This is a genomic window from Pseudovibrio axinellae, from assembly GCF_900110875.1.
In the GTDB taxonomy this organism is placed as follows: Bacteria; Pseudomonadota; Alphaproteobacteria; order Rhizobiales; family Stappiaceae; genus Pseudovibrio; species Pseudovibrio axinellae.
The window spans coordinates 115,344-172,027 of sequence record NZ_FOFM01000003.1; the positions used below are offsets into that span (position 1 = coordinate 115,344).

Annotated in this window: 60 protein-coding genes (2 of these 60 cut by a window edge); 35 read left to right on the top strand and 25 right to left on the bottom strand. The window is 50.2% G+C overall.

Annotated elements, in window-relative coordinates; genetic code table 11:
- The 3 genes from lepA to BMZ51_RS08990 all read right to left on the bottom strand — a co-directional run.
- Positions 1–60 carry the 5' end (the start) of a translation elongation factor 4 gene (gene lepA / locus BMZ51_RS08980; RefSeq protein ID WP_068000514.1) on the bottom strand. 1,746 nt of this gene lie to the left of the window's left edge, so the window shows 60 of its 1,806 coding nt (coding positions 1–60); it begins with the start codon at positions 58–60; the stop codon falls past the left edge of the window.
- Positions 61–189: 129 nt separating this feature from the next.
- Positions 190–936 (bottom strand): outer membrane protein, encoded by a 747-nt coding sequence (locus BMZ51_RS08985; RefSeq protein WP_068000511.1) that lies wholly within the window; start codon positions 934–936, stop codon positions 190–192.
- A gap of 240 nt (positions 937–1,176) precedes the next feature.
- Positions 1,177–1,872: an outer membrane protein gene (locus BMZ51_RS08990; RefSeq protein ID WP_068000508.1), complete on the bottom strand. Its 696-nt coding sequence runs from the start codon at positions 1,870–1,872 to the stop codon at positions 1,177–1,179.
- Between the two features lie 356 nt (positions 1,873–2,228).
- On the opposite strand from BMZ51_RS08990, the gene BMZ51_RS08995 reads away from it, so the two are divergent.
- On the top strand, positions 2,229–2,756 hold the full coding sequence (locus tag BMZ51_RS08995) for a GNAT family N-acetyltransferase (RefSeq protein ID WP_068000505.1): 528 nt from the start codon (positions 2,229–2,231) through the stop codon (positions 2,754–2,756).
- Between the two features lie 82 nt (positions 2,757–2,838).
- On the opposite strand, the gene BMZ51_RS09000 is transcribed toward BMZ51_RS08995, so the two are convergent.
- The 6 genes from BMZ51_RS09000 to BMZ51_RS09030 all read right to left on the bottom strand — a co-directional run bounded on the left by BMZ51_RS09000 (position 2,839) and on the right by BMZ51_RS09030 (position 8,147).
- Positions 2,839–3,543 carry a hypothetical protein gene (locus BMZ51_RS09000; protein ID WP_068000502.1) on the bottom strand — a complete coding sequence of 235 codons (705 nt, stop codon included), beginning with the start codon at positions 3,541–3,543 and terminating at the stop codon, positions 2,839–2,841.
- 344 nt (positions 3,544–3,887) lie between these two features.
- Positions 3,888–4,748, bottom strand: a complete 861-nt coding sequence (locus BMZ51_RS09005; RefSeq protein ID WP_068000499.1) for an alpha/beta hydrolase family protein — start codon at positions 4,746–4,748, stop codon at positions 3,888–3,890.
- On the bottom strand, positions 4,745–5,737 hold the full coding sequence (gene mepA / locus BMZ51_RS09010; RefSeq protein WP_068000496.1) for a penicillin-insensitive murein endopeptidase: 993 nt from the start codon (positions 5,735–5,737) through the stop codon (positions 4,745–4,747). Before mepA ends, BMZ51_RS09005 begins: the two co-directional genes overlap by 4 nt.
- A gap of 87 nt (positions 5,738–5,824) precedes the next feature.
- A complete protein-coding gene (locus BMZ51_RS09015; RefSeq protein ID WP_068000494.1) occupies positions 5,825–6,868 on the bottom strand; it encodes a patatin-like phospholipase family protein in 1,044 nt (347 codons plus the stop codon).
- A 241-nt stretch (positions 6,869–7,109) separates the two neighbouring features.
- Positions 7,110–7,430, bottom strand: coding sequence for a DMT family transporter (locus BMZ51_RS09025; RefSeq protein ID WP_068000491.1), 321 nt, complete (start codon positions 7,428–7,430; stop codon positions 7,110–7,112).
- A 207-nt stretch (positions 7,431–7,637) separates the two neighbouring features.
- Positions 7,638–8,147 (bottom strand): lactoylglutathione lyase family protein, encoded by a 510-nt coding sequence (locus BMZ51_RS09030; protein WP_068000487.1) that lies wholly within the window; start codon positions 8,145–8,147, stop codon positions 7,638–7,640.
- Between the two features lie 130 nt (positions 8,148–8,277).
- On the opposite strand from BMZ51_RS09030, the gene BMZ51_RS09035 reads away from it, so the two are divergent.
- Positions 8,278–9,174, top strand: coding sequence for a LysR family transcriptional regulator (locus BMZ51_RS09035; RefSeq protein WP_208979390.1), 897 nt, complete (start codon positions 8,278–8,280; stop codon positions 9,172–9,174).
- A gap of 34 nt (positions 9,175–9,208) precedes the next feature.
- Here BMZ51_RS09035 and BMZ51_RS09040 read toward each other — a convergent pair whose 3' ends face one another.
- Entirely contained in the window at positions 9,209–9,997 is a 789-nt protein-coding gene (locus BMZ51_RS09040; protein WP_068000481.1) for an alpha/beta hydrolase, read from the bottom strand.
- A gap of 130 nt (positions 9,998–10,127) precedes the next feature.
- On the opposite strand from BMZ51_RS09040, the gene BMZ51_RS09045 reads away from it, so the two are divergent.
- The 6 genes from BMZ51_RS09045 to BMZ51_RS09070 all read left to right on the top strand — a co-directional run bounded on the left by BMZ51_RS09045 (position 10,128) and on the right by BMZ51_RS09070 (position 14,215).
- Positions 10,128–11,303, top strand: coding sequence for a glycosyltransferase family 4 protein (locus BMZ51_RS09045; protein WP_068000478.1), 1,176 nt, complete (start codon positions 10,128–10,130; stop codon positions 11,301–11,303).
- A gap of 190 nt (positions 11,304–11,493) precedes the next feature.
- Positions 11,494–12,036, top strand: coding sequence for a translation initiation factor IF-3 (gene infC / locus BMZ51_RS09050; RefSeq protein ID WP_074881973.1), 543 nt, complete (start codon positions 11,494–11,496; stop codon positions 12,034–12,036).
- A 247-nt stretch (positions 12,037–12,283) separates the two neighbouring features.
- Positions 12,284–12,793 carry a nucleoside deaminase gene (locus tag BMZ51_RS09055; RefSeq protein WP_068000472.1) on the top strand — a complete coding sequence of 170 codons (510 nt, stop codon included), beginning with the start codon at positions 12,284–12,286 and terminating at the stop codon, positions 12,791–12,793.
- 282 nt (positions 12,794–13,075) lie between these two features.
- The gene (gene rpmI, locus BMZ51_RS09060; protein ID WP_057464257.1) at positions 13,076–13,273 is read left to right on the top strand and encodes a 50S ribosomal protein L35; all 198 of its coding nucleotides are present in this window, start codon (positions 13,076–13,078) and stop codon (positions 13,271–13,273) included.
- A gap of 29 nt (positions 13,274–13,302) precedes the next feature.
- A complete protein-coding gene (gene rplT, locus BMZ51_RS09065; protein WP_008553032.1) occupies positions 13,303–13,659 on the top strand; it encodes a 50S ribosomal protein L20 in 357 nt (118 codons plus the stop codon).
- A 172-nt stretch (positions 13,660–13,831) separates the two neighbouring features.
- Positions 13,832–14,215: a GFA family protein gene (locus tag BMZ51_RS09070; RefSeq protein WP_068000469.1), complete on the top strand. Its 384-nt coding sequence runs from the start codon at positions 13,832–13,834 to the stop codon at positions 14,213–14,215.
- Between the two features lie 91 nt (positions 14,216–14,306).
- On the opposite strand, the gene BMZ51_RS09075 is transcribed toward BMZ51_RS09070, so the two are convergent.
- Together BMZ51_RS09075 and BMZ51_RS09080 are read right to left on the bottom strand one after the other, a co-directional pair.
- Complete coding sequence (locus BMZ51_RS09075; protein ID WP_068000466.1) at positions 14,307–16,208, bottom strand: PhoX family protein; 1,902 nt, start codon at positions 16,206–16,208, stop codon at positions 14,307–14,309.
- A 399-nt stretch (positions 16,209–16,607) separates the two neighbouring features.
- Positions 16,608–17,024 (bottom strand): GNAT family acetyltransferase, encoded by a 417-nt coding sequence (locus tag BMZ51_RS09080; RefSeq protein ID WP_074881976.1) that lies wholly within the window; start codon positions 17,022–17,024, stop codon positions 16,608–16,610.
- A 163-nt stretch (positions 17,025–17,187) separates the two neighbouring features.
- On the opposite strand from BMZ51_RS09080, the gene BMZ51_RS09085 reads away from it, so the two are divergent.
- A complete protein-coding gene (locus tag BMZ51_RS09085) occupies positions 17,188–18,663 on the top strand; it encodes a methyl-accepting chemotaxis protein (protein WP_068000464.1) in 1,476 nt (491 codons plus the stop codon).
- A gap of 98 nt (positions 18,664–18,761) precedes the next feature.
- On the opposite strand, the gene BMZ51_RS09090 is transcribed toward BMZ51_RS09085, so the two are convergent.
- Positions 18,762–19,664: a LysR substrate-binding domain-containing protein gene (locus BMZ51_RS09090; protein WP_068000460.1), complete on the bottom strand. Its 903-nt coding sequence runs from the start codon at positions 19,662–19,664 to the stop codon at positions 18,762–18,764.
- 101 nt (positions 19,665–19,765) lie between these two features.
- Between BMZ51_RS09090 and BMZ51_RS09095 the strand changes: the two genes are divergently transcribed.
- Complete coding sequence (locus BMZ51_RS09095; protein WP_208979391.1) at positions 19,766–20,479, top strand: FMN-dependent NADH-azoreductase; 714 nt, start codon at positions 19,766–19,768, stop codon at positions 20,477–20,479.
- 67 nt (positions 20,480–20,546) lie between these two features.
- On the opposite strand, the gene BMZ51_RS09100 is transcribed toward BMZ51_RS09095, so the two are convergent.
- The 3 genes from BMZ51_RS09100 to BMZ51_RS09110 form a co-directional block, all read right to left on the bottom strand.
- Positions 20,547–21,683 (bottom strand): glycosyltransferase family 2 protein, encoded by a 1,137-nt coding sequence (locus BMZ51_RS09100; RefSeq protein ID WP_068000457.1) that lies wholly within the window; start codon positions 21,681–21,683, stop codon positions 20,547–20,549.
- Between the two features lie 70 nt (positions 21,684–21,753).
- Positions 21,754–22,206 (bottom strand): YtoQ family protein, encoded by a 453-nt coding sequence (locus BMZ51_RS09105; RefSeq protein WP_068000454.1) that lies wholly within the window; start codon positions 22,204–22,206, stop codon positions 21,754–21,756.
- A gap of 41 nt (positions 22,207–22,247) precedes the next feature.
- Entirely contained in the window at positions 22,248–22,805 is a 558-nt protein-coding gene (locus tag BMZ51_RS09110; protein ID WP_208979393.1) for a DUF2799 domain-containing protein, read from the bottom strand.
- A 287-nt stretch (positions 22,806–23,092) separates the two neighbouring features.
- On the opposite strand from BMZ51_RS09110, the gene BMZ51_RS09115 reads away from it, so the two are divergent.
- Entirely contained in the window at positions 23,093–23,509 is a 417-nt protein-coding gene (locus BMZ51_RS09115) for a GFA family protein (RefSeq protein WP_068000447.1), read from the top strand.
- 17 nt (positions 23,510–23,526) lie between these two features.
- Entirely contained in the window at positions 23,527–23,943 is a 417-nt protein-coding gene (locus BMZ51_RS09120) for a GFA family protein (RefSeq protein WP_068000822.1), read from the top strand.
- 35 nt (positions 23,944–23,978) lie between these two features.
- Here the strand turns inward: BMZ51_RS09120 and BMZ51_RS09125 are convergent, their stop codons facing one another.
- Genes BMZ51_RS09125 through BMZ51_RS09135 form a run of 3 tightly spaced genes read right to left on the bottom strand, consistent with a single transcriptional unit; the run spans position 23,979 to position 26,881 of the window.
- Positions 23,979–24,842: an SDR family oxidoreductase gene (locus tag BMZ51_RS09125; RefSeq protein WP_068000444.1), complete on the bottom strand. Its 864-nt coding sequence runs from the start codon at positions 24,840–24,842 to the stop codon at positions 23,979–23,981.
- A 22-nt stretch (positions 24,843–24,864) separates the two neighbouring features.
- On the bottom strand, positions 24,865–25,701 hold the full coding sequence (locus BMZ51_RS09130) for a TrmH family RNA methyltransferase (protein WP_068000440.1): 837 nt from the start codon (positions 25,699–25,701) through the stop codon (positions 24,865–24,867).
- 4 nt (positions 25,702–25,705) lie between these two features.
- Positions 25,706–26,881, bottom strand: coding sequence for a class I SAM-dependent methyltransferase (locus BMZ51_RS09135; protein WP_068000437.1), 1,176 nt, complete (start codon positions 26,879–26,881; stop codon positions 25,706–25,708).
- Positions 26,882–27,236: 355 nt separating this feature from the next.
- On the opposite strand from BMZ51_RS09135, the gene BMZ51_RS09140 reads away from it, so the two are divergent.
- The 5 genes from BMZ51_RS09140 to BMZ51_RS09160 all read left to right on the top strand — a co-directional run bounded on the left by BMZ51_RS09140 (position 27,237) and on the right by BMZ51_RS09160 (position 32,451).
- The gene (locus BMZ51_RS09140; protein ID WP_068000434.1) at positions 27,237–27,938 is read left to right on the top strand and encodes an SRPBCC family protein; all 702 of its coding nucleotides are present in this window, start codon (positions 27,237–27,239) and stop codon (positions 27,936–27,938) included.
- 199 nt (positions 27,939–28,137) lie between these two features.
- Positions 28,138–28,626, top strand: a complete 489-nt coding sequence (locus tag BMZ51_RS09145) for a (2Fe-2S)-binding protein (protein WP_068000430.1) — start codon at positions 28,138–28,140, stop codon at positions 28,624–28,626.
- A gap of 118 nt (positions 28,627–28,744) precedes the next feature.
- Complete coding sequence (locus BMZ51_RS09150) at positions 28,745–31,108, top strand: xanthine dehydrogenase family protein molybdopterin-binding subunit (RefSeq protein ID WP_068000427.1); 2,364 nt, start codon at positions 28,745–28,747, stop codon at positions 31,106–31,108.
- 4 nt (positions 31,109–31,112) lie between these two features.
- Entirely contained in the window at positions 31,113–31,631 is a 519-nt protein-coding gene (locus BMZ51_RS09155) for a hypothetical protein (protein WP_068000424.1), read from the top strand.
- Between the two features lie 19 nt (positions 31,632–31,650).
- The gene (locus BMZ51_RS09160; RefSeq protein ID WP_068000420.1) at positions 31,651–32,451 is read left to right on the top strand and encodes an FAD binding domain-containing protein; all 801 of its coding nucleotides are present in this window, start codon (positions 31,651–31,653) and stop codon (positions 32,449–32,451) included.
- 81 nt (positions 32,452–32,532) lie between these two features.
- Here BMZ51_RS09160 and BMZ51_RS09165 read toward each other — a convergent pair whose 3' ends face one another.
- On the bottom strand, positions 32,533–33,258 hold the full coding sequence (locus BMZ51_RS09165; protein ID WP_208979394.1) for a hypothetical protein: 726 nt from the start codon (positions 33,256–33,258) through the stop codon (positions 32,533–32,535).
- A 164-nt stretch (positions 33,259–33,422) separates the two neighbouring features.
- Complete coding sequence (locus BMZ51_RS09170) at positions 33,423–34,184, bottom strand: SDR family NAD(P)-dependent oxidoreductase (RefSeq protein ID WP_068000417.1); 762 nt, start codon at positions 34,182–34,184, stop codon at positions 33,423–33,425.
- A gap of 117 nt (positions 34,185–34,301) precedes the next feature.
- Here BMZ51_RS09170 and BMZ51_RS09175 point away from each other — a divergent pair, with 117 nt between their 5' ends.
- Entirely contained in the window at positions 34,302–34,511 is a 210-nt protein-coding gene (locus BMZ51_RS09175; RefSeq protein ID WP_068000414.1) for a (2Fe-2S)-binding protein, read from the top strand.
- A gap of 54 nt (positions 34,512–34,565) precedes the next feature.
- Entirely contained in the window at positions 34,566–35,051 is a 486-nt protein-coding gene (gene bfr / locus BMZ51_RS09180; RefSeq protein ID WP_068000409.1) for a bacterioferritin, read from the top strand.
- Positions 35,052–35,106: 55 nt separating this feature from the next.
- On the opposite strand, the gene hrpB is transcribed toward bfr, so the two are convergent.
- The 4 genes from hrpB to BMZ51_RS09200 all read right to left on the bottom strand — a co-directional run bounded on the left by hrpB (position 35,107) and on the right by BMZ51_RS09200 (position 40,111).
- The gene (gene hrpB / locus BMZ51_RS09185) at positions 35,107–37,560 is read right to left on the bottom strand and encodes an ATP-dependent helicase HrpB (protein ID WP_068000406.1); all 2,454 of its coding nucleotides are present in this window, start codon (positions 37,558–37,560) and stop codon (positions 35,107–35,109) included.
- A gap of 72 nt (positions 37,561–37,632) precedes the next feature.
- On the bottom strand, positions 37,633–38,682 hold the full coding sequence (gene glk / locus BMZ51_RS09190) for a glucokinase (RefSeq protein WP_068000403.1): 1,050 nt from the start codon (positions 38,680–38,682) through the stop codon (positions 37,633–37,635).
- 18 nt (positions 38,683–38,700) lie between these two features.
- Positions 38,701–39,126, bottom strand: a complete 426-nt coding sequence (locus BMZ51_RS09195; protein ID WP_068000399.1) for a methylglyoxal synthase — start codon at positions 39,124–39,126, stop codon at positions 38,701–38,703.
- A gap of 169 nt (positions 39,127–39,295) precedes the next feature.
- Positions 39,296–40,111, bottom strand: a complete 816-nt coding sequence (locus tag BMZ51_RS09200; RefSeq protein ID WP_068000397.1) for a DUF1194 domain-containing protein — start codon at positions 40,109–40,111, stop codon at positions 39,296–39,298.
- 684 nt (positions 40,112–40,795) lie between these two features.
- Here BMZ51_RS09200 and BMZ51_RS09205 point away from each other — a divergent pair.
- From BMZ51_RS09205 to BMZ51_RS09280, 16 genes are all read left to right on the top strand, one after another.
- Positions 40,796–41,776 (top strand): sugar-binding transcriptional regulator, encoded by a 981-nt coding sequence (locus BMZ51_RS09205; protein ID WP_175485010.1) that lies wholly within the window; start codon positions 40,796–40,798, stop codon positions 41,774–41,776.
- Between the two features lie 114 nt (positions 41,777–41,890).
- Positions 41,891–42,844, top strand: coding sequence for a BMP family lipoprotein (locus tag BMZ51_RS09210; RefSeq protein WP_068000813.1), 954 nt, complete (start codon positions 41,891–41,893; stop codon positions 42,842–42,844).
- A 304-nt stretch (positions 42,845–43,148) separates the two neighbouring features.
- Entirely contained in the window at positions 43,149–44,693 is a 1,545-nt protein-coding gene (locus BMZ51_RS09215) for an ABC transporter ATP-binding protein (RefSeq protein ID WP_068000812.1), read from the top strand.
- Positions 44,694–44,748: 55 nt separating this feature from the next.
- Positions 44,749–45,852, top strand: coding sequence for an ABC transporter permease (locus tag BMZ51_RS09220; RefSeq protein WP_068000393.1), 1,104 nt, complete (start codon positions 44,749–44,751; stop codon positions 45,850–45,852).
- A gap of 10 nt (positions 45,853–45,862) precedes the next feature.
- On the top strand, positions 45,863–46,831 hold the full coding sequence (locus BMZ51_RS09225) for an ABC transporter permease (RefSeq protein ID WP_068000390.1): 969 nt from the start codon (positions 45,863–45,865) through the stop codon (positions 46,829–46,831).
- Between the two features lie 11 nt (positions 46,832–46,842).
- Positions 46,843–47,247: a cytidine deaminase gene (gene cdd / locus BMZ51_RS09230; protein WP_068000386.1), complete on the top strand. Its 405-nt coding sequence runs from the start codon at positions 46,843–46,845 to the stop codon at positions 47,245–47,247.
- Positions 47,248–47,249: 2 nt separating this feature from the next.
- Positions 47,250–48,056 carry a purine-nucleoside phosphorylase gene (locus BMZ51_RS09235; RefSeq protein WP_068000383.1) on the top strand — a complete coding sequence of 269 codons (807 nt, stop codon included), beginning with the start codon at positions 47,250–47,252 and terminating at the stop codon, positions 48,054–48,056.
- 14 nt (positions 48,057–48,070) lie between these two features.
- Positions 48,071–48,850, top strand: coding sequence for a deoxyribose-phosphate aldolase (deoC, locus tag BMZ51_RS09240; protein ID WP_068000380.1), 780 nt, complete (start codon positions 48,071–48,073; stop codon positions 48,848–48,850).
- Position 48,851: 1 nt separating this feature from the next.
- On the top strand, positions 48,852–50,168 hold the full coding sequence (deoA, locus tag BMZ51_RS09245) for a thymidine phosphorylase (RefSeq protein ID WP_068000377.1): 1,317 nt from the start codon (positions 48,852–48,854) through the stop codon (positions 50,166–50,168).
- Between the two features lie 104 nt (positions 50,169–50,272).
- Complete coding sequence (locus tag BMZ51_RS09250) at positions 50,273–51,493, top strand: phosphopentomutase (RefSeq protein ID WP_068000375.1); 1,221 nt, start codon at positions 50,273–50,275, stop codon at positions 51,491–51,493.
- Positions 51,494–51,640: 147 nt separating this feature from the next.
- Entirely contained in the window at positions 51,641–52,516 is an 876-nt protein-coding gene (locus BMZ51_RS09255; RefSeq protein ID WP_068000807.1) for a phytanoyl-CoA dioxygenase family protein, read from the top strand.
- Between the two features lie 3 nt (positions 52,517–52,519).
- Positions 52,520–53,521: an adenosine deaminase gene (gene add / locus BMZ51_RS09260; RefSeq protein ID WP_068000371.1), complete on the top strand. Its 1,002-nt coding sequence runs from the start codon at positions 52,520–52,522 to the stop codon at positions 53,519–53,521.
- Positions 53,522–53,742: 221 nt separating this feature from the next.
- On the top strand, positions 53,743–54,978 hold the full coding sequence (locus BMZ51_RS09265; RefSeq protein WP_068000368.1) for a DUF1688 family protein: 1,236 nt from the start codon (positions 53,743–53,745) through the stop codon (positions 54,976–54,978).
- A gap of 125 nt (positions 54,979–55,103) precedes the next feature.
- Positions 55,104–55,733 (top strand): uracil phosphoribosyltransferase, encoded by a 630-nt coding sequence (gene upp / locus BMZ51_RS09270; RefSeq protein WP_068000365.1) that lies wholly within the window; start codon positions 55,104–55,106, stop codon positions 55,731–55,733.
- Positions 55,734–55,829: 96 nt separating this feature from the next.
- Complete coding sequence (locus tag BMZ51_RS09275; protein ID WP_068000802.1) at positions 55,830–56,492, top strand: phosphoribosylanthranilate isomerase; 663 nt, start codon at positions 55,830–55,832, stop codon at positions 56,490–56,492.
- Between the two features lie 162 nt (positions 56,493–56,654).
- Positions 56,655–56,684 carry the beginning of a retropepsin-like aspartic protease family protein gene (locus BMZ51_RS09280; RefSeq protein ID WP_208979398.1) on the top strand. The gene runs 477 nt beyond the window's last position, so the window shows 30 of its 507 coding nt (coding positions 1–30); the start codon lies at positions 56,655–56,657; the stop codon falls past the right edge of the window.

A 56,684-nucleotide genomic window follows, 5' to 3' on the forward strand; every position in this document is an offset into this window, starting at 1 on the left:
ATGGTCGATGTGCGCGACAATCGAGAAATTGCGAATATTGGACAAAGTTTTAGTCGTCATGGGCGCTCAATTACCACTGCTTTGCTCTATGGCAAAGCACATAATAAGCACCCATGCTTTTTTTTGGCGTTTTCCAGCCAATAAAGTGAATAGACAGAGCTCAGAACCCAACTTTTCCAAGAACAGCGCCTAAAAGTGATATTCGAGGCCTAAACCAAATAAGTGGGCAGTAATGTCCGTCGATGCGTTGCCAGACCCGGAAATATCACCTTTCGTGCTGAGTGAGATGTCCGCAGTCTGGAAGAAACCATATTCCAGAGTTGCCCCTAGCTTAGGGGTGATCGCGACTATAACGCCCGCACGGGCAAGCAATGCACCAACGGTAGACTGGTTGCCTTTGATTGAGAATGAATTACCGTTCTCGTCCGTCCCTTTAATCGTGCCGATCACCGGAAAAGCAGCCCCAATACTGAAACCAGCAAACGGAATTACCTTTTTTGTAATCGGGGAGAGGGGGGCGGCGAGCACAACACCTGCCATCACATAGGCCGCAGCAACCGACCCGCTTCCGCCACTCACACCTGAAAGGTTAGAGACACTGTTACTGATATAACCAGTATCCAGCTGTAGTTTCACAAAGTCGCCGGCAGTCACGCCGCCAAAAACAGCAGCATTCCATCCAATATTATACTCAATGAACTTCGTTCGCCCGGTGCCAGGGGTATAAAGATCGCCATCTGGAGCATAGGAGGCAAAAACCTTGGCTCCGGCGTAGGGCTTGAGCGGAAACATACCCATCGCCGCAGTTTCAGCCGCTTCTTTCGCAGCCGCTTGCGCTGCCTCGGCTAAATCTGCTCCGTAAGCACGCGTAATGTGTGCTCCTGTCGACAAGAACGCAGCAACAATCATAATTAAAGTAAAGGAAGGCGTTCCCATTGCGCACTATCTCCTGAAGTCATGGAGGGAGATTCGCGCAAATAACTAAGTCTTACTAAATATTAAATGGTGTAATTCACAGAACAAGAGAATTCTAAGTACTAATTACAGGGAAATAATTTGTTAAATGAGCTTGGTGATTGTAATTTTGGTCAATAGAGTGACTTGCACCAAAAAGGCGGCAACGTGCCGCCTCTGTCAATATTGACGCTTATTGCGATCTTGAACCCCATTTCCGATTCAAAAATCGTAACGCAGACCCAAACCAATCATGTGCGAACTCAGGTTTGTTTTGAGCGTATTTTCTACAGCAAGGCCGCCAGCAGTGGTCGTCTGTGTCACATCAAAATCAGCCGTCTGGAAATAAGTATAGTCAGCAAATAAATGCGTGTTCTCATACATCTGGTAGGCAAGGCCGCCAGTGAGCTTCCAGGCAAACACATATTGGTCTTCTATGTCGATATCACGGGTCTGAAACCCATCTGATAAGAGCCTTTTGTCCATCTCAGGTTTTGCGATACCAATCCCGCCGCCAGCAAATGCTGTTACTTGATTGCTCAGGGGAATGTCAGCAAGAATATTCGCCATTGTATAACCGGCAACCACACGCCCGCCGCTGTCGTTGGTGATGGTAATTGTATCACTGCTGAAATTTTGAACGGTGCTTGCCAGATACCCAAGCTCGCCTTCTACCCGCAGGTAGTCATTGATCCGCTGTCCGAAACTTGCACTGATCGCCCATTCACTTTCATAGTCTGCATGATAGCTATCAGTTGGGTAGCCGCTGACAGCGTCAAAACTACTGCGAAGCGAAAATGCCTTCGCCCCCTTTAAACTAACATACGTGGTGTTATCTTGAGCCTGCAGGTCTGAGGTCCCTCCGATTACCAGTGCAACACCTGTTAAGAGCGTAAAAATACGCAAAATCCGTTTCACTTCAAATACTCCCGACATGAAAATGCGAGTGAGGAGATATTCAAGACTGCATGATGGGGCCCGGTTAAATGAGCGCAACTTGCTTTAAAACAGCGTGTTTGTGTTGCACAAATAAACGAATGCTAAGCTTAAACATAACCAATATCATTTAAGATTATTCTTGAATATCTTGGTTAAAAATACGTAAAAATAACAATAACTTATTCTAATTCATCTATAGATGATGGCGAATATCTGTCCCGAGCGACTAAAGAGTAGTCTGTAATAAACTCAAGTATTTGCCTACGGGAGTTTCTTGAGCGCTTTTAAGAAATGTGTCAGAGCTGAACCCTGACATAAGATCTTGAGGGGCTCCTATGAATTTGCGCCGTGCCATCAAATCCGACCTTCCTGCACTCTTGGAAATTCATAATGATGCTGTCAAAAGCCTTGCCGCGATTTGGACAGATGCATTAGAGACACTGGAAGATCGAGAAAACTGGTTCGATAAACGAACGGCAGGTGGTTTCCCAATTATCATTGCAGAAAATAGCCAGGGTGAAATTCTCGGTTATGGAAGTTACGGCCCGTTCCGTGAAAAGTCAGGTTATGACAAAACCCTGGAGCATTCTGTCTACATCAGGCCTGAGGCGCAAGGCAAAGGAGCCGGGTCCGCCTTACTGCAAGTGCTGATTGTGCTGGCAAAGCAAGATCAATATCACGTTCTAATCGGTGCAATTGACAGCGAAAACAAAGGCTCAATTCGCCTTCATGAGCGCTATGGCTTTAAAGTAACCGGAGAATTGCCCCAAGTTGGCTTCAAGTTTGGCCGCTGGCTAGATCTGACGCTGATGACACTCATATTGAATGATGATGAGGCCCCGGTTGCATACATCCATAAATAGACCAGAGAGGGGAGGGCATTAGCTCCCCATTTGACTGGTACCGTTCCTCTTGCCCGAGGAGTATAGCGTCATCTGTTACGGCTTATTGCGATGGCCAGGTAATGTAAAAGTGCAGGTTGATGCCTATTCCGATGAAAGCCGCGTTTAGACCGGTTGCTATATCTATTAGCTGTCCATCTTCATTTAAAGTTGTAAGGTCGCTGAACAGTTCAGAGGGGCTGGTATACTCACCGGTGTAATCGACAGAGGATGTACCAAAGACGTAGTTTCCTTGGTCATCGAGATAGACAACTAATTTTGACTCAGTCTTTAACCCGTAGTCAGCCATATCTTCAATGTTTAAAGTACCACTGTTGAAGGCATCTAACATCTCTTGGGACTGAGCATCGCCGTTTGCTGCACCTTGAGTAATTGCGGTTATGATGCCAATTTGGACGCTTCTGCTGTCAGGATTCGACCACTCTTTCGATGTATCAAAGAACTCTTGAATGGCCGCTGCTTTGATTTCCCGCTTATGCAGGTAGCTGTTTAAAGCATTGTTCGTTTTTTCAAGTTCCAGTCCAACAAGAATTTCAAATATTTTGCTGACAGCTTGGTCTGTACCCTTGTTGTTGTCGCTGGAGGGAACAGACAAGCTTTCGTTTCGAAATTCTTTGTCAGGTTCTGCCTCAAGCATCTCCTCTAAAAGCGCAACTGAAATGTCTTGCTGAGAAATAAGTGGAGGTGGATCAAAGCGACCAGCTATATTGGTGTACGAAAATGAGAGACGTGTCCCTGCCGAATCCATTGCAAATACCTCTAAAAATATAAAATTAATTGCTACAGAGTTGGGTATCTACCCGGTCAACAGACTTCATATCTGGTAAGCTAGCAATATTAAGCTCTAACATGTGCATCAAGAATTCTAAGGATGCTTTTAGCTGTAGTCAAATTCTAAAAATGCTAGGAATTTAATAGATTTTTTTAAAGTTATATACTTAGAAACATCAAGAGTTAATTATAGCAAGAAGCGGCGCAGCCAATAATTTAAGCGTGTTCATGTAAGCGGAGCAGTGGCAGGAGAGTTCAATTCGCTCTGATTGAAACGCCTGTATACCGTTAAAGAACAGACAACCCGAATGCCAAACCGTCCTAAACAGTCTGCGCCAAAAACTTCATCACTTCTTTTGCTAGCTTTGGTTGAAACTCTGCCCTGTTAAAGCCCTCAGGATCTTGTGCTGGTAAAAAGCCAGGTATTTGGTTCAATGGCTTCGGGAAGGGACTCATAAACGAAAAGTGGCCTGCATTTGCAATTGGCATATGCCGAATGGGAACGTCATCAGGATAACCATTCAGCACCACATCCGTATGCCAGCTAGAGGTGAAGGCATCATGCTCTGCGGAGAAGATAAGGCATGGGGCTGTAATGTGATCCAATGCGCCACTGCCTTGCAACCAGGGTGTTGCTGGAGCCATCAAGACGAGTGCGCGAATACGTTCGTCCGCTTGCACCTCAATGGGTTCTCGGGCTTCGTTTTGCGGTTTTCCGCCAGCTGCGGCCAGCGCTGTGTACCCCCCCATACTGTGGCCTAGAACAGCAATACGGGTTCGATCCGTGGAAGCCCCAAAAGCCTCAGAGGAGAGCACCGCATCAATCACCTCGCTAATGTGGTGGGGCCGTTTAAACAAATTTGCGTCAGTGCCCTCAAGGCTGTTGTCATTCCGGCTGTTACCGCTGTGTTCTGGCAGTGCAACGACATATCCGTTGCTTGCAAGTGTACGGGCAAGGTCGCGATACCCTAAAGGGGTGCCGCCACTTCCATGTGATATCACCACAATTGGAAAGATGCCTTCAGCAATGGGGGCATTCCACGCAAGTTGCATGGAATATGGACCTTTTTGAACGCTCTCTTCTGCTCCAAGGCTTGGATAGAAGATGAATATTGGAAACGTGTCTCCGCTGAGCCTGCCGTGCACCGTCAGTTCAATCGCGCCAGTACGTTTTTGCATCATTTTGTCCTCAAGACAGCAGGGCAGCTCTGCGGAAGGTCACTCACAGACAGCGCAGGTTTGGGTTTGCGTGGGGTCGGCTTTTCACCCGGCTTTGGCTTTTTAGGAACCCAAGGCACGTCAGAAAGCCAGTAGCTCAACTCTTTTCCGCAGCCATCACCAGCGGGCGGTGCAGCCTGGTTCTTGCATTCTTTGCTGCCTGCTGGACAAGCCATCCGCACATGGAAGTGATAGTGATGACCCCACCAGGGCCGAATTTTACGAAGCCATTTGCGCTCACCAGTTTCAAACTTGCACAATGCTTGCTTGATTGTTGGATTTACAAAGATACGGGCGACCCCTTTATCTTGTGCAGCACGGCGAATGAGTTTTGCATGAGCGTCGGTCCACCGTTTTGGATTCACACGGCGGTCCGCACCTGGTCTGCTCAGGCTCCCGTTCAGCATGGAGACAGCGCTCTCGGTTTCGCGCTGTTTGGAGCTGAACTGGTAGTTTGGCATTTGCCGCAACCATATGTCGGCGTCGAGCCCGATTTGGTGTGAGGCATGGCCGGACAGCATCGGTCCGCCGCGTGGTTGGGACATATCGCCAACCAACAAGCCATTCCACCCCAGAGCTGGGGCATCGGCAGCTAGGCTTTTCAAGAACTTAACCAAAACAGGGTGCCCCCAGTTTCGATTACGTGACAAGCGCATCACCTGCCAGTTCTCGCCATTTTCAGGAATTGCCACAGCTCCAGCAACACAGCCCTTGGCATACCCGCCAAAGGATGCAGACCGTTGCTTGCTTGGTGTCTTCTTTTTGCCGAAGTGATATTTGGCTGCCCCGGGGAACTCCAGCAGCTTCAGCTGTGCCTTGCTATAATCAGCATCAGAGAATTCGGGCTTCGTGTCGGGAAGTGGTACAGCGAGTGCTTCGGCTACAAGCACACTCGCCATAATGTTGCCCGCCACCAATACAGCTGCGTGTTGAAGACCTTTCAGACCCAACATAGTACCTCCCGAAAACCCAAGCTTTGCACGAAAAGCGTTTTGTCTTTAATTTCGCGGATTGTAGCAAAGGCGAGGGGTTTGTGAAGCCTAAAAGCCGGGTCCGTCCTGCCTTTCCTCCATTAGGTCAGCCAGTTTGTTCAGATCATCTTGATGGCTTGACAGCAGATCATCTGCAACGCGGTTCAGCTTAAGGACTTCGCCGGGCCTCATGCTGTAAAGGTCGCTTCCAAAATGAGGCAGGTCTGCGTTTAAGCGAATGTATTCAACACCAGGCATATCCGCAAATAACACATCTGCATATTGTCCGGTCGACGCTGTTTGCCCATGCATGTAGCTGGATAGTAACGGTGTGCCTTCTTCTGGTGAGACCCAGCCACGAGTCCCCCAGCTTATCGCCTCCGAGAAACTGTGCTTCTCTTCAACAGGATTACCGTTACCCAGCGACAGAATGATGATGTCTTCTGGGTCCCAGCCATGACGCCGCGCTTCAGCATAGGCTGCCAGCACTGGATCATTCAAAAAGCCTGTTGCATCAATCATAATCTCCTCATCCCCCGTTGCCAGATTTTCAACCCGAGCAGGCTCAAACCAGGAGGGAGAGGAGGTTGTCGCGCGAACAGCCTGCCAGAAATAGTAGTCATCATGTTCGGTTGTGTCGTTCCTGAGGGAAACAACCCGCCGATTTTTCAAATCATACGCAGTCATGAGAACAGAGGTAAGGCTGCAGGAAAGCGCACTCCAGCCAACTCGCTGTTTGATTGCCTGCTCAACGGGGCGTTCCTGAATGCCTTTGTTGAACTGCCCAAACGGATGATAAAGGCAGCGATACAGCCAGTGTCGGCGATTGTTGATGTAAAGTTCTCGCGCATCCAGCTCGAAGAAATTCTGTAAATCGCTCAACGTCATAGCGGGCTGACCGTGCTTTGTTCTGTCTGGATTAGGCGCGGTAAGACCTGCAGCGATAAGGCCACCGCTAGAGGTGCCGCAAATTAGGTCGAAGTACCTATGAAGAGGTTCGGACTTTCCACGTTCATACAGTTTTCCTTCAAGGCCACGAAGCAAGCGAATTGGAATGAGACCTTGCGCTCCGCCTCCGTCAATGGAGAGAATAATGCGCTTTCTGTTTTTCATAGACAAACCCGATACAGTGATTTCTTGTTGTTTATCCGAGTATGTGTATCGAGTTTGTCCAAAAATGCGGTGAAGAGATGGCGCAGGCGCACACGCGGGGCAAGTCACTTATGATCGCGGTGAATGAAAGGTTAAACTTCCCCCTGTCAAAGGCGGCGTCAGGTCGTCCCGATGGAGATGCGGCTCGTGAGAAAATGGAGGAGGAGAGCGAACAGAACCAAGCTCGCAACCGACTGCATTTTTAACCGTTAGAGACCAGCTTTAGTCCCACGATAGCGGCAATCAACATTGCGATAAAGAACAGCCTGATGAAGGTAACAGGTTCTCCAAAAAGGAAGATCCCCAAAATCGCGATGCCGGATGCGCCAATTCCAGTCCAAACTGCATAAGCGGTTCCAAGTGGGATGGAGGCCATCGCTCTGGTCAGGAAATAAAGCGAGAGAAATGCCGTGATGACGAAGGTGATGCTATAAAATGGCTTGGTAAACCCGTCAGACAGCTTGAGGCAGATGGCAAAAGCCATCTCAAAGATGCCTGCTATGATGAGCCAGATCCATGCCATTTAGTTGCCTCTAACGCAATACATGTGAGTTGCATGTTATGAGCTACTCCTGATCGCCACATAAATCAATCGCCTGACGGGGCTATTACATTTTCCAGCCTATCAGATTTCCGCCCTCATAAGGGCAGGTGTCTCGCAGACATCTTAGGGCCCGTTTTATAGATTGAGCCGTTTTTGAATGAATTTCTTCAATTAAAGCCAGTGTTTCTAGGGCTTTTGGTAGGCTCCGCTGGCATAGTGCAGCTCATAGGAATGACTATAGATCTCTAGAATGTTGCCAAAGGGATCTTCCATATAAATCATGCAGTATGGTTTCTCTCCAGGGTAATAATAGCGCGGTTTTTTCATGCGCCGTTTGCCACCCGCCGCTTCTATCCTTTTTGCCAGACCCACCACATCAGGGTCTTGAACACAGAAATGAAAGATGCCGGTCTTCCAGTATTCAAAATTGTTTTCAGGATCCACATTGTCAGCAAACTCAAAAAGCTCAATGCCAACACCATCACTGGTGGAAAGGTGTGCAATTTTGAAGCTCTTCCAGCCTGCGCCAAACACATCGCTGCACATATCGCCAATTGGACTGTCATCTTCAACAATCTCGCTTGGTTCCATGATGATGTACCAGCCCATCACATCACGATAGAATTTGACAGCAGCTTCCACATCAGGAACGGAAAGTCCGATATGGGAGAAGCGTCTTGGATAAGGTAGGGACATGACAAACCTCGCTAAGCTAATCTTTATAGGCGGAGTGCCTTGAGTACGTTGGATGTAGCAAGTCTGTGAGAAAATCAAAAATTATCATTTATTACTTTTATGATAATTTAATGTTATGTATGCTGAGACCATGTTGAATTCCCTGTGGCTCAAGACCTTCGTTAAACTCACCGAAACCGGTCACTTCACCCAAACAGGCAATCAACTTGGCATGACGCAGCCAGGCGTGAGCCAGCATCTGAAAAAGCTGGAGCAGCAAATAGGTGCGCCTCTGATCACGAGAATCGGCAAGGGCTTTGAGCTGACGCGGGAAGGGGAGCTTCTGCTGGGTTTTGCGCTGACTGCAGAAAAGCAGGAAACAGACCTGCGCGCGGCCATACAGCAAGATGACCCCAATACCGGTGAAATTCGCATTGCTTGTTCCGGGTCTATGGCGCTTTACCTCTATCCAAAGCTTCTCAAGCAACAGAGAGCCCATCCCGGTTTGCTGCTGAAAGTTGAAGTGGCTCCCAACCATCGCAGTCTCCGACTGTTGCAAAGCAATGAGGTAGATCTTTGCATCGTCACCCAACAGACTGTTCAGTCTTCACTTACACAACATCACATCGGCAACGAACCGCTGTGCCTTGTGGTACCTGCTGATTTTGAAGAAAAACCATCGACCTTTGCAGACCTGGAGGCGTTGGGCTTCATCGATCATCCGGACGGTCAACACTATGCAGAGCGCCTGCTCACGCCGAATTTTCCGGAGATAAATGCTGTCAACGCTGACCTCAGAGCAACCGGTTACATCAACCAGCTCAGTCAGATCCTCGTGCCTGTCGCACAGGGGCTCGGGTACACGGTTTTACCAGAAACCGCCGTCCGCAGTTTCGAGGCGCAAGAGAAAATCAGAATTCTCGAGCTGAAAGAACCCGTCAGTGACCCACTCTATCTGACGGTAAAAAAGCATCGCACACTGGCAGCGCGTTATGATTGGTTCAGTAAGCAAATCGCGGACTTGTGTGGGCAGATGAGCAGCAGTTAGGCTTCCGTTACAAAAGCCTAACCACGAAATCAGATTAGCGCTGGGCCAGTTCCGCCACAGCAGCAATCATACGGTCCAGGTCTTCCGAACGAGACAGACGGTGGTCGCCGTCTTTCACAAGTGTCAGCACCACATCATCATGGGCCATCCCCTCAACAATACGTAGCGCATGCTGCCACGGCACAGCATCGTCTTTCTGGCCTTGCAAAATGATGGTCTCGCAGTTGGTTATGATTGGTTCGCCAAGCAGCAGGTTTTTTCTGCCATCTTCGATGAGAGCACGTGTGATGACATACGGGCTATCGTCATATTCCGAGGGGCGCTCAAAGCGTCCTTTCTCCATGATTTCCTGCTTGATCTCATCAGTAAACTCATGCTTCCACATTAGTTCCTCTGTGAAATCAGGCGCAGGCGCAATCAGCACCATTCCAGTAAGAGAGCCGTCGATCTCACGATCAATTTCACTCAGTGCTTTTGCCAGCAACAGTGCCATCCAGCCGCCCATGGAAGAGCCAACCACAACAGTTGGTCCTTTACAGAACTGCTTGAACACAGCGACGGCTTCTTCCAACCACTTGGAAATAGTGCCATCCACAAACTCACCACTGGATTCTCCGTGGCCGGAATAATCCATGCGCGTGCAGGTCAGGCCTTGCTTCTCAGTCCACTCACAAAGCACTTCGGCCTTGGTGCCCAGCATGTCGGATTTGAAACCGGAAAGCCAAAGAACACCCGGTGCACCGCGTTCATCATGTCGCACTGCGATCTTCCGTGCACTGTCTCCTTTGCCAACGCTGATGAATTGCGGTAAGTCAGCACTCATTCATAACCTCCAAACACTTATCGGCTTATACTGGCCGACAATTGTTCGGAACCTGATTACAGAGCCTCCACAGTTGCCCGCCGGACATTTTGGCGAGCATAGTTGGATCACTCTCAAAAAACATAGAGAAATGTCCAAAGTGCCAACCATTTTGCAAATTGTCCCCGACCTTCAAACCGGCGGAGCTGAGCGCACCACAGTGGATGTCGCAGAGGCGATCGTCAACGAAGGCTGGAATTGCCTTGTGATTTCGCAGGGCGGACGCATGGTTCCTGAGTTGGAAGCGACAGGGGCGGTGCACTTTGAACTGCCAGTGAAGTCCAAGAACCCTTGGACCATGTGGCGCAACTCCTATCTGATTGAGCGTATCTGCCAGCAGAACAGGGTCGATCTGGTGCATGCCAGATCCCGTGCACCGGCTTGGTCAGCATTGTGGGCAGCGCATCGCTTGAAAATTCCTTATGTCACCACCTATCATGGCATTTACAAGGAAACGAACAAGTTTAAAGCCTTCTACAACTCTTCCATGACCCGCGCTGACAGAGTGATCGCCAACTCCCGTTTTACTGCAAATCTGGTAGAAAAACGCGATCCGCAGACAAAGGGGAAAACCTCTGTCATCTACCGTGGTCCTGACGTTGCCTCGTTCAATCCCGACAATATTAGCGATGAAAACGTAACAGAGCTGCGGGCGCGCTGGGGTGTGTCTGATAATCGCCGCGTTGTGATGAACCTTGCGCGCCTTACTGAGTGGAAGGGCCAGCGTGTTTTGATTGAGGCCACACGCCAGTTGATTGAACGCGGGGGCTATGACGATGTGCTTGTGGTTCTGGCTGGTGATGACCAGGGTCGTGAAGCGTATCGTCAGTCGCTTGAACTTCAAATTGCAAAATCTGATCTAATCGAAAAAGTTCGCATTGTCGGGCATTGTTCAGACGTCCCAGCAGCACTTGCGATGGCAGATGTTGCCGTTGTCGCTTCGATTGAGGCGGAAGCATTTGGTCGTGCAGCTGTGGAAGCGCAAGCTGCAGGTGTCCCGGTCATCGTGTCCAACATTGGCGCAGTACCGGAAACCGTGCTCGTGCCGCCGGTCGTGAAAGATGAAGAGCGGACAGGGTGGCATTTTGAAAATGGCAACGCCGAAGAACTTTGCAATCTGATGGCTCAGGCATTGGACATGAGCGAAGGGGAGCGGTCGAAACTCACCAACCGCGCTCACGATCATGTGGAGCGATCATTCACCAAACAGGCCATGTGTGAAGCCACACTAAACGTTTACCGCGAACTTTTACCAACAGATAACTGAATGGTTGTAAATGTCGCGTCAGAATAGTCAAAACTAGTGTTGACTTACGTGGCATTTTTCTTGATTTTAGCGAAGCAGCTAAAATGATGTTCTTCCCATGTGTTTCTCGACTTGACGAAACAGTTGGAACCAGTCATTGAACTGCAATCAAATATTCGCAAGTTCGGCAGTCTAAAGAGGAGATACTCACATTCGCCGTCCGTTTCGCGCACCGCCACCCACTAAGGAAGGGCCGCGCACCAATAAAGAGATTCGCGTTCGCGAAGTGCAGCTGATCAACGCCGAAGGTGACAACCTCGGCCCAACTCCAACCGAAGAAGCACTGTCAATGGCGGTGGAACAAGGTTTGGATCTGGTCGAAATTGCTCCGAACAGTCAGCCACCTGTCTGTAAAATTCTGGACTATGGTCGTTACAAGTACCAAGCTCAGAAAAAAGCTGCAGAAGCACGCAAAAAACAGAAGATCGTTGAGATCAAAGAAATCAAGATGCGTCCAAACATCGACACTCATGACTATGAAGTGAAGATGAAGAACATGCTGCGCTTCTTTGATGATGGTGATAAAGTGAAGGTAACTCTTCGCTTCCGTGGCCGTGAAATGGCTCACCAGGATCTCGGAATGAAACTACTTCTGAAAGTCAAAGCAGAGACTGCGGACATCGCTAAAGTCGAGTCCCATCCTAAGCTTGAAGGACGGCAGATGATGATGGTGCTTGCACCTATTTCTCGTTAATAGGATCAGGTTGAAGGGCTCCAGCGATTTGTCTGTGTAGGTACTCAACCGAAGCTCCGAAAACTCTGAAAATACCCGGTACACTAGTGCCGGGTATTTTCATTTGATGCCTTCAAAACACAAGAGGCGACCAGCTTTAGCCGCTGGAACAGAATGCGCGCACACGAGGTCGCAAAGACATGCCATCATGGTAGAGCTCGGCATCAGGATTTGATGGAGCTGACTCTATGACCTTAAGGGGGAAGTGATGTCTAACACCGAACTGGAATTGCATCACCAGCGCATGAAAAGCCTTGTAGCTTATACGGCAACGTCAATGGAAACACCCTATCCATCTCCGTTTGGCGGCGCAGTCTATTCTGCAGACGGTGAGTTGCTGGCACAAGCCTATGACAGTGTGATCAGGGAGTGTGACCCAACCTGTCATGGCGAGATCAATGCGATCCGTCTGGCCAGCAAGACCCACAAAACCCGCAGTTTTGTCGGAGGTATCCTCTACAGTACTTGTGAACCCTGCGCCATGTGTATGGCCGCAACTGTGTGGGCTGGCTTTGATACTCTGGTCTTCGGCGCATACACAAACGAAGACGCCACCCATTTCTGGCCTCAGGAAATGGATCTGCGCGCCCGCGATGTTGCAAAGCATATGGTCGAGCGGCCAAAAATAGAGATTTTTGAAGGCATAGAGCGGGAATCCTGCCAGCAACTCTTCACAGAATGCGCTGCCGCCCATAAACGGTTGGGTATTGAAATCTGAAGGCATTTTTCGCTAGGTAGAGGCGCTTTATTGCACACTCTAACAGGACTGAGCGCATAAATTGCACGAACTGAGGCCAATCCCAGCATATCCGGAGGGAATCCCCTTGCATTCCCTCGCTGGCAGTTTTATAAGGCCGCGTTCAAAGTCGCCCGGCGGTATCCTGTGTCTTGTGTTCGCACGAGAATCAAACAGGAGTTATAGGGCATGCCGTGGCGGCTTCTGATGCATCCATTGCAAATTTTTGATCGGTTTACCGATCATCACAAGAAAGGACGCAAAATGCCCAAGTTGAAGACGAAGTCTGGAGCTAAAAAGCGCTTCAAACTGACCGCGACTGGCAAAGTTAAATGTGGCCAGGCTGGCAAACGCCACGGCATGATTAAACGCACGACCAAGTTCATTCGTAACGCACGTGGTACAACCACACTGTGTGATGCAGATGCACGTATCGTGAAAAAATATCTGCCTTACGGCTAAGCCTTAAAACCTGACACTAGGAGACTACCATGTCACGTGTAAAAAGAGGCGTTACCGCCCACGCTCGTCACAAAAAAGTTATTAAGGCAGCCAAAGGTTACTACGGCCGTCGTAAGAACACCATTCGCGTTGCTAAGCAGGCAGTCGAAAAAGCGGCACAGTACGCTTACCGCGACCGTAAAGCTCGCAAGCGGAACTTCCGTGCACTCTGGATCCAGCGTATCAACGCTGCGACCCGTGAACACGGCATGACCTACGGCCGCTTCATCGATGGCTTGAACAAAGCTGGTATCGAAGTTGACCGTAAGGTTCTTTCTGACCTCGCGATCAATCAGCCAGATGCGTTCAAAGCATTGGTTGAAAAGGCGCAGGCTGCTGTAGCTTAAGTGCTATAGTAGAAAGCAGAAGCTTTTTGAAAAAGGCAGGTTCCGCAAGGAGCCTGCTTTTTTGTGTTTGCACCCTTGTTCTACGAAAGGCATCTGTTCTTCCTTCTTGAAATATGAAGAACCGCGTGTCACAAGAGCGTACGTGCTCTGAGCCTGGGCACAGGGGGGAAGCATGATTAACGGGAAATGTGACTGCGGGAAAGTGAGATTTCAGGTTGAAGAGGTGAGGGATACCATAACCGTCTGCCATTGCAGCCAATGTAGGCGCACGAGTGGGCACATTTGGGCCTCAACACATGCCTCCCGTGACAAGGTTGAATTCATAACAGATGAGGGACTAAGCTGGTACAAGTCATCTGATTTCGCAAAGAGAGGTTTTTGCAAATTCTGTGGGTCTAGCTTGTTCTACCAAATGAATGATGGAGACTACGTTGCCATCGCTGCTGGTTGCATCAACGAGCCAACAAACCTCAAGATCAGTAAGCATATCTTTGTAAAAGATAAGGGTGATTATTATGAGATCACCGATGATGCTCTACAAATTGAAAAATACTGACACCAGATCTGGGTAATCACGCCTTCAAGCGCATCAAAGCCCTCCGGAAATGTTTCCCGAAGGGCTAGTGTTATACTCTCAGCAAGGCTGGTTACCCAATCACACCATCATCATCACGCTTGATGACGATGACAGAGGATCGTGGCAGCTTGCCGCCGTCGGGCCAGTTGCCGCCTGGGTGCTGAATACCAACAAACATGCTGCGGCGATCTGCGGACCATGTCAGGCCAGTAACCTCACAACCGTTGGGCCCCGTCATGAAGCGTGCGATCTCGCCGCTTACAGGATCGCCGACTAACATCTGGTTGTTGCCCATGCCAGCAAAGTCACCCTCATTACTGTCATTGCCGTCTGTTTGGATCCATACAAGACCGTTTTCATCAAATGCCATACCATCCGGTGAGTTGAACATATTGCCAGCATGAATGTTGTCGGACCCGGCATTTGGACCATCGTGAACGGTTGGGTTGCCAGCCATCACATAAAGGTCCCAGTCAAACGTATCTGAGGCATGGTCCTCATTGTGCGGACGCCATCGTACGATCTGTCCGTAATTGTTCGTCTCACGTGGATTCGGGCCATTTACCGAGGTGTCATCACCGCCTGCGTTTGGCTTTACACCACGGTTTTTGTTGTTGGTCAGACAACAATAAGCCTCTACTTCATTCGGATTTGTAGAAATCCATTCAGGGCGATCCATGGTGGTCGCGCCAACAGCAGAACCTGCTAAGCGGCTGAAGATCAAGATTTCAGCTGCGTCCATGCCAGTGCTCTGCGGTGTCAGTGGCAACCACTCACCCGTCAGATCATCATTAAATTTGGCGACGTAAAGTATACCATCATCCAATAGGCCATCGGTTGACTGACCCGGAGTGTAAACCCCGTTGGAGACAAAGCGGTACATGAACTCACCGCGCTCATCATCGCCCATGTAAACAACGACACGGCGGTCAGGTGCCAGAACAGCCTCCGCATTCTCGTGTTTAAAGCGCCCCAGAGCCGTGTGCTTTACAGGAGTGGAGGTTGGGTCAGTTGGGTCAATTTCCACAATCCAGCCCATACGGTGTGGCTCATTTGGATTCTTGGCAGTATCGAAACGCTCATCGAACTTGTGGTACTCGTAGCCCCACCCATCCTTGCTGAGGCCGTAGCGCTTGTAACCCGCATCAACGCCGTCAAGACGAGCGACAGGTGCAGCGTCCGTCTCTCCAAAGTAGCCGTTAAAGTTCTCTTCACAGGTTAGGTAAGTGCCCCACGGGGTCTTGCCTGATCCGCAATTGTTGAATGTGCCGAGCGATTGAACGCCAGCTGGATCAGCAGCTGTTTGCATCAACGGGTGGCCAACAGCAGGGCCTGCCAGTTTCATAGGTGTATTGTGTGTGATACGGCGATTAAAGCGGCTGCCTTTGACGATCTGCCAACCGTTTTCGCTGTCTTCTACCTCAATAACGGAAGCGCCCTGTAAGTTTTGCAACTTCAGAACGTCCTCAGCGCTTTTTGGTATACCCTCTTCATTTAGAGGGAGGTTGAGCTTGCGAGTTGCAAATTCGTGGTTGATCGCGAGCAATTGCTTGCCCTGATACACGAAATTTTCCATGCCATCCGTGTTCTCACCAAACACCTTGTCAGAGCTTGCAGCAGAACCACCGGTTTCGTCGTTGAATGCCTCGGCGCCCTCGATTAAGGGGTCGCCCCAACTGGTAAGAATTTTCCAGTTGTAACCTTCTGGTACATGCACGGTGGAATCGGTGTGTGTTGGAATAGGCGTAAAAGCAAAGCGGGAAACAGAAGCTTTTGCCTCAGAAGCAGTGAGCCCCAAAATACCTGTACCCATTACCGCCGCGCCAGAACCAAATGCAAGTGCCCCCCCAAGGAAGCCGCGACGTGAAATTGCACGCTCAACCACACGGTCAAATTCATTTTCTTCTGCCCGTGGGAAGTTTTGTTCATCCCATTCGTCTGCAGAAAGTTCATTAAGAATAGTATTCGACATTGATAATATCCCGTACATGAAAGTTGCTATATCAATATGGTGCCAACATGACAATTTTACGAGACCATTCACATCGTTAAATACTGCATAAATGATATAACCGTAGTTTTCATATTATGGGGTGGTGTATCCAAAAATATCTTCTGAGCATCTCACACAACCTAAGGCTATGTATTTCTTGGCTTATAAGATATTTTGCTGTCTTTGGTCCGATGATTTATTTAAAATACAACTTTACTATTACTATCGTATAGGATGACGGGATTCGTCGATGAGAAATACAGTGTATTGGCACCCGGAGGGTTAATTCCTATTGCAAATCTGGGCGCTACACCCAGGCACCTTAAAGGAGTTCGATCAGCGTATCTCAGGCCTGTGAAACCTGCGTAAAACTCACCATCACGCTGGCTCAATTACCTTTTGCAGGCAAATGGATTGAGTGTCTTTGTAGCCTTGTGCCTTATAGAAGTCGGTCGCTTGTGCGTTGTCTCCTCGTACAAGCAATTGGACCTTCCAGATACCGCGTGCGCGTAACCATTCCTCAGCTGCTTGCGTGATGGATTTGCCAAGACCTTTGCCCTGATGGTCAGGATGTGTGCTTACATAATAGAACCACCCGCGATGACCATCTTCGCCGCACATGATGCTGGCCACAATTGCACCCTCCAGCTCACCAATCAGTATAGTGGAGTGTTCTCCTTCCAGCGCTTTCTTAATATCTCGGACCGGCTCATTCCACTTACGAAAGACCCCGGTGGCCTTCCAAAGGGCGATAACCGCATCTTGCTCGGACAAACACATTTCGCGACAAATCATATGCGCTCCGCATAGTAGTTCAAAAATAGAGAGATAATCACAGGATATTTTCAGATTAATCTTTCTAATACAGTGAGTTGCAGATTCAAATAAGAATAATGACAGGGTTAATAGTCTATAAGTAAAACTATGAAAGCCTTTGCGCGATTGAGAGGTTTTTAACATGGCTTTTTTTAAGCGTAACGCACAAATTCTTGTTGAAGCTGCCGCAAATGATCAAGGGGAAGTAATTGATCAGTCATCTGAAGCGGAGTTCGTAGAGCATAACAAATCGATTGATAGCACACGTTTGTTTGGCGAATTGGATGTACTTGCTTTGGAAATGGCATCAGCTGCGGGAGAGCTGGAGGCGGTTAACAACACTGCAAGTGCGCTTAAAACGGCTATGGAGAGCCTACAGGATGCGTCGGGACGGGTAGTAGAAAGCAATCGGAACGTCAGTGAAGCTGTTGTGCAAACCACCGAGCAGACATCCAGTGCGCGTGACACGATGACCAGCTCACAAGAAGTGGTGCAAGGCGCAATCATCAGTATCAATAGCCTGTCGGCAACGATTAGCAATATCAACCGTAACCTGGAAGGCCTTCAGGCGTCGTTTGCTAATGTCCGCCAGTTTTCCAGCTCCATTGATGCCATCGCGCGCCAAACCAACCTGCTGGCGCTCAACGCCACGATTGAAGCCGCCCGCGCAGGCGAAGCAGGCAAGGGGTTTGCGGTGGTGGCAAGTGAGGTGAAAGCACTTGCGACACAAACCAGTGTGGCAACCGAGCAGATTGACCAGACGATCTTACAACTCGGCAAAGAAGCTGACACGCTCGTTGATTTGGGCAAGGGAGCACTGGATACGGTGGCCACTGCTGAAACTGGCACACAGTCGATCAATGACCTGTTTCAGAAATTGGGAACGATGGTAGATGCCATTTCCACCAATACAGATGCAATCCGAGCCGCCTGCACTAACAATGATGCTGACACGGAAGAGCTGCTTCAAAACCGTGATCAGGTTATGGGAATCGTGACAACAAATGCTGAGAGCATTGAGCAGGTGTCGGGGCAGATGCTTCAAACATCTCAAACTGCAGATGCATTTCTGGCAGAGGTTGCCGTGGAGCATGGCGATAATCTCAACCAGCAGATGATAGATTACGTCAAGGTGGCTGCGGATAAAGCCATAGATGCCTTTGAGGCCGAAGTTGACGCAGGACGGATATCTCTGCAAGAGCTCTTCGATTTCAACTATGCTCCAATCGAAGGCTCAAACCCCGAACAGTTCATGACGTCCTTCACGCAAATGGCAGACCGTGTATTGCCAGCGATTCAAGAGCCGGTCATAGAACTTGATTCCCATATCATATTCTGCGCTGCCTTGGATAAGAATGCCTACCTGCCAACGCATAGCAAAGAATACTCCAAGCCACAGGGCAACGATCCGGTTTGGAATGCTGCAAACTGCAGAAACCGCAGGATGTTTAACGACCGAGCCGGCTTGAATGCCAGCAAAAACACAAAGGAATACAGCCTGCAAACCTATCGCCGGGATATGGGGGGCGGAAAAGTGATGATGATCAAGCTGGTGTCCGCACCAATTTGGGTTCAAGGCAATCACTGGGGTAACACGCTCATTGCTTTTAATGCCTGAGAGCGTGATAGGCGCACGCTTGTTGTGGCGAATGTCCTTCAACCAAAAACTGCGGTTGGCCAACACCTTAGGCCCCGCAGTTGATGCCCGATGTGCGGTCACTGCATATGCTCAGCAGTACATGAGGTGTTAAACTCATTGGTAATCCAGTCTAAGAAAAGGCTGACTTTCTGGCTAGCCTTTTTCTCTTCTGGGATGATGGCGTAGTAAGATAGTCCAGCAACCTGAATATCTCCCTTATAGGGTCGCAGCCACCCATTAGTCACAGCTGTCTGTACCAGTAGTTTACTGACAAGTGCGATTCCCTGACTTGCCACGGCCGACTGAACAACATGGTGTTCCTGATCGAACCGGGTGATGCGATGAGGGCGGGAGAGCAGCTCATGCTGCGCTAACGATGTGGTCCATGTGATTGGTGGCAGACTGGTGTTCTTCCAGGACGTTTCAATCAAGTTTAACTCATCTGTCGTTTGTGCTGTTTCAATATAGTTTGGGCTAGCATATAGCCCAAACTGTTCTGCAGAAAGCTCAACGCCGCGAGCCGCTTCACTGGTGTGCTGGCCATACCTGATGGCAAGGTCTATGCGCGCGTTTTGTCCAAAATCCTGAACCGTTTCCGTCGTGTCCAGAACAACTTGGATCTCAGGAAAAAGCAGGTGAAACTTTTCAAGTCTGGGTACCAGCCACATGGCCGCAAATGAGGCTGTCGTGCTCAAGGTAAGGACCTTTTGCCGAGTTGAAATCACCTCGATAGCATCAAGCAATTGCTGTTGCGCGCTCCTGGCTGCTAAGGCCAGCTGCGTCCCTTCTGCCGTGAGTTCCACCGCCCGTGTTTTACGCTGAAAAAGCAATAGACCCAAATGATCTTCAAGTTTTCGTATCTGGTGGGAAACCGCCGTTGGCGTCACGTGAAGCTCTTCTGCTGCGGCTTTAAAACTTCGATTGCGCGCAGCCGCCTCAAAAACCCTAAAACTGTTTAAAGATGGTAACCGATTAAACATGTAGATCTCACAGGTGAATTTGAATCATCTATGGGTGAGTTCTGACCATTTGTCAAAAAATACGGAAAGCACTAGCAACGCAACATCTTGAAACCTCCAAAATGGATGACAAAGCTTTGCCTAGTATCTTGCATGTGGACAGCAGTGTCCGAAGAACCGATAACTCAACCGCCAGATATAACTCCATTTCTAAAGGCCTGGCGAAAGGCTTTATTTCAACGTGGAACACTGAGAGACCTGATGATGAGGTGATTTACCGCGATGTTGGGATTTCGCCCCCTGACTTCATGAGCGAAGCGTGGATTGCAGCAGCATTTACCCCCGAGAGTAAGAGAACGAGTGAACAGGCCCGTGCTTTGGAACTCTCTGACCTGCTCATTAAAGAAATTCGGCAGGCCGATATCATTCTAATCTCCGCGCCGATGTACAATTATGGCTTACCTGCAGCTCTAAAGGCGTGGTTTGATCAAGTTATACGTGTCAACGAGACGTTCTCTTTTGACCTTGCACGCGGTGATTTCCCTCTTGAGCCCATTATGGCCAAGAAAACCCTCGTCCTTGTGTCATCATCAGGCGAGTTTGGCTTTGAACCTGGTGGAATCAGGGAGGCAATGAACCACCTTGGGCCACATATTAAGGTTATGAGTAAGTACTTGGGAGTAGAGACCTTCCACGAGGTACGGGCCGAGTATCAAGAGTTTGGCGATGAAAGGCACGCACAGTCTGTCTCCAATGCAAAACTGGCTCTGGCACAGCTTGCACAAGGCCTTGCTGCGAACCACCAAGACACGTTGGAAATATCGTCAGCTCATTAAAAAGTCTTGGAGTTTCCGGGGACACTTTGCAGTCACCCATGCCATAAGCCCCAAGTGTTGAATATTGCTATGCGGTTGCTCTGAAAGTCAAAGGAAGCTTTGCAGCTTCACTTTGAAACCTTCTAAGATGGGCATCCAGCTCTTTGGTATGCCGCACCAGACCTGCCTTGTGTAGGTCTGCAGCGGTGTTAAATCGACGCGAACCCGCATAGCAAGGAGAAGATGTTAGGATAGTCTGCATTCCATCAAAGTAGGTTTTGTATTCATGCCCTTCGGCATAATACTGTTTGCGCTCCATTTCTTCTTCAACGCGTTCCTGAAAGTCCTGAAAGAACTTAAAGTGAAGGAGCGCGCCCCAGTCGTCTGCAAGCTTCGTGTGGCTATCAACCCAGTGTACGCCTCGGTTTTCCGTGTATTCTGGGCGCCAATAAAGAAGCGGAACTTTGTTTAAGACAGGGATTTCGCGCGGAATGTATCCATGAAGCTTCCTTTGCGCCCACCGTTGAAACGCCAAGCCACTCCAGGCGCGGGAGGGTTTTAAGCAAAAGTGACGTATTTCATCGTGCAACCAACCGACTTTTTTCTTCGATGGACGACCAAATAGCCTGCCGCGGACACCTCCGCGAATCTCAAAGGGCGGGGCAAGTCGCGAACCTTCGTAAAATAACACCCAGGTGCTCGTCGTGTCGAAGAATGGACAGGTGTCGAGAAAAGGGGTTTCACTTTGATATTCAACTTCGCGTAAAGGCCGATCAGAATACATATCGACAAGTGGAGCATGCACACCCTCTACTTTTTGGTCTGCCCAAAATTTAAGAACATGTTGGAATGGCACGTCGGGCCAACCTGGATAAACAAATTGTTCGTCTGCATCGACCAAAAATACCCAGTGCCCCATGCAGTAACGGTTGAGGAGCGCGCGCGGCCATAACGCCTTGCAGTCTTTGAAGGCCTTGCTTGACGCAAACCGTGTTACATCGCTTTGAGCCTCCAGAAAAGCAGACGTGCCATCTGTTGATGCGTTGTCGATAATGAGGAAGTGCTGTACGCCAATACTGCGATAATGCTTAAGAAAGAATGGCAATCGCAACAACTCATTACGGAGCTGAACGATAAGGTACAGCCCGTCTTCTGGCAGGTTTAACTCTGGAAAATCATCAAAATCAAAGAGTTCAGAAACACTCGGCACTGGATCACGCCCCACACTCATCCCCATTGTGGTGGAAAGTGTAGGGCCGTGGTCAGATAGCGTCTTCCCTTGAATTGGAAGGGGCTTACAGCTCTCCGCGGATCACATAACGCAGCAGATCAACAACCTGATCAGGGTCTTCTGCAACAGCGAGTGCAGCTCCATCTACTTCCTTAAGTGGGTGCGTCAGAGCTGGCTCATGCAGCACGATGATGCTCTTACCCAGCGCAGATGCAAAACCAGCGTCAAATGCAGCGTTCCACTGTCGGTATTTGTCACCAAAGCGCACAACAACAATGTCAGCTTCTGAAATCAGAGTACGCGTGCGAATTGCATTCACCTTTGCCCCTTTGTGATCTTTCCAGAAGTTGTTGTCTTCTGCGCCTAGAATTTCAACACCGCAATCATCACTTGCTTCATGATCAGTTACAGCGCTGTCGAAGTGAACTGGCAGGCCTGCATCAGCTGCACCATGTTCGATACGCTCCCTCCAGTCGGTGTGGATCTCGCCTGAAAGATAAACACGCCACGTTTTCATTGGCTCGCCTTCCCCTAAGAATCTGCAATTACCCATAAATTCTAGGAGGGGTTGTAGCTTGGTTCAAGGTCAAGCAGCTTGTCTGTCACCTCTTTTCGGACGCGGTCACGCTGGCGTTCCAGCGAAAATAGCCGGTTTTGGGCAAGCAGTAAGTCTGCGCGTGCCAAATATGAGTCAATTCGGGCTTGCTCGGCTGCCTTCCGGCAGGCTTTCCCTTCCTTGCCAGACACACAGTCTTTCCCCGAGGCCTGTTCTTCAAGGCTCTCTATTCGGTATTGAATCCTGTGAAGGTTCTCTCGCGCTTCAACGGCTGCAGCACTGGCTTCCTGCAGCTGGCTCCCAAGGGAATATCCAACTTTAAAGCTCTCCTCTGAAGTGATGGGACAAACCCCGCGATAGGTCTTTCCCTCTCGGCCCTGCTCAAAGCCTGAGATAGGCGTACAATAGCTCTGCAGCCCCATCATACGCCCTGCCATATAGGCGTTCACATCCGGTGCAATATCGTATTTGCTACAAGCCTTTGTATGTTCATTTAACTTGTCTGAGGTGTAGCCTGCTTTGCCGTCGACCATGCCGACGCCTTGCCAATCACCTGTCATACAATCTTCTTCAGATAAAGATGCGCAACTTGTGAGCGCTAAACTCATAGCAATAAGAACAAATAATACCCGCATTTCCAACTCGACCCCCGGCAAAAAAATGCATTCAGCAAAAGCGTTCAGCTTAAGATCTGAATGATAAAAATAACATCCTACAATTCGACATAGAAGGCTTAACCTGAACGCTTGCTGAATACAATTGTTCGCGTTATGTTCTGACTCCGAATATGCAGTGTGAGTCTTTAGCTCAAGCAGATCTGTTATTTATAAGACCGGGCAGGAAGAACATGACACAAACTACTCAGTTCAAAGGGCGCTGCATGTGCGGCGCGGTTTCATTTGAAGGTGAATCACCAAAAGAACCTGTCAGGACCTGCCATTGCAAACAATGCCGACGCTGGGCAAGCGGCCCGGTTGATGCCTACTCTGTCCCAGTAGACACTCTGAATTTCACGGCAGGCGAAGACAAAGTAAAATATTTTGTGTCCTCTGAATACGCTCGGCGTGGCTTTTGTGCAGACTGTGGGTCCAACCTGTTTTGGCACGGGGATCGCCATCCTGAATTCAAGCATCGCGTTGCAATAGCGGTAGGCGCTCTGGAACGCCCAACAGGTTTGGTGGCCGGGAACCACATTTTCTGTGAGAGCAAAGGGGATTACTACGAAATTGAGGGTAATCGGCCGAAATTTGCTCACGAAGATTGATTTTTGGGGAGTTGGAAATGTCTGAAATACGGAATTACAAGGGAAAGTGTTTGTGCGGAGAGGTCTCATTTAAGGCCGAAACCCCTCACAAGGATGTAGGTTTATGTCACTGCACCATGTGCCGTCGCTGGAACAGCGGACCGTTTCATGTAGTGGAAATCCCATTTGATGCTTTGAGCTTTGAGAATGGTGAGGAGAGCATCTCTTACTACCGTTCCACTGACTATGCGCGCCGAGCGTTTTGCAACAATTGTGGCAGCAGCCTGTTCTACCACGGTGATCAAATACCTGAGATATCTAACAAGGTTTATCTCAGTGCAGGGCTCCTTGACGAGCCAACAGGTTTGAAACTGGCAGGTCACATCTTTTGCGCCAGTAAAGGCGATTACTACGAGATAGAAGGAGACCTGCCTCAGCACGAAAATGTTGGATAAAGCACCGGTGCACGGTATTTGGTGAGCGGCTGGAGTTAACTCCAGCCGTTCTCCCACATGTAATCCAGTGCTTCACGATAGGTCGGAAATTTGAATTTATAGCCGAGGGCGCCCTTTAGCTTGGCATTGCTCGCCCGCTTGACTTCACCGTAAAAAGTGATCGCCATGGGAGAAAGGTCTGCATCTTCAAAAGCCACTGCCGGCGGCGGTGCAACGCCCATAAGGCGTGCAGCGTATTCCACCACATCTTCCGGCGGACAAGGTGCATCATCACACACGTTGTAAATGCCAGATGCATTGTCTTCAAAGGCATGCTGAATAGCGCCAGCAATGTCCATCACATGAATGCGGTTGAAGACCTGACCTTCCTTGATAATCCTGCGAGCCGTTCCCTTGTCCAGATTACACAGAGCGTTTTGACCACGACCATAAATGCCAGCCAGGCGCAAAATGCTTACAGGAATGCCTGTCTCATCAGAAAACGACAGCCACTGTTTTTCCGCCGCCAACCGTTGCTTGGAACGAGTGGAAATAGGATTGCAATCAGCATTTTCTGTGATCCACCGGCCCTTATGGTCGCCATAAACCCCAATGGTCGACAGGTAGCAGATAACCTTCGGATTTGCCTCTGCCACCGCATCACGTGCAGCGTTGAGTAAGGGGTCTCCGTCCGCAGTCGGGGCGGCTGAGACCAGTATGTGCGTTGCGGTAGAAATAGCCTCTAGCAGCTGCGCACTTGCTGAAATGCCATCGAAGACAATGGGGTGGATGCCAATGGCTTGCAGCTCAGCTGCTTTCTCAGGAGAGCGGGTTGTTCCGCCGATCCAGGAGAACTCGGTTCCAAACATTTTCACAAAATGGCGAGCTGAATACCCAGCCCCCAAAATCAACAAGCGCATTCCAAGCCCCCCAGGACAGTGATTAAAGCTTCAAATAATCACGACGTACTTCATAAAGCATCACAGCAGTTGCAACCGCCAAATTCATAGAATCAGCTTGCCCAGCTTGTGGTATTTTTACGAGATCAGAGCAAGCATCGGCAAGCTTATCACTCAATCCAGCTTGCTCATTGCCCATCATCAAAAGAACGGGCTCTTTATACTGTACTGCACGATAGTCTTTTGTCCCACGCAAATGCGTTCCCACAACCGGACCGGGCCAGTTTTTGCGGAAGGAAATGAATTCATCGCTGCTGCACCGCACAATCGGCATGTGGAATAGAGACCCCATTGTTGCGCGCACACACTCAACAGCAAACGGATCGGTGGTGTCGTCGATTAACACAACACCGCTGGCTCCCACCGCATCCCCGGTTCGCATAATCGTACCCAGGTTACCGGGATCGCGAACGCGGTCCAGAACAATCCATGTGGTGGAGTTCTCCGGGGTAATGTCAGCAAGTGAGAGCGTTTGTTGCTCGTAAACGCCAACAACCATCTGCGGATTGTCTCGGCGAGTAATGGCGCCAAGCACCGCATTGCTAACTTCAAGGATCAGCGCGCCACGCGCTTTAGCCTTGGCGGCAGCATCAAGTGCGGTTTTGTTCTCGCGAGCCTCTGGTCCAAGTGCTAGGTAACGTACTCCCCAGCCGGCCTCCAGCGCATCTGTCGCCAGCTTCAGTCCTTCAGCAACAAAGAGCCCACTGTCACGGCGGTGTTTGCGCTGCGCAACGAGGCCTTTGATCTCTTTAACAATCGGATTGGAGTGCGACGTAATCTGCTTTACGGCACCCTGCCGTTGGTTCGGATTAAATTCCATGGAGTTATGCTCCCTTTGCCTTGTTGTTATCAGGTGCGCTCCACCGGCTGAAGAGGGAGGTTGAGAGCATTCTTGGTCCATTGTGTTCGCGAATAGCAAGTTCGCCAGATTCCAGTGTACCCGGCAGACCATCCAGACATTCGCGCATCAGTTCGTGAGAGGCAAGGAAGCTGGCACGAATAGCGTAGCTGGACATCAGCAAGAACTGTGCATTCGGAGACAAAAGCTTACGAACACAAGCCAGCATATTCGGCACGCTTTCAAAAAAGTCCCAGACTTCACCATTGGGGCCGCGTCCAAACTTTGGTGGGTCGAGAATGATGCCGTCATAGGTAGAACCGCGGCGAACCTCTCGCTCAACAAACTTCATTGCATCATCACAGATCCAGCGAATTGGCTTGTCGCCCAGGCCGGAGAGTTCTTGGTTTTCGCGTGCCCAGCCAATAGCTTTCTTAGAAGCATCAACATGGGTAACCTGCGCCCCCAGCGCAGCAGGTAAAAGAGAAGCGAGACCGGTGTAGCCAAACAGATTGAGCACTTTCAGCGAACGATCTGCTTTCTTGATCTGCTCACCAACCCAATCCCAGTGTGCTGCTTGTTCTGGGAACACACCGACATGACGAAATGACATGAACTGACCGTTGAAAGTGGCCGGGCCGTACTTCATCTGCCAGATTTCGTCGACTTGCTTGGTGAACTTCCAGCGGCCTGGACCTTCTTCTTCCATGTCTCCGGTGAAGATGGCATCAGCACGCTTCCACTCAATTTCTGGCAAACGTGGAGCACCCATCGCCTGTGCTTCAGGGCGGATTAGCGTATAACGGCCATACCGTTCAAGCTTTTGGCCGTGTCCCATGTCCAGAAGGGCATAATCATCCCAACCATCCATCTCCACCATGACAGGCAAGACACTGGCTGGTGTTTTGAAGCGGGCAGATGTTGGCTTATGCTCGCGCACAATCGGTTCAACAACAATCGGAGTTGGAGCCGTACGGGGCTGCTCGCGTCGCGGAGATTGAGAGCGGGCTACAGGCGCGGCTTCCTTGTTGCCACTGCGACTATCGCGGCCATCCCGCTTTGGTGCAAAGCTACGCTTGGGGCCATTGTCCTTGCGTACTCCGCCTTTTTTGGACTGCGCATTGCGCCCTCGCGGAGCGCCGCTTTTGGGTGATTTGCTCAAGGGTATTGCCTTTGATGTTCTGCGCACACACGAGGCAATGCCTCACGCTAAAATTCGTTTATTTAACTGCAAGGCATTAAGCCGCAAGAGAGCTTCGGTCAACGGTTTCTACCTAAAACAAGCACTTTACCGTTAAGCGACTTTCCACAGAGTACAGAAGTGGCTTTGTTAAAGTCATTTAAAACGCGTTTGTGCCTTGGAAAGAGGTTTTGAGCGTGCATGGCAATTTTAACGCGAGAGGTACTTGTCTTTTCCATCAATTTAAGTCCACTCTACATGTTGAAGAATACGAAAGTGACCTGAAGGCGTGGAGCCTACCTAAAGGAAGCACTGAAAAAGATGAGGGGGCCAGTCCATGGAAATGTCAGGTGAACAATTAATAGGGGCGAGTAAGGAAAAAGTTTGGGAAGCGCTCAATGATCCTGAATTGCTAAAAAAGTGTATTCCGGGCTGTGACAGTCTTGAGAAAACGTCTGACACTGAAATGTCTGCCACGGTGACTGCCAAGGTTGGTCCGGTAAAAGCAAAATTCAAAGGTGATGTGACTCTCTCAGAGTTGAATCCACCGAACTCCTATAAGATTTCTGGTGAGGGCAAAGGCGGCGTTGCAGGATTTGCGAAGGGCTCGGCAGATGTGACCCTGTCAGAGAGTGGGGATGGAACTCTTCTGAACTATGAGGTTAAAGCAAAGGTTGGCGGTAAACTTGCCCAGCTTGGTAATCGTCTGATTGATTCAACCGCCAAAAAGCTGGCGGAAGAGTTTTTCGCAAACCTAAATACTGAGCTCGGTGGCAAGCCAGCAGCTGATGATGCAGCTGTGCTGGAATCGGTAGAACTAGACCCGGGTTTGGTTGAGGAAGCAAAGTCTATCGCCAACGAGCAGGCTATTGAAGGCTCAGCAGAAGCCATTGCTGAGGCAGAGCACGCATTGGAAGACGCTGTAAAAGACGTCGAGGAAAAAGTTGAGGTTGCAGCAGGTAAAGGCGTTCTGGGCGGTCCCATGGGATGGGGTATTTTAACCCTGATTGTCCTTATTGCACTTTATTGGCTGCTTTAAAAATTGACGAAATTTGGCGGCTATTTCTAAAAGCTCCAGCATTGGGGGCTGCCTAAAATAGATTAAGGGTCCAGCCGAATAGTATGGCCTAGTGCCAATTTTTAAACTGATTGTTCTGATTGGATGGGAGATCTGAAAAGGACGATCAGCTTCAAAGTCCGTGGACGCGAAAAGCGGACTTTATTGAGGGAGGAAAACCATGACGACTGTCTCAATGACGGTGAATGGAAAAAACATTTCTGGTGAGGTCGAAGACCGCACTCTTTTGTCAACATTTCTGCGAGAAAATCAAGGTCTTACAGGCACGCATGTGGGATGTGACACATCTCAATGTGGTGCTTGTCTCGTTCATATGGACGGCAAGGCCATTAAGTCTTGCAGCACGCTGGCCGTACAGGCTTCAGGCTCTGCTGTCACCACCATCGAAGGCGTTTCCCAAGATGGTCAGCTGCATATTATGCAAAAAGCCTTTAAAGAAAATCACGGTCTTCAGTGCGGTTTCTGTACGCCGGGAATGATCATGTCAGCCATTGATATGATCAACCGTCTTGGCACGGATCTGGATGAAAAAACTATTCGCCATGAGCTGGAGGGCAATATCTGTCGCTGCACCGGCTACCACAATATTGTCAAAGCGATCAAAGCTGCTGCCGATGAAATGGCGGAAGTTCTGGAAGCTGCTGAATAATCGTAGAACCGACTGACTATCAAACTCAAACCGGTCCCTAGCTTGCAATGCAGGCTTAAGAGAAAGAGCCGGAAAGGGAGAACAGTTGCTGAAGTGAACCTTCCGGGAGGGAATGGAAATGACAGCAGAAGGAATCGGCGCACGAGTGCTGCGCAAAGAAGATAAAAGATTTATCACAGGAAATGGCCGTTACACGGATGATATGACCATGCCTCGCATGGGGTATGCGGCCTTTGTGCGTTCAACATATGCTCACGCACGCATCAAATCCATCAATACAGATGACGCTATGAAAATGCCTGGTGTTGATGCCGTGTTAAACGGTCACCAACTGGTTGCTGATGGCATAGGCAATATCATTTGTGGCTGGATGGTCCATTCCAAAGACGGGTCCCCAATGAACATGGGTGCTTATCGTGCATTGGAATCTGAGATTGTTCGTTACGTGGGTCAGGCCATTGCAATCGTTATTGCTGATACCCAGCAGCAGGCACGCGATGCCGCAGAAGCTGTTGTCGTTGACTACGAAGAACTGACAGCTGTTGTTGATAGCCTGGATGCGCTGAAGGATGGCGCACCACAGCTACATCCCGAAGCTGCAGGTAACCTGATTTACGATTGGGAAATCGGAGAGGAAGCAGAAGTTGATGCAGCTTTCGCCAAAGCTGCTCACATCACCAAGATGGATATTGATAACAACCGTCTTGTGCCAAACCCAATGGAACCTCGTGCAGCCTTGGCGCACTTTGATCCCTCCGAAGAACACTACACGCTCTACACCACATCACAGAATCCGCATGTAGCGCGTCTCGTTCTCTCAGCATTTTACAATGTTGCTCCAGAGAATAAGCTCCGCGTGATTGCACCGGATGTGGGCGGTGGTTTTGGCTCCAAAATCTTCATCTACCCAGAGGAGATTGCGTGTCTGTGGGCGTCTAAACGAGCAGGCCGTCCAGTTAAGTGGACTTCTGACCGTACAGAAGCGTTTCTGACAGATGCACATGGGCGTGATCATCATTCGCAAGCTGAGCTGGCACTGGATGAGAACAACAAGATTCTCGGGTTTCGCGTAAAGACTGTTGCGAATATCGGCGCATATATGTCCTTGTTCTCCTCGTCTGTTCCAACCTATCTGTACGCGACTCTTCTGTCGGGGCAGTACAACATTCCCTGTATCCACGCGAATGTGAAGGCGGTGTACACCAACACCACGCCGGTTGATGCTTACCGCGGAGCAGGCAGGCCAGAAGCCTCCTACCTTGTCGAGCGTGTGATGGAGACGGCTGCTCGTGAAGTTGGCATGTCGCCAGCAGATTTCCGCCGTAATAACTTCATCCGTGAGTTCCCCCACCAAACGCCGGTGATTATGGCGTATGATGCAGGTGACTTTGATACATCGCTGGATTTGGCGATGAATGCAATTGACTATAACGGCTTTGCACAGCGCAGGGCTCAATCCGAGGCAAAAGGCATGCTTCGTGGTATCGGCATATCCTGCTACATTGAGGCCTGCGGTATAGCGCCCTCTCAGGCGGTTGGTAGTCTTGGTGCTGGTGTGGGTCTTTGGGAGTCCGCTGAGGTACGTGTGAATGCTGTTGGCACTATCGAAGTGCTAACCGGATCGCACAGCCACGGTCAGGGGCATGAAACAACCTTTGCACAGCTGGTCTCTGATCGCCTTGGCCTGCCAACTGAAAGCATCTCCATAGTACATGGCGATACTGACAAGGTGCAGATGGGTATGGGCACATACGGGTCCCGCTCTGGCGCCGTTGGTATGTCTGCAATCGCAAAAGCGCTCGACAAGGTTGAAGTCAAAGCGAAAAAGATTGCCGCGCATCTCATGGAAGCGTCCGAAGGTGATATCGAAATTGAGAACGGCGAACTGAAAGTTGCCGGGACTGATAAGAAACTCGCTTTCGCTGAGGTCGCTCTTTCTGCTTACACAGGCCACAACCTTCCAGAGGGCATGGAACCAGGCCTGAAAGAAGGTGCGTTCTACGATCCAACAAACTTCACCTTTCCGGCTGGTTGTTACATTTGCGAGGTGGAAGTCGATCCAGATACGGGGGTGGTGACCATTGTCGACTTTGTGGCAGCCGATGACTTTGGCAACATCATTAATCCGATGATTGTGGAAGGTCAGGTGCACGGTGGTCTGGTACAGGGCATCGGTCAGGCCATGTTGGAGAACACGCAATACGATGAGGACGGTCAGCTCCTCACTGCATCCTACATGGACTACACCATGCCGCGTGCAGATGATGTGCCATCTTTTAAGCTGGAAACTTCTGTCACCGAATGTCCTGGCAACCCGCTGGGCATGAAAGGGTGTGGCGAAGCTGGAGCGATTGGCTCGCCACCGGCTGTCATCAATGCTGTGACGGATGCTCTTGGTATCCGCGACATGTCCATGCCTGCTTCACCGAACCGTGTGTGGCAGCTCATTCAGGACAAAGGCATGAAAGAAGCCGCGGAGTAAAAATGTGAACAAGGCTGGCAGCACACAGGCACTGGACCACAGGACGGTCGCTATTGAACTCAACCAGCGTGCATGGGCTCTGCTTGAAAAGCAGGACCGCACGTTAGAGGACAATGACGAACTGCTCCATGCTGCCCATGCCAGCCTTTGGCACTGGCTTCAGGTGGGAACAAAGAGAAACGAGCAACGCGGATTGTGGCTTGTTGGTAGGGTTCATGTTCTTCAAGGCAATAAAGAAGCAGCAATGCGTTATGCCAAGAAGACAATGACTCTGACGACGAGCAATGAAGAGGACATGGTGGATTTCGATCATGCTTATGCCTATGAATTGTTCGCTAGAGCCACATTTCTTGCAGGGGAAAAAGACAAAGCTGAGGGCCTTTTCGAAAGGGCCTCTCGGCTTGGTCAATTGATCCATGGTGAGCAGAACCGCAAGATTTTCTTTTCTGATCTTGAGGCCATTCCCTATCCGAAACTTCAAGTTTTTGAGTATACTCAACGTAACTCTGCCAAAAGCCCTTAAGAGGGATGGGAGGCTATAAATGTACGAGACAAAATATCACCGAGCATCAACAGTTACAGATGCTGCCGCAATGTTAAAAGACGCAGAAGATGGCAAGCTATTATCTGGTGGTCAAACCTTGATCCCAACGATGAAGCAGCGTCTTGCAGCTCCTAGTGATTTGATTGACTTGCGCCATGTCGATGGAATGGGTGGCATCGTTAAACAAGCCGATGGGTCTATCCGCATTGGCGCTGCCACATGTCATGCGGATGTGGCAGGCAACGATGATGTCAAAGCAGCCCTTCCGGGACTGGCTGAACTTGCAGGCAATATTGGCGATCCACATGTTCGCCACATGGGCACTCTTGGCGGTTCAATTGCCAACAATGACCCAGCCGCGGATTACCCAGCTGCTTTGTTGGCTCTTGGGGCAACTATTGAAACCAATAAACGCGAGTTCTCGGCCGAAGACTTCTTCACTGGAATGTTCGAAACAGCATTGGACGAAGATGAGATCATAACTGCTGTTGTGTTCCCGGTAGCATCCAACACTGCGTATGCCAAATTCCCGAATCCGGCATCTCGTTATGCAATGGCTGGCGTGTTTGTTGCCAAAACAAACGCAGGCGCGCGTGTCGCTGTATCAGGTGCAGGGCAGGGGGGCGTTTTCCGTATGCCAGATATGGAGAAGGCTCTGGATGCGAATTGGGCAGCTGACTCTGTGGTTGGCATTGCTCCATCTGAAGAGGACATGCTCTCAGACATGCACGGAACCGCCGCATACCGCGCTAACCTAGTGACCGTGATGGCAAAGCGTGCTGTGAAGGCGTCCGCTTAAAAACGTTTCTCCGAAACCCATTTGTAGGCTTCGGAGAAACTATATGATTCCATTCTAAGAGAAGAGGCACTGACCCTTCTCTTAGTTTTTTGTCAGCATATAACCAGCTTGCCCTGACCTTTGGAATGTAAGCACAGCATACCCGTGGATCTCGCCAAGGTAGGCAAGAAGAGCAGAAAGGAAGGTCGTCAGGCCGATCAGCTCGAAGGTTTCCTCTACAATATAGAAGATTTTGTAGCCGAGCGATTCAAAGCCTTCACTCCCCGCATACCCTGCGCTAAGCATTTCAAAACCAAGGGCACCTCCTAGATAAATACTGCCGGAAATCATAAATAGTACGGTGAATTTCCGCGGCAGACGCCATAAAAAACGCAAGTATACGAGCCCAAAAGTACAAACGAGGATTGCACCGGGAATAACCCAGGCAAAGTACAGTGCGCCAGTCAGGTTAAATGTGGTCCGCAGTGGGCTGATTGTGATCTCATGAATACCGATATTCTCGTCGACCGACATATATAGAAAACCGACGGCAAGCCCCATCCAGTAAAGCCAGTTCTGAGGTTTGGAGGAGTGCCTTTCAAGAATGCTATGGATAGCCGCCAAGCCTGCAATGCAAAGCATTACCATGGACGAAAACCATGCGCCAAGGTTGGTCTCGTGGTCCAGCGAGATATGGCGAAGGTCTTTCAGTGGGGTTTCGACCCCAATAGTGTCGACGAACACCCGTTGCACAATGCCAAGCAAGACGATTAGAAAGACCATCCCGTAGAGAAATATAGGTATTTTTTTTAGATTGACTGTTGGCATCGGGCCGTCCCTGAAAAATACTGAAACTGAAACCAGTAAATTAAATCAAAGGAACCATAAAAAAGGACTAAGAAAATAAACGGATTCTACAGAGAGGTTGATGCGTGCTTTGCCCAACAGAAAAAGGGCGCGCAGAGCGCCCTAAAACGTGATGAAAACCGGAATTATACGTGCTGTCCGCCGTTAATATGAATCTCAGCGCCTGTCACATAAGACGAGGGAGCAGAACACAGGAAGTAGATCGTGTCAGCAACCTCTGTCGTGGTGCCAAGGCGACGCATTGGAATGGTTTCCACAATCTTATCCGTGCCTGGTGACAGGATAGATGTATCAATCTCACCGGGTGCAATTGCATTGACGCGCACACCATGCGGGCCGAAATCAGAAGCCATTTCGCGTGTTAGCGAGGCCAATGCAGCTTTGGATGTTGCATAAGCCGTACCGGCAAACGGGTGTACACGGCCGCCTGCGATAGAGGTGACGTTGACCACTGAACCCTTCGCAGCCTTAAGTTCTTCAAATAAACCGCGAGCAAGCATAATTGGTGCAAAGAAATTTACCTGAAACACATCCCGCCATGTTTGCATGGGGGTCGTCAGGGAATCGAGACGCTGACCGTCATCATTCTTGGGGCTGATTCCCGCATTGTTGACCAGCGCATGCAGCTTAGAGCCATTGTCTTGAAGGCGCTCTTTAATCTGAAGAACGGCTTCCTCAAGGTTTGCGTCATCGCCAAGGTCCACTTCAATATGGTCTTCAGGTCCAGAGGGCCAAGGGCATTTGTCAGAGAAGGGTTGTCTGGAGCAGGTAATAACCCGATATCCTGCTGAAGAGAATTTTTTTACAGTTGCGTGGCCAATTCCACGGCTCGCGCCTGTCAAAACGATTGTCTTTCGGTAATCCGTCGTCGTTTGGTTGGTGTTCATAGGGGCTTTGCTCGTGATAGGACTGCAGGAAACTGGAGTATTATTCTCTAGTTTTAAAAGATCTACAGATTATATAATGCTTTGCAAGCAAAATTGGGAGCCTGAAAGCAACCTTCAATGATCATTTGTCACTGCAACGTCATTAATGACAAACAAGTAAAACAAGCTGCCCGTGAGCTTTGCGATAACCCTGAGGGGGGGGTACCCACTCCAGGAGCGATTTTTCGTCATTTGGGTTACAGACCAAAATGTGGTGGTTGCTTTAAGAGCATCATCGAAGTTGTATACGCAGAGGCTGAACAAGTTAAAGATGACTCTGGACAGTAACTTGGAATTATTCTAAAAAAGGGTAATACCTCAATTTGTCAAGGAGAGAGTGACATGAAGGGTGAACCTAAAGTACTGGAATACCTAAATAAAGCGCTTCGCCACGAGCTGACCGCAGTCAACCAATATTGGCTGCACTACCGTCTCCTTGAAGATTGGGGCTTCACAAAGCTTGCAAAAAAAGAGCGTGAAGAATCAATCGAGGAAATGGAACACGCTGATAAACTGATCGAGCGTATCATTTTCCTCGAAGGCCACCCAAACCTCCAAACGCTTGACCCACTTCGTATTGGTCAAGATCTTAAGGAGTGTCTTGAGTGTGATCTGGCCGGAGAATACTCCGCGCGTGCGCTTTACAAAGAAGCCCGTGAAGTATGCCGCGATGATGGCGACTACGTCACAATGAAGCTCTTTGAGGACCTGATGGCTGACGAAGAAGGGCACATCGACTTCCTCGAAACACAGCTTGAACTTCTTGAGAAAATTGGCGTCGAGCGTTACGGTTTGCTTCAGGCAACCCCGGCGAACGAAGGCGAATAAGCTTTTCTCAATTGAATTTAAAGAAGCCGGAGAGCCGAAATGCTCTTCGGCTTTTCTACTTTCGTGGCTTCACCCGCCGCGTTGCTTCAGCATCCAACGGATTGTCCGGCCATGGGTGCCGAGGGTACTGTCCCTTCATATCAGCCTTCACATCCGCCCAAGACCCTTGCCAAAAGCCGGGTAGATCCTTTGTGATTTGAATAGGCCGCTGAGCAGGGGAGAGCAGTTGCAACACCAGCTGGATTTTGCCGCCGCAAATGCTTGGATGCTCTGCAAGCCCAAATAACTCTTGCACTCGAACCGAGAGCATTGGTCCTTGCTCTCCAGCATAATCAACCGGAATGCGCGATCCTGTCGGAACGGCAAAATGTGACGGTGCCAAACGATCTAGCTCACTGCTTAATTCCCAGGGTACCAAAGTGGACAGGGCATCTCCAAGTGTACCGGCATCAATCTGCGAAATTGCAGTTTTGCCAGCAAGGAATGGTCGTAGCCAACTCAGGTCAGCATCCAATGCCTTATCGCTCAGGTCCGGCCAGCTCTGCCCGATTGTGTCGCGCAAATATTGAATACGACCTCGGTAACGCAACTGGTCTTTGCTCCAAGGCAGGCGGGCGGTTCCTTTGCGACCAATCAACGCCAGTAATGCATCAGTGACGGCTTCTGGGTCTGGGCTAGATATTTTCTTTTCCTCCAGAACCAACTTGCCCAAAACACGCTGGCGTACCGCTTTAATAGCTCCCTCAGGCGTAAGCTGAACGTGCTCCTGCTCGCGAATATGTGTGGTAAAACGAGTTTCAAGTTCTCTGAGCGAAAGCGGTGCTGCAAGCAAAATACGAGCGCGGGCCGCAGTGCCTGTCACCTCTGCAATGCTAAGGAACTTTTCTGCGTAAAGGCTTTCGCTTTCTTCCAGTTGCGCACCCCGCCCGTTTGCAAGCCTAAAACTGCCTTTGGCCCCGCGTTGCTGCGCAATGCGGTCAGGGTATGCAAGGCTTAAAATATCCCCTGCATCCTCGAAATTCGCTGGTTGGGACGTTCTTCCGCGCACCATTTTAACCCAGCGCTTGGCCTGCGCGCGCGCTTCCCGTCCGCGTGGGCTGTGGTCTTGCATTAAGCGGCGCAGGCGGTCACGTAAGTCTGTGGAACGTCCGCCAAGCCCATGCTCGCCGATAATAACGGCGATGAGAGACGCCAGTTCCGCTTGTTCTTCGTGAGCGGCTTGTACCAGCATATGCCCAAGGCGCGGGTGTAACGGCAATCCAGCAAGGTCACGCCCAGCTGTTGTCAGTGCCCCATCCGCATCCAGCGCGTCCAACTCTTGCAATAGGTCTTTTGCTTCAGACCATGCCGCAGCAGGAGGGGGCGTCATAAATTTCAGTTGGGTTGGGTCTGTAACGCCCCAGTTAGCGACGTCGAGCACGAGGCCGGAAAGATCACTCTCTAAGATTTCAGGTTTTTCAGCTGCAGGTAAAGCTTTGGTCTGCGCTTCTTCCCATAGGCGGTAGCACGTTCCCGGTTCCACACGGCCTGCTCGGCCCTTGCGCTGCTCTGCTGTCGCGCGGGAAACTTTGACTGTCTCAAGGCGCGTCAGTCCGGTCTGCGGATCATAGCGCGGGACGCGAGACAGGCCGGAGTCAATAACAATGCGCACGCCCTCAATAGTCAAAGACGTCTGAGCGATGGCCGTAGTCAACACCACTTTGCGACGGCCAGATTTTGCAGGGCGAACCGCAAAATCTTGGGCTTTGCTATCCAAAGCTCCATATAGCGGCGCGATATCCGTGTCAGCGGGCACGCGGCCCTCCAATAAGGACTGCGTGCGCTTAATCTCGCCTTGGCCCGGCAAAAAAACAAGCACTGACCCGCTATCTTCAATCAGGGCTGAACGAACAGCGCGGGCCACTTGGTCTTCCAACCGTCCACGTGGATCGCGCCCTATATATTGTGTTGCAACCGGATACTGCCGGCCTTCGCTCTTCAAGACAGGGGCATCACCAAGCAGCTGAGAGACCCCAGCTGCATCGAGCGTGGCAGACATCGGTACAATGCGCAGGTCATCGCGAAGCGCCTCTTGCACATCAAGCGCAAGAGCCAGCCCAAGATCCCCGTCCATGGAACGCTCATGGAATTCATCAAACAGGACAGCGCTGATGCCAGACAGTTCTGGATCATCCAATATCATCCGTGTGAATACACCTTCAGTCACCACCTCAATGCGGGTTTTGGTGGAGACCTTGCTATCCATGCGCACCCGGTATCCCACTGTCTCGCCAACAGCCTCACCAAGGGTTTGCGCCATACGCCGCGCGGCTGCACGCGCCGCCAGCCTGCGAGGCTCCAGTACGATGACTTTTCCATCTCCGCGCCAAGCAGCCCCCAGTAATGCAAGTGGAACACGTGTCGTCTTACCAGCTCCCGGCTCCGCAACCAAAACGGCATTGCAGGATTGTTCCAGAGCGGTAAGGAGCTGAGGTAGGATGGCATCAATTGGAAGTGGGGAAGAAGTCATTGGCACCGAGAAAAGTTAGGGAGACCAGCTTTGTACCCAGTCCCCCCATCAAGTGCAAATTGTCTTTGGGTCTTATGACGCTACTGAAGCGTCGTTGAGATTTCGAGACCAGCTGCGGCCCGTTTGGTCCACAAGGTAACTCTCTGGCGCATGGGTATAGGCAGCAAGCCCCGCAAGCGCGGGACTGCTATGTTTAACGATATAGGTTGGGATCGAGCGCATAATTGCCTCGTGCGGCGCTTTTGCTTCAAATGCAGCGCGGAATTCACCGCCATGGAGCCAATGCGAAATTTTGGGCGCAATGCCGCCAGCCAGATAAACACCACCGCCCGCTAGATTTGTAATGGCAAAATCACCAGCAACACGGCCAAGAGCTGCACAGAACAGACGCATTACCTTTTGCGCCACCTCGTCGCCCTCGTCGGCTGCACCTGGCACATCTGATGGGTTTTCAAAGGAACGATCAAGATTATCTGCTCGCAGAACTGCCCGAGCCAGTCTTACCAAGCCCGCGCCACATATAATCTGCTCAGCTCCAATACGTCCACCCAACCGCTCAATGAAAGGCCAGATGCGATACTCCTCATCACTAAGCGGACCTAGCTCAACGTGGCCGCCTTCGCCCGGAACAGGGATCCACTTGCCACAAGCATGAATGAGCGCACCTGCACCCAAGCCGGTGCCGGGGCCTAATACAAACTTTGTGGTATTGGCCTTGGCGTCTCCACCGCCAATCTGATCAAGGTCGCCTGATGTGAGGGAGGGAAGGGCAAGGCCCTGCGCCTCAAAGTCATTTACAATCGCGACCTGTTCCAGTCCAAGTTCTTCTATGAGAGCTGGCGGTTCAATTACCCAATTTGCGTTGGTGAGTGGGATCTGATCGCCGGAGACGGGGGCAGCTATGGCCAAAAGAGCAGAACGCGGGGTAGCGTGTCCTGCATTTAAGACCGCAGTGCGTATGGCATCTTGAATTGTGGCGTGGGCCTTGGTGCTTTCCTGCCCGCAAAGGATCGTTGCGCTGTTGGGGTCCTCAATCAATGCAAAGCGGGCATTCGTGCCACCAATATCTGCAACGAGAACTGGGTAGGACAGATTACGTGTAAGTGGAGCAGTGTGCAGCATCTAGATGTCTGACGTATATTATTGAGTTAAAATTTCTGGTGTCTGAGATGAAGTAGACAGACCAGCAAGACGTGCCGAACGCAAAACAATGTCAGCAGTAGTGCGATTCAGTGCCATTGGAATATCATAGACCAACGCAAGGCGCATCAGGGCCTTCACGTCCACGTCGTGCGGCATAGGGGAAAGCGGGTCGACAAAGAAAAATAAGCCATCAAGGGCGCGTTCGGCAATGAGTGCGCCAATCTGCTGGTCGCCGCCTAATGGGCCACTCTTCATGCGCTCTACATGAAGAGATGGGCAGGATTCTTGTATGAGGCTACCAGTTGTACCCGTCGCATAGAGTTTATAGTCAGCAAGTTTGTGCTCATGTTGCTTAGCAAACGTGACCATTTCATTCTTTTTGGCGTCGTGGGCAATAAGGGCAAGAGTTCTGCGCTCAGTCATTTTAGCTCCGTCAAACACACCGCTTAGTATCTTGGTATTACTTATCCTTTAGCGCGTCTTGGAAGCCAATGAAAGAGACAACTTATGCCGTCTGTGCCTGTTATTTAAGCGATAACAAACGGCATAAGTTCATAAACAGATATGAAAAACCTGGTAGCTCACATCGCGTTTAGTCAAATAGGGAACACATGATAGCGTCTCTGCGAGATTTTGCGCGAATGAATTTAGGTGTTTCCGTTACAAGTCCGGCGATTTCCAAAACAAGCTTCATGCGGATTGCATCACTGAAACCTTGCTTGGAGCGTACCGGAATCGAAAATGCACCAGGGCCGCCAATCACGCAGTCCTCATAGTAATGGTCCAGATGCAGCATGGACTGCCATGAAATGGTCTCTTCTTTCAGCATCAAAGGCAGTCCGTTGACAGTAACGCCTTGCGCGATTGCAGCGTCGCGAGCTTCAGTCACCGCACTGCCTTGATTGTTCGGGCCGTCGCCAGAGATATCAATCACGCGGCGTATCCCGTTATACTCGTTTGCGGTGACAAGATTAACGGCCTGGGTCAATGCCGAAGAGATCGAGGTACGCTGCACACGACGAAGAGGGGCCTCGGCAATCTTGTCAGCAAACTTGCCAGCAGATGACTCATCGGAAATAACAGTCCAGTCCGCGACGACGAAGTGTTCATCCTTGCCACCCCATTCCATATAGGCAACAGCAATGCGGCCGATGGGCCCGTACTTGATCGCATCAAGAACTTCAGAAGATGTCAGCGCTGCAACATATCCGTCTCGCTGAACACGCTGTTCTTCGGGGTCCATACTTTGAGAAATGTCCACCGCAAGCACCAGCTCCAAGTCTACTTCCTTGGACATATCGAAGTTCAAAGATGCATGAGCGGTAGGTTTTGCAAGAAGAGGGGTCGCAAGCAAAAAGCCACCAAGTGCGACTGCGCCCGCAATCGCTGTGAGGGGGTGTGTGCACATGGGCCGCATTTTCAGCCTCCTTTTTACAAGGTTCAGGGTGTTCCGGTCACGACCTCCCCACCTCGTTTCTTATTATTTGCTGTAATCGGCACTGAGCTAACGAAAACAGAATACATCCATAGTATTCCAGCGGTCATCTATGGATGTGGAACAATATTTCATAGCATTGATATATATAGGGTTGTATTAAGCGGTACCTGTCAGAAATAATTGTTTTATTTGCCAGTAAACGCAGTGTGAAAAAAATACGGCGTCAATTGTTGTGTAGGTTAGTGCGTTGAAAATATTTTGTTTATTTAGTAAGTGTTAAAAGTTGAACAAATATTACATAAAGTTGATCACCTTATTCACGTTCTCTTTGCCAAACTGCCTTCGTAAGTGAGTCGTTGTATAAGTAATTTCCGCAAGTACTTGAATTGAAACTATTTAACTTTATTAGTATGGCAAAAACAGTGAGTTAGTTAGATTGTAATAAAATTCTGCAAATGGCACTGTTTATTTCCTTGACCTTCCGTTTCTCCTAATGCAAATGTGTCTTTGAAATATTTCTCACGCTGTGAAGAAATATTCTTTTCTGATTGGGGGAATGCTCAGTTGCTCGAAACCTGAGCATTTCAGACGGAAGTTTGGGATGGATTCCGGGAGCATTCTGGAACTCCATATAGGAATATAAGAGGCTAGACCATGAAGGCAGACGAATGGACCACATCTTTGGCCATTAGAGCCGCTTGGATGTCTTTCATTGGCCGAAGCACTCAGGGAGAGATTGCTGGTCGCCTTGGGGTTTCTCCTGCAAAGGTTCACCGCCTGATAGCACATGCTCAAAAAGAAGGCTTGATAAAATTTCATATCGAGGCCCGACCTTCTGAGTGTGTTGAGTTAGAGCAGTTTCTCTGTAAACGCATGAACCTGGAAAATTGTTTCATTGCGCCAGACCTTGGCAGCGGTGACGAAGCAGATTCTTTCACTGCGGTTTCATCATTTGCAGGTCATTATCTTCATTCTATTTTTGCGACAAACCCGCCTAAACGCATTGGCGTAGGCATGGGGCGGACACTACAGTCAACCATTGAGGCAATGCCTCGTGTCCACCTTCCAGAGCTTGAGCTGCTTTCTGTATCCGGCTCGCTCACCCGTCGCCTTTCTGCCAACCCATATGATGTTGTGCAGCAGTTATGCGCAAAGACCGGCGGCGAGGGTTTCTACCTTCCTGTTCCTTATATTGCTGAAACTGAAGAAGAAAGAGACACATTCGTCTCTCAGGGCGCGGTGCAGGAACTGTTGTCCAGAGCGAAAGCTGCTGAACTGTTCATTATTGGCATCGGGTCTGTTGAGGAGAAAGGTCACCTTGTTCAACGCAAGCTGATCACCTCCCAAGAGCGTGAAGAACTGCTGGCAAGTGGCGCTTGTTCAGATGTGATGGGGCGTTTTGTCGACATCAACGGTAAGGAAGTGTCCTGCTCTTTAAATGAAAAAGCCGTCGGGTTGCATTTTGATGAAGTCCGTGAGGCGCATGTTGTTGCAATAGTTGGCGGAAACCGTAAGGCGAAAGCAACCTTGGCAGCATTGGCGACCGGCATCATCAAAGATCTGATAATTGATGAGGTTTTGGCCAGAGAACTTGCTGGCCTACTGGAAGAGACTGAGCTTAACACAACGGCATAGTTGGGAGCTTGTTCTTCTTAAGGGAGAGACCTTTCCGCTCTGCGGGAAGACGATAATAAGGAAGAAACCGTGAAAACTAAAACAATCCTCGGTGCAGTTGCACTGGCAGCAGTTATGACAACTGGTGCTATGGCAGAAACTTTCAAACCCGCAGTCGTATATGATTTCGGTGGTCGTAATGATCGTTCTTTCAACGAAGCTGCTTACAAAGGCGCGTTGCAGTTCAAGGGACGGACAGGCATCAACTTCCGCGACTTCGAAATCCAGAATCCATCTCAGCGCGAACAAGCTCTGCGCAACTTTGCGCGCCGTGGCCTAGACCCAGTCATCACGATTGGCTTTGCCCAGGCAGCAGCTCTGGAGAAGGTTGCAAAGGAATTTCCTGATACGCACTTCGCTATCGTAGATGCTGTTGTAGACCTGCCGAACGTTCGTTCAATCGTCTTTAAAGAAGGCGAAGGTTCCTTCCTCGTTGGAATGCTGGCTGCAATGGCAACTGATACCGACACGATCGGTTTTGTTGGTGGCATGGATATCCCGCTCATCCGCAAGTTTGCATGTGGCTACAAGCAAGGCGCGAAATACGTAAACTCTGACACTGAAATTATTGTCAACATGACCGGCACCACTGGTGCGGCTTGGACTGACCCACTCAAGGGCGGTGAGCTTGCGCGTTCACAGTTCGCTCGTGGCGCAGATGTGGTGTTCCACGCTGCTGGCCTGACCGGTACTGGTGTTCTTCAAGCAGCAGCTGACGAAGGAAAGCTTGGCATCGGCGTAGATTCCAACCAGAACCAGCTGCACCCAGGCTCTGTGCTGACCTCCATGGTTAAAGGTGTTGATGTTGCTGTTGACCGCACACTGACAGATGCAAAAGAAGGCAACTGGACATCAGGCGTTGAAGTTCTTGGCCTTGCTGAAAACGGTGTTTCCTGGGCATTTGACGAGCACAATAAAGCGCTCATCACTGAGGAAATGAATGCAGCTGTTGAGCAGGCAAAAATGGATATTATCTCAGGCAAAATAGAAGTTCACGATTACATGGTCGATTCTAACTGCCCGATCTAATCCAATTAAAATGCCCGCGCTGTTACGTGTGGGCATTTTCGCTTACGGTAGCTCTTAGGAACTACTAGCTCTTCAGGGCTTTAGGCCTTGAAGAATTTTACGAGGGACTTGCGCCCCTGTAGTCCGAGTGGAAGATTTAGCCTTTGGGAGCGAAGGCTAAAAGGGAAGCAAGGAAACTGCATCGGGATCTCTTCGCTGCTTCTCCTGGGGGTGGGGCGACGCTTTTGAAATGGTGTACTTCGAAAGCAGGAATGAGATTGATGCGCAAGTTATTGATTTGATAGACCAGAAAGGCCGGGCAACAGTGGCTGGAAGCAATGTACCTGCCATCGAATTAATTGGCGTAAATAAGAGTTTTGGGCCTGTTCATGCAAACAAAGACATTGATCTTGTTGTAGGAAAAGGGTCCATTCACGGGATCATTGGTGAGAACGGTGCGGGTAAGTCCACCTTGATGTCGATCCTCTACGGCTTTTATCATGCTGATAGTGGAACAATTAAGATTGATGGTAAGGCAACCACTATTCCTGATTCGAAGAGCGCGATTTCGCAGGGCATCGGTATGGTGCACCAGCATTTTATGCTCGTCGATCCATTCACAGTTCTAGAAAACGTGGTTCTTGGCGCGGAGGGCGGGGCACTGTTGAAAGACGGTGTAGCGAACGCACGTCGCGAACTTAAGCGTTTAGCTGACGAATATGACATGACAATTGACCCTGACGCAGTCGTGGGTGAATTGCCAGTCGGTTTGCAGCAACGGGTAGAGATCTTGAAAGCGCTGTACCGTGGCGCAGACATTCTCATCCTTGATGAGCCGACAGGGGTTTTAACTCCCTCTGAAGCTGATCATCTCTTCCGTATTCTTCGCGTGTTGCGTGATCAGGGCAAGACAGTGCTTTTGATCACCCATAAACTGCGCGAAATCATGGACGTAACAGATACAGTTTCAGTTATGCGCCGTGGTGAAATGGTTGCTTCGCGCAAAACCGCGCAAACCTCCATGGAAGAGCTCGCAGAGCTTATGGTTGGCCGCAGCGTTCTGCTTGAAGTGAGCAAACCAGACGTTGAAGTGGGCAAGCCTCTCCTTAAGGTTGAAGGCTTGAACGTTAAGGATGAACGTGGCGTTCGTCGTGTGAAAGACGTCTCGTTTGAAGTGCGGGCTGGCGAAGTTCTCGGTATTGCCGGGGTGTCTGGTAATGGCCAGTCAGAACTGATGGCAGCGCTTGCAGGTATCACGCGTGCTGAAAGCGGCAGCATGGAGCTTGCAGGCCAGAAGCTGGACCTGTCTGAAGTGCATGATGCCGCTCAGATGCGTGACCGGGGCATGAGCCATGTGCCGGAAGATCGTCACCGTATGGGGCTGGTTAATAAGTTTTCTGAGGCTGAAAACTCCATTCTTGGGTATCATCGCGAATCCAAATACTCAAAGGGCATGTTCCTCGATAAAGACGCTATCCGTAAGGAAGCGAAAGAGCGTATCGAGAAGTATGACATTCGCCCACCACTCACAGAAATGACAGCAGCGAAATTCTCTGGCGGGAACCAGCAGAAGATCGTTTTGGCTCGTGAGATTGAGTGCAATCCAGACGTTCTGCTGATTGGTCAGCCGACACGTGGCGTGGATATTGGTGCGATTGAGTATATTCATAACCGGATCATGGACATGCGTGCCCAAGGTAAAGCAGTCCTTCTTGTATCCGTTGAACTTGACGAAATTCGCTCTCTCTCTGACCGCATCATTGTCATGTTTGATGGCAATGTGGTTGGTGAGCGTGGGCCAGAAGCAACAGAACAGGACCTTGGTCTGCTCATGGCTGGTGTCAATCAAGAGGCAGCAGAACTCGTATGACCAAATTGTTTGAACATGTGCATTGCTTTGGCTTAAAATTTAGGGGGACTCAGGGATGAGTAAGGGGCAACTTCCTCGTTGGGTTGACTATGGTCTATTACCGGCCCTCAACCTGATCGCAGCATTTATCGTTTCTGGCTTAGTTGTTGTTGTTATTGGCGAAGACCCATTTGAAGCTGTTAAGTGGCTTGTTTGGGGCGCGCTGGGGTACGGAGAGGGCGTTGGTTACACCCTCTACTACGCAACCAACTTTATCTTTACCGGACTTGCTGTCGCCGTGGCGTTTCACGCTGGCCTTTTCAACATTGGTGGTGAAGGGCAGGCCTATGTGGGCGGTCTGGGTATCGCTATTGCTTGTTTAGCGCTTGATAGGTTTGTACCGTGGTGGGTCACACTCCCATTTGCCATTGCTGGCGGCGCATTGTTTGGCGCAGCCTGGGCGTTTATCCCGGCATACCTGCAGGCAAAACGCGGATCACACATTGTTATCACGACAATCATGTTCAACTTCATCGCGTCAGCGCTGATGGTGTACTTGCTGTCTAATGTTTTGATCCCACAGGGAACCATGTCCCCGTCCACCCGCAACTTTGAGGCAGGCGGACAGCTGCCTCTGTTGCGAAATGTCTTCACAACACTCGATTTCGGTCAGTCCCCTGTGAACCTGGCATTCTTCATTGCTCTGGTTGTTTGTGTGGTGGTTTGGTTGCTGATCTGGCACACCAAACTCGGCTATGAGATCCGTAGCTTCGGCGCGAACCCAGATGCAGCAGCATATGCAGGCATTTCTCCAGTTCGGATCACTGTTGTCACCATGCTGATTTCCGGCGCTCTTGCTGGCCTGATGGGTATGAACGTTGTGATGGGTGAGCAAACCCGATTACTGCTCGACTTCGCAGGCGGTGCTGGCTTCGTGGGTATCGCTGTTGCTTTGATGGGCCGCGGGCATCCGGTGGGAATCATCCTCGCCTCTTTGCTGTTCGGTTTGTTGTATCAAGGCGGTGCTGAGCTTGCCTTTGAAATTCCAACCATCTCCCGCGACATGATCGTGGTTATTCAGGCCCTCGTGATTTTGTTTGCAGGTGCCCTGGAGCATATGTTCCGCCCAGCAGTTGTTGCGTTCTTTGATCGCTTCTCATCTGAAACAGCAGAAGCATAAGGAGAAGGACATGTTAGACACAATTATTCTTGTTCTCGACAGTACATTCCGCCTGTCAACTCCGCTCCTGTTTGCCTGCCTTGCAGGGTTGTTTTCAGAACGTTCAGGTATCGTAGATATCGGTCTGGAAGGTAAAATCCTTGGCGCAGCTTTTGCTGCTGCTGCTGCCGCCTACGTGTTCCAAAGCCCGTGGATTGGCTTGCTGGCTGGCATAGGGGTTTCGGTTCTTCTGGCATTGGTGCATGGTTTCGCGTCTATCACCCAGCGCGGCAACCAGGTGGTTTCCGGTGTTGCAATCAACTTCCTTGCTGCCGGTTTGACCGTTCTGCTCGGGCAGGCTTGGTTCTCACAAGGTGGCCGAACTCCAGCGCTGCCAAAGACGAGCCGCTTTGGTAACATTGAGCTTCCATTTGCAGAAGCTTTGAAAGACGTCCCTGTTCTGGGGCCAATCTATTATGACCTCATCTCTGGTCACAATATCTTGGTATATGCGTCTTTTGCTGCCGTACCGTTGGTATGGTGGATTGTATTCCGCACACGTTTTGGTCTTCGTCTTCGTGCAGTCGGCGAAAACCCATCCGCAGCAGATACTGCTGGTCTGTCAGTAACACTGCTACGTTACCGGGCGACGATCATTTGTGGTATTCTTTGCGGGTTTTCTGGCGCGTACCTGTCCATTGCGCAGGGTGCTGGTTTTATTAAGGATATGAGTGCTGGTAAGGGCTTTATTGCTCTGGCAGCTTTGATCTTTGCAAAGTGGAAGCCAGTGAATGCAATGTTCACATGTCTTCTCTTTGGTTTTCTAGATGCATTGGCAATCCGCCTTCAGGGTCAGGAAATTCCTGGTATTGGTGAAGTGCCAGTTCAGGTCTTCCAGGCTCTGCCATATGTGCTGACAGTGGTTCTTCTTGCCGGCTTTATTGGTCGCGCAATCCCACCGAGGGCATCAGGCATCCCATATGTTAAAGAGCGTACATAAGGACAATAATAATGAGCGCATTTGACAAACTTTTCCAAGAAGCAAAGGCGGCCCGAGAGACCGCCTATGCACCATACTCCAACTTCCAGGTGGGCGCAGCTTTGCTCACCTCCGATGGCAAAGTTGTCTCCGGGTGTAACGTCGAAAATGGCGCTTTCCCAGAAGGCACTTGTGCTGAGGGTGGGGCAATCGCGGCGATGGTTCGCGCTGGCTCTACGAAAATCGATGAGGTTGTTGTTTTGGCAGATGCGGCACTGTGCACACCATGCGGTGGGTGTCGTCAAAAACTTTCTGAGTTTGCAAGCAACAGGCAGATCAAAATCCATGTGGCCAACCTTGAAGGTCTGCGCAGAACCTTCACCATGGAAGAGTTGCTGCCTGCGGGTTTTGAACTAAACGAACAGATTGAGGATTGATTATGAGCGGATTTGGTAAGGAATCAGCGGATATTGTACGCGCTGCTCGCCCGGGTGATTACAAAGTAGGTATGATCCTCGGCTCTGGTCTGGGCTCTCTGGCGACAGAAGTCGAAGATGCTGTCCGTGTTCCATATAGTCACCTCACTGGGTTCCCAGTTTCATCTGTAACAGCACACGCAAGTGAACTTGTTGCAGGCACGCTGGAAGGTGTTCCGGTTATTATTCTATCTGGTCGCGCGCACTATTATGAGAGCGGCAACCCTTCCATCATGCGTACCCCGCTTGAGACCCTTAAAGAGCTTGGCTGCGAAACGATTGTAGCCACGAATGCAGCCGGTTCTTTGCGTGTGCATATCAAACCGGGCTCTCCAATGCTCATCAATGACCACATCAACTGGTCAGGACTGAACCCGCTTATTGGCGAAGAAGACGAGAGTCGTTTCCTCGATCTTTCCTCCGCCTATGATGCTGACCTCAGAGAGCAGCTCAAAAATGCAGCGACTGAGGTTGGCGAAGACCTCGAAGAGGGCGTTTACATGTGGTTCTCCGGTCCGTCTTTCGAGACACCGGCAGAAATTCGCATGTCTCAGGTGCTTGGTGCTGATGCCGTTGGCATGTCAACTGTGCCAGAAGTGATACTCGCCCGTTTTCTGGGTATGCGTGTTGCAGCAATCTCCACCATCACCAATATGGGAGCTGGCCTTCAGGCGCATGGCCTCTCTCACGATGAAACCAAGGAAATGGCCCCGCTCGGAGCGGCCAAGATCAAAAAGATTTTGCGTGCCTTCCTCAAAAATATGGCTTGAAGGAAACTGGCATAATGACCGAAGCATCGATAAAAGAAACAGCAAAGCGTGCACTAGGGCTCATCGATCTGACGAACCTGAATGATGACTGCACCCAAGAAGATGTGACAGCGTTGATTGAACGCTCGTCAACACCTTACGGTCACACAGCAGCCATTTGCATTTGGCCTCGCTTTATTAAGCATGCGGCTGAACTGCTGAAGAACTCTCCTGTTCGTATTGCAACAGTGGTGAATTTTCCGGCAGGTGGTGAAGATACAGCTGCAGTTATCGCAGAAACCAAGCAAGCTCTCGAAGACGGAGCGGACGAGATTGATCTTGTGATGCCATACCGCGCATTCGCAGCAGGTCGTCGTGGTTTCGCAGAAGACCAGATCAAACAGGTACGCGCAGTAATTTCTGCTCCTGCTCAGTTGAAGGTTATTCTTGAAACTGGCGAGTTGGAAGATCCTCGCTTGATCCATATGGCTTCAGAGGTTGCAATCGCGCAGGGTGCGGACTTCATCAAAACCTCTACCGGTAAGGTGAAAGTCAATGCAACGCTGGAAGCTGCTGAGATCATGCTGAGCGTTCTGAGCGAAACCTCTAAAGAAGATCATCGCACTGTCGGCTTTAAGCCAGCAGGTGGTGTGCGTTCATTGGATGACGCAGCTGCTTACCTCAAGCTTGCTGACGAGCTGATGGGTGAAAACTGGGTATCTTCCTCTACCTTCCGTTTCGGTGCGAGTGGCTTGCTCGACGCTGTACTGGCTGGAATTGAAGACCGCGAAAACAACACAAAAGAGACCTACTGATATGCTTCCTCAAGAAATCGTTCGTAAGAAACGTGAAGGTGAAGTCCTGACAGCTGAAGAAATTCAGTTCTTTGTAAAAGGCATCACTGACAATAGTGTAACTGAAGGGCAGGTTGCTGCTCTGGCAATGGCTGTGTTCTTTAAAGGTCTCAGCGTTGATGAGCGTGTTGCTCTTACACTTGGCATGCGCGATAGCGGTGATGTTCTCGACTGGTCTGGTATCGATGCCCCAATCGTCGACAAGCACTCAACGGGTGGTGTTGGCGACAACGTTTCCCTGATGCTTGCCCCAGCTCTTGCAGCCAATGGTGCAGCAGTTCCAATGATCTCCGGTCGCGGCCTTGGTCACACCGGTGGCACTTTGGACAAGCTGGAAACCATCCCTGGTTACACTGCAAAGCCATCCAACGAGCTGTTCAACAAAGTTGTAAAAGAAGTTGGTTGTGCAATCATCGGTCAAACTGGTGATCTTGCTCCAGCTGACAAGCGCTTTTACGGTATTCGTGATGTGACGGCGACTGTTGAGAGTATTGATCTCATCACTGCATCCATCCTGTCCAAGAAGCTGGCAGCTGGCCTTGAAACTCTGGTACTCGACGTTAAGTGGGGCACCGGTGCATTCATGGCGAACTACGAAGATGCAAAAGCTCTTGCAGAAAGCCTTGTTCTTGTTGCAAACGGTGCTGGTCTTAAAACCACTGCATTGCTGACAGACATGAACGAGTCCCTTGCATCAGCAGCTGGTAACGCGATTGAAGTTCAAAACGCAGTGGACTTCCTGAAGGGTACTCACATCGACAACCGCCTTTGGGACGTAACAGTTGCAATCGGTGCCGAAGGTCTCGCCACTTCAGGTCTTGCAGACTCCGTTGATGACGGTAAGAAGAAGATGGAAGACGCTTTCACCTCCGGTAAAGCTGCTGAAATCTTTGGCAAGATGGTTGGCGAACTTGGCGGCCCTAACGACTTTATGGAAAAGCCAGAAGCTTACCTTGCAAAAGCTCCGATCCAGCGCCCTGTATATGCTGAAGAAGCATCTCTGGTGGCTGGTGTTGACGCACGTGCAGTTGGCTTGGCTGTGGTTGAACTTGGTGGTGGCCGTCGTGCGGCAGCCGACGAAATTGATCCAGCTGTTGGTCTGACTGATATCGCGGGTGTTGGTACATCCGTTGATAGCGAAACACCAATTGCCATCATTCATGCTCATACGGAAGACCAGGTAGAGCGCGCAGAAAAAGTTCTGCGTGATGCTTACACCTTCGGTTCTGCTGGCGACGTAAAAGAGTTTGCCACTGTCCGTGACCGTGTTGCGCCATAATTTTGTGCATCAATAACTAACTGGCAGGACAGTATCTCTCCCTCCGGCTGACGGAGAATAAGAACAAGAAATGAGAGCTGTCCTCCAAAACTAAGGAAACGCGAATGCCACGCGCAATTTTGTGTGTACTCGACAGCTTTGGTATCGGCGCTGCTGATGATGCTGAAAAGTTCGGCGATGTCGGATCCGACACGCTCGGTCATATCGCCGATGCCTGTGCTGAAGGTAAAGCTGACAAAGAAGGACTGCGTAAGGGTCCGTTGTCTTTGCCAAATATGGACCGTCTCGGTTTGGGAGCTGCTGCACGTGCCTCCACTGGTAAGCCTGTTAAAGGCTTGGATTTCAGTGGGACTCCAGAAGCAAACTGGGGCTACGCACAGGAAGTTTCTAACGGCAAAGATACCCCATCTGGCCATTGGGAAATTGCGGGCGTACCGGTCACTTTTGATTGGGGCTACTTCCCAGATACCAACCCAAGTTTCCCTGCTGAGTTGATTGAAAAGATCATCGAAGTTGGTGAGCTTCCTGGCGTTTTATGCCTGACCCATGGGTCTGGTACAGTTGTCATCGAAGAGTTTGGCGACGAGCATGTCAAATCTGGCAAGCCAATTGTCTACACGTCCGCTGACAGCGTTCTCCAGATTGCAGCACATGAAGAAAGCTTCGGTCTTGAGCGCCTTCTCGATCTCTGTGTGAAATGCCGCACACTTGTTGATGAGTACAACATTGGCCGCGTGATCGCACGCCCATTTGTTGGCTCTGTTCAAGACGGTTTTGAGCGCACTGCTAACCGTCGTGACTACTCAGTTCTTCCTCCAGCTCCAACTGTTTTGGATCGTTTGGAAGGCGCTGGTCGTCAGGTGATCGGTGTTGGTAAGATCTCTGACATTTACGCTGCTCAGGGTGTAACGAAGGTCATGAAGGGTGCAGGCAACGACCAGTTGTTCGACCGCACGCTGGAAGCAATGGATATGGCGAAGGACGGAGACCTCGTGTTCTCTAACTTCGTTGATTTCGATATGCTGTTCGGTCACCGCCGCGACGTTCCAGGTTATGCCGCTGCGCTTGAGCACTTTGACAAGCGCTTGCCAGAAATGATCGAAAAGATGAATGATGGCGACCTGCTTATTCTCACGGCCGACCATGGTTGTGACCCAACCTGGAAAGGCACAGATCACACCCGTGAACACGTGCCTGTAATTGCTCTCGTAAAAGGGCAGTCGGGCAAAGATCTCGGCAGACGGTCAACTTTTGCTGATATGGGCGAGACAATTGCCGCGTTCCTTTCAGTGCCTACAGGTGAAAACGGAAAGAGTTTTCTGTAGATCTGACAGGCGATTATGAAATTAAACCGGGCAAGCTTTGTTTGTCCGGTTTAGTGTAGCGCGATATATCTGTGTTTTGCGAATGACTTGCAAACTACAAGGATGCAGGGTGTGGCATCCGTCGTGATACAAAAAGGGGAAACCAAAATGCAGGCACGAAAGTTTACTGCGCAACAAGACGGCAGCTTGACTTCAGAGATGAAACAAGCGTTTGAAGAGGACGGTTTCCTTATACTGGAAGGGTTCGCAACCCCAGACGAATGCGATGAGCTACAGGCTCAGATGCATGACCTAATTGACGAGTTTGATCCTTCTTCTGTTGCCTCTGTTTTTGAGACCAACGCTCAAGCACATGCAAGAGATGCTTACTTCCGCGAAAGCGGCGACAAGATTCGCTTCTTCTTTGAAGCCGAAGCCTTTGATGAAAAGGGCAATCTCAAAAAAGAAAAGCATCAGGCACTCAATAAGGTCGGTCACGCGCTACATGATCTTGACCCTGTGTTTAAGAAATTCTCTCGCTCAGAAAAAATGGAACGATTAGCAAAAGACCTGGGATTTGTAGATCCGCTTCTGGCGCAGTCTATGTATATCTTCAAACCACCACATATTGGTGGTGAAGTGAACAACCATCAGGATTCGACATTTCTCCACACTGCGCCGTTGTCCTGCACAGGCTTCTGGTTCGCATTGGAAGACGCTGATGAGACCAATGGCGGTCTTTATGGCGTTCCTGGTGGCCACAAAGGTCAATTGCGCAAACGTTTCCATTATAATGGCGAAGCACTGGTCATGGAAACACTAGACGAAACCCCGCTCGAAAAATCTGCAGATGATGCAGCACCCCTTGTCGCTCCGAAAGGAACCCTCGTCATCCTTCATGGATTGGTGCCGCACAAATCTGCTCCAAACCGCTCTGATAAATCCCGTCATGCCTATGCAGTGCATATGGTAGATGGAACCGCAAAGTGGTCGGATGATAACTGGATTGTTCGAGCTAAAGATAAGCCAATGCACGGATTTTAAGACATGAGACCAAAGCAGAACGTGGTGCCACGCGCCGAACTGCACTGCCATATCGAAGGTGCTGCACCTCCAACGCTCGTAAGAAAGCTGGCAGAGCGCTATGATGTCGACCTTGGTGATCTGTTCGACACCAATGGAAACTACAGCTGGCACGACTTCACCACCTTTATTCAGCAGTACGATGTTGCAGCGTCCCTGTTTCGCCGCCCTGGCGATTACGCAGAACTTGCTGAAACCTATTACAAGATGCTGGCCGCTGAGGGCGTGATCTATGCAGAGGTCTTTATCTCTCCAGACCACGCAGTCAAAGCAGGTCTCAGCTACAATTCCTACCTTGAAGGGCTTGTTGCTGGATTAGAACGCGCAAAAGCCGACACTGGTATTGAAGGTCGCCTGGTTCCACTGGGCGTCCGTCATGAAGGTGCTGAATCTGTGGAAGCTGCGATCAAGGAAGTCATCGACAATCCTCACCCAATGGTAACCGGGTTTGGTCTTGCTGGTGATGAGCGTATCGGACCTGCCAAAAACTTCGAGAAAGCCTTTGCTATGGCTGGTGAAGCTGGTTTGGGCCTGACGGCACACGCAGGTGAATTTGGTGGTGCTCAAAGCGTCAAAGATGCGCTTGATTACCTCAAGATCACACGTGTTGGCCATGGTGTCCGCGCTGTAGAAGATGAAGCGCTTGTTCAGCGTCTGGTGGAAGAAAAAATTACACTGGAGGTTTGCCCGCATTCAAACATTGCGCTTGGTGTCTATTCGAACCTGCGGTTCCACCCAGTGAATATGCTGCGTCAGGCCGGTGTTCGTATCACTTTGAACTCCGATGATCCGCCATTCTTCCGCACGACACTTGGTCATGAGTATGTCGAGACCTCTCGTGTGTTCGGCTGGACCAGAGACATTCAGAAATCGATCACGAAAAATGCACTGGAAGCAGCGTTCGTGGACGAGGCGACCCGAGCAGTTCTTCTGGAACGTTTGGAAGCATTAACTGAAGACGCGTAAATTTCCGCTGGATTTGAATGTGCATAAGCAGGAAAACGAGCATACTCGGATTTCTTATGCCCAAAACCTCAGAGCGTAGATTGCAAAAAGCCCGTACCTGAATAAATAGGGTACGGGCTTTAAATTTGTGAGCTCCTCCAATAAATATAAGTGAGGTGGGAAGACCCGCAAACGCGAGCTCTTCCCGTGCTTCATCAACGTAACAACAGAAAGCAATAAAGATGGAGATGCAGACATCGCAGGCTTTGTCCTTGCTCAATGCAAAAGCGGTGCGTGAACGCGCAAATCAGCTTTTGGAACTGGGCTTGCAGGGCGAACTTGAGCATTTTGCGGTCGATCTGTCTCATCTGGCGCAGGCTGCCCGCAGAACGCTTGCCGCGACCGACAATGCATACCCTGACCGGCAGATTCCGTTTCATGCACGTTGGCGCCATTTTGAGGCTGGTGGAGTAGATCGTTGGTCAATGCTGGCAGGCGCACGCCGCTTTTCCGATGTGCAGGGCATGGGCCGAGCCGCCTTTGATCTGGCAATCGTCTCTGCATTACTGGATGCCGCAGCTGGCAACCACTGGCACTATCGCGAAGCAATCACGGGCGAGACTTATATGCATTCCGACGGTCTCGCTGTTGGGTCGCTCTCCATGTTTTCAGCAGGCTTCTTTTCAGATGATCCGCTAGACCCACTCAGAGCAGACGCGATCACGTTGTTTAGGTTGGATGAAGATGAACTGGCTGAAGGTTTACAGGTTGCAGGAAAGAACCAGCTTATCGGCTTGAATGGGCGTTTAGCGCTGTTAAACAGCTTGGGGCAGGCCACGTCGTTACGGCCTGATCTTTTTTCAAAAGAAGAAGAACCCCGCCCCGGTGGTCTCTTTGATGTCCTTTATGACGAAGGGCAGCAAGGACCACTTCCGGCTGAACGCATTTTGGAAGTGGTGCTGGATGGTCTTGGACCGATCTGGCCCAACCGTGAGCAGATTGATGGAGTAATTTTGGGGGATACCTGGCGGCACTCCAAAATAGTCACGCAGGATAAAACAAATAATCTGGTTCCGTTCCACAAACTCTCCCAATGGATCGCTTACTCTCTTGTCGAACCGCTCTCATGGGCAGGTGTCGAGATAGAGGACATTGATGGATTGACGGGACTGGCTGGACATCGCAACGGTGGTTTGTTCATGGATACGGGCGTTCTGCGCCTTAAGAACCCAGAACAGGCCTTAATCCGACACGAGGTCAGCAGCGAGCTGGTTGTTGAGTGGAGAGCGTTAACAATCGCTCTTCTCGACAAGCTCGCAGATTGGATTCGAACAGATTTGTCGGTCTCCAGAGACCAGTTGCCACTGGCATGCGTGCTGGAAGGCGGGTCTTGGGCCGCAGGACGACAAATTGCCCTTGAAAAACGCGGTGATGGTTCTCCGCCTCTGATGATTATCAGTGATGGAACCGTTTTTTGAGCTATAACATCTAGCGAATTGCACCATTGATACTCAACGGTGCCTTACTGAAAATATGCCCTGCTCATGCTGGCAGGTGTCAGACAACACATGAATACCCGCTTGGGTTTAATAAGAGGAACATGATGTCCGGAGCAACAGTAATCGACCACCCGCTTGTGCAGCACAAACTGACACACATGCGGAGAAAAACAACTCCGACGCAGGATTTCCGTCGTTTGCTTCGCGAGATTTCTTTGTTGCTTTGCTACGAAGTTACTCGTGACCTGAAAATGACCAGCCAGACGATCGAGACGCCAGTTGCAGAAATGGATGCACCTGTTCTCGCTGGTAAAAAACTCTGCTTTGCATCTATCCTGCGTGCTGGTAACGGCTTGCTGGAAGGTATGCTTGAGCTGATCCCATCTGCGCGCGTTGCTCACATCGGTCTGTACCGTGACCCTGAGACCCTGGAAGCTGTTGAATACTACTTCAAAGCGCCTCAGGAGCTGGATGAGCGTCTGGTGATCGTTGTTGATCCAATGCTTGCGACAGCAAACTCCGCGATTTCTGCGGTTGAGCGCCTTAAAAAGCGCGGTGCTAAGAACATGGTGTTCGTTTGTTTGCTTGCTGCGCCAGAAGGCGTTAAACGCTTTAACGAAGAGCACCCAGATGTGCCAATCTATACAGCGTCCATCGATGAGAAGCTGAATGAGAAAGGCTACATCATTCCAGGTCTGGGTGATGCCGGTGACCGGATGTACGGCACAAAATAAACTTTTTGTTTTGAAGCGTCAGGCAATATGTCTGGCGCTTTCTTTTTAAGTGCACTTAGTTTTTCTCAGATGACGATCGCGCAGGGGGAAAATGGAATGCCAACCAACGCACGTACTCGTTTGAAGATCTGTTGTATCTCAACGTCCAGCGAAGCTGCATTAGCCGTCGCTTGTGGCGCAGATGCTGTTGGGCTTGTTGCACACATGCCCTCAGGACCCGGTGTGATAGAAGACGATCTTATTCTCAATATCGCACGTCATGTGCCTCCTCCTGTCTCAACCTGGCTTTTAACCTCCCGAACCTCGGCAAATGACATTGTCGAACATGCTTTGACATGTGGGACAAACACGCTGCAAATCGTGAGCCCGATTGACCCAGGAGAATATCAGGAACTCCGTCTCAATCTTCCAGCCAGCACGCGCATTGTGCAGGTTGTCCATGTTGAAGATGAATACTCGCTTGAAATTGCTCAGGAATATAGCGGTGTTGCTGATGCGGTTTTGTTGGATTCCGGCAGTCCCTCCCAAAATGAACTTGGCGGGACAGGGCGAACCCACAATTGGGATTTAAGCCGCCACATCGTCAACAAACTGGATATTCCAGTATTTCTGGCTGGCGGATTGACCCCGCAAAATGTCATCGAAGCCATCGAGCTTGTAAGGCCCTACGGCGTAGATGTGTGTACGGGTGTACGGGTGGATGGCCGTTTAAATCGAACAAAGCTATCTGAATTTGCAGCCGCAATTGCGTGCACCTGACTCTTTATAAAAAAGGCCCGAAACCTTGAAGATTCTGCGCCGAATTCTTGCCTTTTTTGTGCGCGCGAATGTATACCTAAAAATGTGATGGGCAAAACGCTGTAGGTTCTCTGACGCAAAATAAGTTGCGACGTGGTCGGCCCAAAAGAAATGGTGGAACGCGTGCAACGATATATTTGGGTCATGGTCGTT

Coding starts and splice junctions, on each gene's coding strand:
- BMZ51_RS08985 (WP_068000511.1), bottom strand. CDS start 936: ATGGGAACGCCTTCCTTTACTTTAATTATGATTGTTGCTGCGTTCTTG.
- BMZ51_RS08995 (WP_068000505.1), top strand. CDS start 2,229: ATGAATTTGCGCCGTGCCATCAAATCCGACCTTCCTGCACTCTTGGAA.
- BMZ51_RS09000 (WP_068000502.1), bottom strand. CDS start 3,543: ATGGATTCGGCAGGGACACGTCTCTCATTTTCGTACACCAATATAGCT.
- BMZ51_RS09005 (WP_068000499.1), bottom strand. CDS start 4,748: ATGATGCAAAAACGTACTGGCGCGATTGAACTGACGGTGCACGGCAGG.
- mepA (WP_068000496.1), bottom strand. CDS start 5,737: ATGTTGGGTCTGAAAGGTCTTCAACACGCAGCTGTATTGGTGGCGGGC.
- BMZ51_RS09015 (WP_068000494.1), bottom strand. CDS start 6,868: ATGAAAAACAGAAAGCGCATTATTCTCTCCATTGACGGAGGCGGAGCG.
- BMZ51_RS09025 (WP_068000491.1), bottom strand. CDS start 7,430: ATGGCATGGATCTGGCTCATCATAGCAGGCATCTTTGAGATGGCTTTT.
- BMZ51_RS09030 (WP_068000487.1), bottom strand. CDS start 8,147: ATGTCCCTACCTTATCCAAGACGCTTCTCCCATATCGGACTTTCCGTT.
- BMZ51_RS09035 (WP_208979390.1), top strand. CDS start 8,278: ATGTTGAATTCCCTGTGGCTCAAGACCTTCGTTAAACTCACCGAAACC.
- BMZ51_RS09040 (WP_068000481.1), bottom strand. CDS start 9,997: ATGAGTGCTGACTTACCGCAATTCATCAGCGTTGGCAAAGGAGACAGT.
- BMZ51_RS09045 (WP_068000478.1), top strand. CDS start 10,128: ATGTCCAAAGTGCCAACCATTTTGCAAATTGTCCCCGACCTTCAAACC.
- BMZ51_RS09055 (WP_068000472.1), top strand. CDS start 12,284: ATGTCTAACACCGAACTGGAATTGCATCACCAGCGCATGAAAAGCCTT.
- rpmI (WP_057464257.1), top strand. CDS start 13,076: ATGCCCAAGTTGAAGACGAAGTCTGGAGCTAAAAAGCGCTTCAAACTG.
- rplT (WP_008553032.1), top strand. CDS start 13,303: ATGTCACGTGTAAAAAGAGGCGTTACCGCCCACGCTCGTCACAAAAAA.
- BMZ51_RS09070 (WP_068000469.1), top strand. CDS start 13,832: ATGATTAACGGGAAATGTGACTGCGGGAAAGTGAGATTTCAGGTTGAA.
- BMZ51_RS09075 (WP_068000466.1), bottom strand. CDS start 16,208: ATGTCGAATACTATTCTTAATGAACTTTCTGCAGACGAATGGGATGAA.
- BMZ51_RS09080 (WP_074881976.1), bottom strand. CDS start 17,024: ATGATTTGTCGCGAAATGTGTTTGTCCGAGCAAGATGCGGTTATCGCC.
- BMZ51_RS09085 (WP_068000464.1), top strand. CDS start 17,188: ATGGCTTTTTTTAAGCGTAACGCACAAATTCTTGTTGAAGCTGCCGCA.
- BMZ51_RS09090 (WP_068000460.1), bottom strand. CDS start 19,664: ATGTTTAATCGGTTACCATCTTTAAACAGTTTTAGGGTTTTTGAGGCG.
- BMZ51_RS09095 (WP_208979391.1), top strand. CDS start 19,766: ATGGATGACAAAGCTTTGCCTAGTATCTTGCATGTGGACAGCAGTGTC.
- BMZ51_RS09105 (WP_068000454.1), bottom strand. CDS start 22,206: ATGAAAACGTGGCGTGTTTATCTTTCAGGCGAGATCCACACCGACTGG.
- BMZ51_RS09110 (WP_208979393.1), bottom strand. CDS start 22,805: ATGACAGGTGATTGGCAAGGCGTCGGCATGGTCGACGGCAAAGCAGGC.
- BMZ51_RS09115 (WP_068000447.1), top strand. CDS start 23,093: ATGACACAAACTACTCAGTTCAAAGGGCGCTGCATGTGCGGCGCGGTT.
- BMZ51_RS09120 (WP_068000822.1), top strand. CDS start 23,527: ATGTCTGAAATACGGAATTACAAGGGAAAGTGTTTGTGCGGAGAGGTC.
- BMZ51_RS09125 (WP_068000444.1), bottom strand. CDS start 24,842: ATGCGCTTGTTGATTTTGGGGGCTGGGTATTCAGCTCGCCATTTTGTG.
- BMZ51_RS09130 (WP_068000440.1), bottom strand. CDS start 25,701: ATGGAATTTAATCCGAACCAACGGCAGGGTGCCGTAAAGCAGATTACG.
- BMZ51_RS09140 (WP_068000434.1), top strand. CDS start 27,237: ATGGAAATGTCAGGTGAACAATTAATAGGGGCGAGTAAGGAAAAAGTT.
- BMZ51_RS09145 (WP_068000430.1), top strand. CDS start 28,138: ATGACGACTGTCTCAATGACGGTGAATGGAAAAAACATTTCTGGTGAG.
- BMZ51_RS09150 (WP_068000427.1), top strand. CDS start 28,745: ATGACAGCAGAAGGAATCGGCGCACGAGTGCTGCGCAAAGAAGATAAA.
- BMZ51_RS09160 (WP_068000420.1), top strand. CDS start 31,651: ATGTACGAGACAAAATATCACCGAGCATCAACAGTTACAGATGCTGCC.
- BMZ51_RS09165 (WP_208979394.1), bottom strand. CDS start 33,258: ATGCCAACAGTCAATCTAAAAAAAATACCTATATTTCTCTACGGGATG.
- BMZ51_RS09170 (WP_068000417.1), bottom strand. CDS start 34,184: ATGAACACCAACCAAACGACGACGGATTACCGAAAGACAATCGTTTTG.
- BMZ51_RS09175 (WP_068000414.1), top strand. CDS start 34,302: ATGATCATTTGTCACTGCAACGTCATTAATGACAAACAAGTAAAACAA.
- bfr (WP_068000409.1), top strand. CDS start 34,566: ATGAAGGGTGAACCTAAAGTACTGGAATACCTAAATAAAGCGCTTCGC.
- hrpB (WP_068000406.1), bottom strand. CDS start 37,560: ATGACTTCTTCCCCACTTCCAATTGATGCCATCCTACCTCAGCTCCTT.
- glk (WP_068000403.1), bottom strand. CDS start 38,682: ATGCTGCACACTGCTCCACTTACACGTAATCTGTCCTACCCAGTTCTC.
- BMZ51_RS09195 (WP_068000399.1), bottom strand. CDS start 39,126: ATGACTGAGCGCAGAACTCTTGCCCTTATTGCCCACGACGCCAAAAAG.
- BMZ51_RS09200 (WP_068000397.1), bottom strand. CDS start 40,111: ATGTGCACACACCCCCTCACAGCGATTGCGGGCGCAGTCGCACTTGGT.
- BMZ51_RS09205 (WP_175485010.1), top strand. CDS start 40,796: ATGAAGGCAGACGAATGGACCACATCTTTGGCCATTAGAGCCGCTTGG.
- BMZ51_RS09210 (WP_068000813.1), top strand. CDS start 41,891: ATGACAACTGGTGCTATGGCAGAAACTTTCAAACCCGCAGTCGTATAT.
- BMZ51_RS09220 (WP_068000393.1), top strand. CDS start 44,749: ATGAGTAAGGGGCAACTTCCTCGTTGGGTTGACTATGGTCTATTACCG.
- BMZ51_RS09225 (WP_068000390.1), top strand. CDS start 45,863: ATGTTAGACACAATTATTCTTGTTCTCGACAGTACATTCCGCCTGTCA.
- cdd (WP_068000386.1), top strand. CDS start 46,843: ATGAGCGCATTTGACAAACTTTTCCAAGAAGCAAAGGCGGCCCGAGAG.
- BMZ51_RS09235 (WP_068000383.1), top strand. CDS start 47,250: ATGAGCGGATTTGGTAAGGAATCAGCGGATATTGTACGCGCTGCTCGC.
- deoC (WP_068000380.1), top strand. CDS start 48,071: ATGACCGAAGCATCGATAAAAGAAACAGCAAAGCGTGCACTAGGGCTC.
- deoA (WP_068000377.1), top strand. CDS start 48,852: ATGCTTCCTCAAGAAATCGTTCGTAAGAAACGTGAAGGTGAAGTCCTG.
- BMZ51_RS09250 (WP_068000375.1), top strand. CDS start 50,273: ATGCCACGCGCAATTTTGTGTGTACTCGACAGCTTTGGTATCGGCGCT.
- BMZ51_RS09255 (WP_068000807.1), top strand. CDS start 51,641: ATGCAGGCACGAAAGTTTACTGCGCAACAAGACGGCAGCTTGACTTCA.
- add (WP_068000371.1), top strand. CDS start 52,520: ATGAGACCAAAGCAGAACGTGGTGCCACGCGCCGAACTGCACTGCCAT.
- BMZ51_RS09265 (WP_068000368.1), top strand. CDS start 53,743: ATGGAGATGCAGACATCGCAGGCTTTGTCCTTGCTCAATGCAAAAGCG.
- upp (WP_068000365.1), top strand. CDS start 55,104: ATGTCCGGAGCAACAGTAATCGACCACCCGCTTGTGCAGCACAAACTG.
- BMZ51_RS09275 (WP_068000802.1), top strand. CDS start 55,830: ATGCCAACCAACGCACGTACTCGTTTGAAGATCTGTTGTATCTCAACG.